At 70.9% G+C, this 42,559-nt stretch carries 47 protein-coding genes; 32 read left to right on the top strand and 15 right to left on the bottom strand.

Annotation, left to right across the window (positions count from 1 at the left end):
* Positions 1-106: 106 nt before the first annotated feature.
* The gene (locus AB0H62_RS45825) at positions 107-1,903 is read right to left on the bottom strand and encodes a long-chain fatty acid--CoA ligase (protein ID WP_220238159.1); all 1,797 of its coding nucleotides are present in this window, start codon (positions 1,901-1,903) and stop codon (positions 107-109) included.
* Positions 1,904-2,017: 114 nt separating this feature from the next.
* On the opposite strand from AB0H62_RS45825, the gene AB0H62_RS45820 reads away from it, so the two are divergent.
* Genes AB0H62_RS45820 through AB0H62_RS45795 form a run of 6 tightly spaced genes read left to right on the top strand, consistent with a single transcriptional unit; the run spans position 2,018 to position 6,332 of the window.
* Positions 2,018-2,446, top strand: coding sequence for a polyketide cyclase / dehydrase and lipid transport (locus tag AB0H62_RS45820; RefSeq protein WP_220238160.1), 429 nt, complete (start codon positions 2,018-2,020; stop codon positions 2,444-2,446).
* 9 nt (positions 2,447-2,455) lie between these two features.
* Positions 2,456-3,250 (top strand): metallophosphoesterase, encoded by a 795-nt coding sequence (locus AB0H62_RS45815; RefSeq protein WP_220238161.1) that lies wholly within the window; start codon positions 2,456-2,458, stop codon positions 3,248-3,250.
* Positions 3,251-3,277: 27 nt separating this feature from the next.
* Complete coding sequence (locus tag AB0H62_RS45810; protein WP_220238162.1) at positions 3,278-3,715, top strand: SRPBCC family protein; 438 nt, start codon at positions 3,278-3,280, stop codon at positions 3,713-3,715.
* Positions 3,716-3,720: 5 nt separating this feature from the next.
* Positions 3,721-4,881, top strand: a complete 1,161-nt coding sequence (locus AB0H62_RS45805; protein ID WP_220238163.1) for an ArsA family ATPase — start codon at positions 3,721-3,723, stop codon at positions 4,879-4,881.
* Positions 4,878-5,363, top strand: a complete 486-nt coding sequence (locus AB0H62_RS45800; protein WP_220238164.1) for a hypothetical protein — start codon at positions 4,878-4,880, stop codon at positions 5,361-5,363. Before AB0H62_RS45805 ends, AB0H62_RS45800 begins: the two co-directional genes overlap by 4 nt.
* Before the next feature lie 15 nt (positions 5,364-5,378).
* Positions 5,379-6,332, top strand: coding sequence for an ROK family protein (locus tag AB0H62_RS45795; RefSeq protein WP_220247490.1), 954 nt, complete (start codon positions 5,379-5,381; stop codon positions 6,330-6,332).
* A gap of 79 nt (positions 6,333-6,411) precedes the next feature.
* Here the strand turns inward: AB0H62_RS45795 and AB0H62_RS45790 are convergent, their stop codons facing one another.
* The gene (locus AB0H62_RS45790; protein WP_220238165.1) at positions 6,412-6,579 is read right to left on the bottom strand and encodes a DUF397 domain-containing protein; all 168 of its coding nucleotides are present in this window, start codon (positions 6,577-6,579) and stop codon (positions 6,412-6,414) included.
* Positions 6,576-7,415, bottom strand: coding sequence for a helix-turn-helix transcriptional regulator (locus tag AB0H62_RS45785; RefSeq protein ID WP_220238166.1), 840 nt, complete (start codon positions 7,413-7,415; stop codon positions 6,576-6,578). The genes AB0H62_RS45790 and AB0H62_RS45785 overlap by 4 nt, the downstream gene beginning before the upstream one ends.
* Before the next feature lie 130 nt (positions 7,416-7,545).
* On the opposite strand from AB0H62_RS45785, the gene AB0H62_RS45780 reads away from it, so the two are divergent.
* The 3 genes from AB0H62_RS45780 to AB0H62_RS45770 all read left to right on the top strand — a co-directional run bounded on the left by AB0H62_RS45780 (position 7,546) and on the right by AB0H62_RS45770 (position 9,152).
* On the top strand, positions 7,546-7,809 hold the full coding sequence (locus AB0H62_RS45780; RefSeq protein WP_360592413.1) for a zinc finger protein: 264 nt from the start codon (positions 7,546-7,548) through the stop codon (positions 7,807-7,809).
* A gap of 212 nt (positions 7,810-8,021) precedes the next feature.
* Positions 8,022-8,225 carry a hypothetical protein gene (locus AB0H62_RS45775; protein WP_360592412.1) on the top strand — a complete coding sequence of 68 codons (204 nt, stop codon included), beginning with the start codon at positions 8,022-8,024 and terminating at the stop codon, positions 8,223-8,225.
* 69 nt (positions 8,226-8,294) lie between these two features.
* Positions 8,295-9,152, top strand: a complete 858-nt coding sequence (locus tag AB0H62_RS45770; protein ID WP_360592411.1) for an NUDIX domain-containing protein — start codon at positions 8,295-8,297, stop codon at positions 9,150-9,152.
* On the opposite strand, the gene AB0H62_RS45765 is transcribed toward AB0H62_RS45770, so the two are convergent.
* The 3 genes from AB0H62_RS45765 to AB0H62_RS45755 are packed head-to-tail and all read right to left on the bottom strand — an operon-like array spanning position 9,149 to position 11,590.
* Positions 9,149-10,285, bottom strand: a complete 1,137-nt coding sequence (locus AB0H62_RS45765) for a glutamate--cysteine ligase (RefSeq protein WP_360592410.1) — start codon at positions 10,283-10,285, stop codon at positions 9,149-9,151. The two genes, AB0H62_RS45770 and AB0H62_RS45765, sit on opposite strands and share 4 nt — an antisense overlap.
* Before the next feature lie 10 nt (positions 10,286-10,295).
* Positions 10,296-10,826, bottom strand: a complete 531-nt coding sequence (locus tag AB0H62_RS45760) for a hypothetical protein (RefSeq protein ID WP_360592409.1) — start codon at positions 10,824-10,826, stop codon at positions 10,296-10,298.
* A complete protein-coding gene (locus AB0H62_RS45755; protein WP_360592408.1) occupies positions 10,826-11,590 on the bottom strand; it encodes an alpha/beta fold hydrolase in 765 nt (254 codons plus the stop codon). Before AB0H62_RS45755 ends, AB0H62_RS45760 begins: the two co-directional genes overlap by 1 nt.
* Positions 11,591-11,809: 219 nt before the next feature.
* Between AB0H62_RS45755 and AB0H62_RS45750 the strand changes: the two genes are divergently transcribed.
* The 3 genes from AB0H62_RS45750 to AB0H62_RS45740 are packed head-to-tail and all read left to right on the top strand — an operon-like array spanning position 11,810 to position 14,068.
* A complete protein-coding gene (locus AB0H62_RS45750; protein WP_360592417.1) occupies positions 11,810-12,571 on the top strand; it encodes a lysophospholipid acyltransferase family protein in 762 nt (253 codons plus the stop codon).
* Between the two features lie 17 nt (positions 12,572-12,588).
* Positions 12,589-13,077 (top strand): polyadenylate-specific 3'-exoribonuclease AS, encoded by a 489-nt coding sequence (locus AB0H62_RS45745; RefSeq protein ID WP_220238173.1) that lies wholly within the window; start codon positions 12,589-12,591, stop codon positions 13,075-13,077.
* A gap of 25 nt (positions 13,078-13,102) precedes the next feature.
* Positions 13,103-14,068 (top strand): S41 family peptidase, encoded by a 966-nt coding sequence (locus AB0H62_RS45740; RefSeq protein WP_360592407.1) that lies wholly within the window; start codon positions 13,103-13,105, stop codon positions 14,066-14,068.
* Here AB0H62_RS45740 and AB0H62_RS45735 read toward each other — a convergent pair.
* A complete protein-coding gene (locus AB0H62_RS45735) occupies positions 14,065-15,156 on the bottom strand; it encodes a 3-deoxy-7-phosphoheptulonate synthase (protein ID WP_360592406.1) in 1,092 nt (363 codons plus the stop codon). The genes AB0H62_RS45740 and AB0H62_RS45735 overlap by 4 nt on opposite strands.
* 293 nt (positions 15,157-15,449) lie before the next feature.
* On the opposite strand from AB0H62_RS45735, the gene AB0H62_RS45730 reads away from it, so the two are divergent.
* Positions 15,450-16,475, top strand: coding sequence for a 6-phosphofructokinase (locus tag AB0H62_RS45730; RefSeq protein ID WP_220238176.1), 1,026 nt, complete (start codon positions 15,450-15,452; stop codon positions 16,473-16,475).
* Positions 16,476-16,579: 104 nt separating this feature from the next.
* On the opposite strand, the gene AB0H62_RS45725 is transcribed toward AB0H62_RS45730, so the two are convergent.
* Entirely contained in the window at positions 16,580-17,350 is a 771-nt protein-coding gene (locus AB0H62_RS45725) for an antibiotic biosynthesis monooxygenase (protein ID WP_360592405.1), read from the bottom strand.
* 70 nt (positions 17,351-17,420) lie between these two features.
* Between AB0H62_RS45725 and AB0H62_RS45720 the strand changes: the two genes are divergently transcribed.
* The 3 genes from AB0H62_RS45720 (at position 17,421) to AB0H62_RS45710 (ending at position 20,098) form a co-directional block, all read left to right on the top strand.
* Entirely contained in the window at positions 17,421-17,762 is a 342-nt protein-coding gene (locus AB0H62_RS45720) for a helix-turn-helix domain-containing protein (protein ID WP_220238178.1), read from the top strand.
* Positions 17,763-18,034: 272 nt separating this feature from the next.
* Complete coding sequence (locus AB0H62_RS45715) at positions 18,035-19,276, top strand: glycoside hydrolase family 18 protein (RefSeq protein WP_360592404.1); 1,242 nt, start codon at positions 18,035-18,037, stop codon at positions 19,274-19,276.
* A 156-nt stretch (positions 19,277-19,432) separates the two neighbouring features.
* Positions 19,433-20,098 carry a DUF2461 domain-containing protein gene (locus tag AB0H62_RS45710; RefSeq protein WP_220238180.1) on the top strand — a complete coding sequence of 222 codons (666 nt, stop codon included), beginning with the start codon at positions 19,433-19,435 and terminating at the stop codon, positions 20,096-20,098.
* 5 nt (positions 20,099-20,103) lie between these two features.
* On the opposite strand, the gene AB0H62_RS45705 is transcribed toward AB0H62_RS45710, so the two are convergent.
* Positions 20,104-21,228 carry a hypothetical protein gene (locus tag AB0H62_RS45705; RefSeq protein ID WP_360592403.1) on the bottom strand — a complete coding sequence of 375 codons (1,125 nt, stop codon included), beginning with the start codon at positions 21,226-21,228 and terminating at the stop codon, positions 20,104-20,106.
* A 100-nt stretch (positions 21,229-21,328) separates the two neighbouring features.
* Here AB0H62_RS45705 and pyk point away from each other — a divergent pair, with 100 nt between their 5' ends.
* The 7 genes from pyk to AB0H62_RS45670 all read left to right on the top strand — a co-directional run bounded on the left by pyk (position 21,329) and on the right by AB0H62_RS45670 (position 29,883).
* Positions 21,329-22,753: a pyruvate kinase gene (gene pyk / locus AB0H62_RS45700; protein ID WP_220238182.1), complete on the top strand. Its 1,425-nt coding sequence runs from the start codon at positions 21,329-21,331 to the stop codon at positions 22,751-22,753.
* Between the two features lie 36 nt (positions 22,754-22,789).
* Entirely contained in the window at positions 22,790-23,686 is an 897-nt protein-coding gene (locus AB0H62_RS45695) for an acyl-CoA thioesterase II (protein ID WP_220238183.1), read from the top strand.
* Positions 23,687-24,188: 502 nt separating this feature from the next.
* Positions 24,189-25,091, top strand: coding sequence for a helix-turn-helix transcriptional regulator (locus AB0H62_RS45690; protein WP_220238184.1), 903 nt, complete (start codon positions 24,189-24,191; stop codon positions 25,089-25,091).
* A gap of 13 nt (positions 25,092-25,104) precedes the next feature.
* Positions 25,105-25,314, top strand: a complete 210-nt coding sequence (locus tag AB0H62_RS45685) for a DUF397 domain-containing protein (protein ID WP_220247492.1) — start codon at positions 25,105-25,107, stop codon at positions 25,312-25,314.
* Between the two features lie 172 nt (positions 25,315-25,486).
* Positions 25,487-25,696, top strand: a complete 210-nt coding sequence (locus AB0H62_RS45680) for a hypothetical protein (RefSeq protein WP_220238185.1) — start codon at positions 25,487-25,489, stop codon at positions 25,694-25,696.
* A 71-nt stretch (positions 25,697-25,767) separates the two neighbouring features.
* A complete protein-coding gene (locus AB0H62_RS45675; protein WP_360592402.1) occupies positions 25,768-28,785 on the top strand; it encodes an AAA family ATPase in 3,018 nt (1,005 codons plus the stop codon).
* Positions 28,786-28,941: 156 nt separating this feature from the next.
* Positions 28,942-29,883, top strand: a complete 942-nt coding sequence (locus AB0H62_RS45670) for an amidohydrolase family protein (protein ID WP_220238187.1) — start codon at positions 28,942-28,944, stop codon at positions 29,881-29,883.
* Here the strand turns inward: AB0H62_RS45670 and AB0H62_RS45665 are convergent, their stop codons facing one another.
* From AB0H62_RS45665 to AB0H62_RS45655, 3 genes are all read right to left on the bottom strand, one after another.
* Positions 29,884-31,497 carry a succinic semialdehyde dehydrogenase gene (locus tag AB0H62_RS45665; RefSeq protein ID WP_360592401.1) on the bottom strand — a complete coding sequence of 538 codons (1,614 nt, stop codon included), beginning with the start codon at positions 31,495-31,497 and terminating at the stop codon, positions 29,884-29,886.
* Positions 31,498-31,577: 80 nt separating this feature from the next.
* Positions 31,578-32,357, bottom strand: coding sequence for a hypothetical protein (locus tag AB0H62_RS45660; RefSeq protein ID WP_360592400.1), 780 nt, complete (start codon positions 32,355-32,357; stop codon positions 31,578-31,580).
* 103 nt (positions 32,358-32,460) lie between these two features.
* The gene (locus AB0H62_RS45655) at positions 32,461-33,072 is read right to left on the bottom strand and encodes a TetR/AcrR family transcriptional regulator (RefSeq protein ID WP_360592399.1); all 612 of its coding nucleotides are present in this window, start codon (positions 33,070-33,072) and stop codon (positions 32,461-32,463) included.
* A gap of 100 nt (positions 33,073-33,172) precedes the next feature.
* On the opposite strand from AB0H62_RS45655, the gene AB0H62_RS45650 reads away from it, so the two are divergent.
* Together AB0H62_RS45650 and AB0H62_RS45645 are read left to right on the top strand one after the other, a co-directional pair.
* On the top strand, positions 33,173-34,324 hold the full coding sequence (locus AB0H62_RS45650) for an acyl-CoA dehydrogenase family protein (protein WP_220238191.1): 1,152 nt from the start codon (positions 33,173-33,175) through the stop codon (positions 34,322-34,324).
* A 32-nt stretch (positions 34,325-34,356) separates the two neighbouring features.
* Positions 34,357-35,493 (top strand): CaiB/BaiF CoA-transferase family protein, encoded by a 1,137-nt coding sequence (locus AB0H62_RS45645; protein WP_360592398.1) that lies wholly within the window; start codon positions 34,357-34,359, stop codon positions 35,491-35,493.
* A gap of 45 nt (positions 35,494-35,538) precedes the next feature.
* On the opposite strand, the gene AB0H62_RS45640 is transcribed toward AB0H62_RS45645, so the two are convergent.
* Entirely contained in the window at positions 35,539-36,057 is a 519-nt protein-coding gene (locus AB0H62_RS45640; protein ID WP_220238193.1) for a GNAT family protein, read from the bottom strand.
* A 173-nt stretch (positions 36,058-36,230) separates the two neighbouring features.
* Between AB0H62_RS45640 and AB0H62_RS45635 the strand changes: the two genes are divergently transcribed.
* The 5 genes from AB0H62_RS45635 (at position 36,231) to AB0H62_RS45615 (ending at position 39,154) form a co-directional block, all read left to right on the top strand.
* Positions 36,231-36,398, top strand: coding sequence for a hypothetical protein (locus AB0H62_RS45635; protein WP_220238194.1), 168 nt, complete (start codon positions 36,231-36,233; stop codon positions 36,396-36,398).
* A gap of 317 nt (positions 36,399-36,715) precedes the next feature.
* Entirely contained in the window at positions 36,716-37,198 is a 483-nt protein-coding gene (locus AB0H62_RS45630; protein ID WP_220238195.1) for a helix-turn-helix transcriptional regulator, read from the top strand.
* Between the two features lie 216 nt (positions 37,199-37,414).
* Complete coding sequence (locus tag AB0H62_RS45625) at positions 37,415-38,218, top strand: lytic murein transglycosylase (RefSeq protein WP_360592416.1); 804 nt, start codon at positions 37,415-37,417, stop codon at positions 38,216-38,218.
* Positions 38,219-38,363: 145 nt separating this feature from the next.
* Positions 38,364-38,774, top strand: coding sequence for a hypothetical protein (locus AB0H62_RS45620; RefSeq protein WP_255637680.1), 411 nt, complete (start codon positions 38,364-38,366; stop codon positions 38,772-38,774).
* Between the two features lie 29 nt (positions 38,775-38,803).
* Positions 38,804-39,154 (top strand): DUF3817 domain-containing protein, encoded by a 351-nt coding sequence (locus tag AB0H62_RS45615; protein ID WP_220238197.1) that lies wholly within the window; start codon positions 38,804-38,806, stop codon positions 39,152-39,154.
* A gap of 11 nt (positions 39,155-39,165) precedes the next feature.
* Here the strand turns inward: AB0H62_RS45615 and AB0H62_RS45610 are convergent, their stop codons facing one another.
* Positions 39,166-40,608 (bottom strand): MFS transporter, encoded by a 1,443-nt coding sequence (locus AB0H62_RS45610; RefSeq protein WP_360592397.1) that lies wholly within the window; start codon positions 40,606-40,608, stop codon positions 39,166-39,168.
* Between the two features lie 148 nt (positions 40,609-40,756).
* On the opposite strand from AB0H62_RS45610, the gene AB0H62_RS45605 reads away from it, so the two are divergent.
* Together AB0H62_RS45605 and AB0H62_RS45600 are read left to right on the top strand one after the other, a co-directional pair.
* A complete protein-coding gene (locus AB0H62_RS45605) occupies positions 40,757-41,320 on the top strand; it encodes a TetR/AcrR family transcriptional regulator (RefSeq protein WP_220238198.1) in 564 nt (187 codons plus the stop codon).
* A 191-nt stretch (positions 41,321-41,511) separates the two neighbouring features.
* Positions 41,512-41,985, top strand: a complete 474-nt coding sequence (locus AB0H62_RS45600; protein WP_360592396.1) for a hypothetical protein — start codon at positions 41,512-41,514, stop codon at positions 41,983-41,985.
* A 90-nt stretch (positions 41,986-42,075) separates the two neighbouring features.
* Here the strand turns inward: AB0H62_RS45600 and AB0H62_RS45595 are convergent, their stop codons facing one another.
* Entirely contained in the window at positions 42,076-42,483 is a 408-nt protein-coding gene (locus AB0H62_RS45595; protein ID WP_360592395.1) for a hypothetical protein, read from the bottom strand.
* Between the last annotated feature and the right edge of the window lie 76 nt (positions 42,484-42,559).

Genomic DNA, 42,559 nt, shown 5'->3' with positions numbered 1-42,559 from the left:
CTTCCGGATTGTGCGGTGCGATCGGCCCCCGGCCGATCCGACCGCACAATCCGGAAGCCGGCTCAAAGGCGATCTCGCACGCCCCGCCGGAGGCGGGGCCAAAGATTCAACGCTTGTAAAGCGCCTCGATGTCCGACGCGTAGTTCTTGTTCACCACGTTGCGCTTGAGCTTTAGCGAGGGCGTGATCTCGCCGTTCGCCTCGGTGAAGTCCTTGGCCAGCACGGTGAACTTCTTGATCGCCTCGGCGTGGGAGACCTGCTTGTTGGCCTCGTCGACCGCCGTCTGGATCTCCTTGAGCAGGTCCTGGTCGGCGGCCAGGTCGGAGACGGTGGCCTGCGCGGGCTTGCCGTGCTGGGTCTTCCAGGACGGGAAGAACTCCTCGTCGATCGTGACCAGCGCGGCGATGAACGGCCGCTGGTCGCCGACCACCATGGCCTGGCTGATCAGCGGTGAGGCCTTCATCGTGTCCTCGAGGCCCGACGGCGCGACGTTCTTGCCGCCGGCCGTCACGATGATCTCCTTCTTGCGGCCGGTGATCTTGAGGAAGCCCTCGTCGTCGAGCTCGCCGAGGTCGCCGGTGTGGAACCAGCCGTCGGTGAGCGACTCGGCGGTCGCGGCGGCGTTGTTGTAGTACGCGCCGAACACGACGCTGCCCTTGAGCAAGATCTCGCCGTCTTCGGCGATGCGCACGGACGTGCCCGCGACGGGCTTGCCGACGGTGCCCACGCGGAACGCCGTCTTGGTGCTGACGGCCGCCGCGGCCGAGGTCTCGGTGAGGCCGTAGCCCTCGAACACCGGCACGCCGATGCCGCGGAAGAAGTGGGCCAGGCGCACGCCCAGCGGGGCGCCGCCGGACACCGCGGCGACACAGCGGCCGCCCAGCGCCGCGCGCAGCTTGCTGTACACGAGCTTGTCGAACACCAGGTGCTTGGCGCGCAGCCCGAACGAGACGCTGCCTTTGTCCGTCGCCTGGCTGTACTCGACCGCGGTGGCCTCGGCGGCGTCGAAGATCTTGCCCTTGCCCTCGCTGTGGGCCTTCTGCTTGGCCGAGTTGTAGACCTTCTCGAACACGCGCGGCACGGCGACCACGAACGTCGGCCGGAACGTGCCGAGGTCCGCGACGAGGTTCTTCACGTCCGGCGTGTGGCCCAGCGTCACGCGGGCCGACAGCGCGGTCACGGCGATCGCGCGGGCCAGGATGTGGGCCAGCGGGAGGAAGCACAGCAGCGAGTTGCCCTGCTCCATGAGCTCGGGGAACGCCTCGATGTCGGCGCGGATCTCGGCCAGCAGGTTGCGGTGCGTCAGCTCGACGCCCTTCGGCCGGCCCGTGGTGCCCGAGGTGTAGACGATCGTGGCCAGCTCGCCCGCGCTGACCTCGCGGCGGCGCGCGTGCAGGTCCTCGTCGGTGACCTCGGCGCCGAGCGCGGTGAGCTCGTCGACCGCGGGGGAGGCGCCTTCGATCTGCCAGGTGTGGCGCAGCGTGGTGAGCCGGTCGCGGATCGCGTCCACGGACCCGTGGTGCGTGTCGGTCTCCACCAGCACGGCCTTGGCGGCCGAGTCGGACAGGATCCAATGCACCTGCTCGGGCGACGACGTCTCGTAGATCGGCACGGTGACGGCACCCGCGGCCCAGATCGCGAAGTCGATCAGCGTCCACTCGTAGCGGGTCTTCGACATCAACGCGACCCGGTCGCCGTGGCCGATGCCGGCGGCGATCAGGCCCTTGGCGACGGCCGCGACCTGGTCGGCGAAGTCCTTGGCCGTCACGTCCAGCCAGGTGCCCTCCACCTGCCGGCGGAAGCTCACGACGTCGGAGAACCGCTCGGCGTTCGCCCAGACGACGTCGGCCAGGTTCTCGTCGTCGGTCACCGGCTTCCCGGCGGGGGCGCTGTATTCGCGCACGTGGACCTCCGTGTTCGACGCGTGCGGGGTTACCCGCCGGTCAACTTAGCTTGCCGTAGACCTTAAGACCACGCCGCGCCGACCCGCCGTACGAGGTCGTGACATTCTGCGCCTGTGAACCCCGGATCACCCGCTCTCGATCTCGTGGACGAGACCTTCATCGTGGTGCCGCCGAGCACGATCGCCGCGGCGTTCGCCGACCCGGGCGCCTGGCGGCGGTATTGGCCGGACCTTTCCCTTCAGGTGTACACCGACCGTGGCGACAAGGGTTTGCGCTGGACCGTGACGGGTGCGCTCGTCGGTACGATGGAGGTCTGGCTGGAACCTGTGCTCGACGGCACCGTGCTGCACTACTTCCTGCGCGCGACGCCCGCCGGCCCCGGCGGTGCGCCGCGGACCCTGACTCCGCGTGAGCTGCGCCGGGAGTTCGACCGGCGGGCCCGCGCGGCGAAGCACCTCGCACTGGAGCTCAAGCACGTCCTCGAGGACGGGCGCGAGCCCGGGATCCCGCCGCGGGCCGAAGACCTTGAGACCACTGACTAGGAGGGTCTTGTGCGGGTTCACGTCGTTTCGGACGTGCACGGCAATGCCGACGCGCTGAAGCGGGCGGGTGAAGGGGCCGACGCGCTGGTCGTGCTCGGCGACCTGCTGGACTTCGTCGACTACCGCGAGCACGACAAGGGCATCATGGGCGCCCTGTTCGGCGCGGACAAGGTGGCGCAGTTCGCGCGCCTGCGCCGCGAGGGCACGCGCGACGAGACCGTGGCCTACTCGCGCACGCTGTGGGCCACGCTCGACGACCCGGCCTCGGCCGTGGACGAGGCCATGCGCGAGCAGTACGCCACGCTCTTCGCCTCGATGACCGCGCCGACCTACGCCACGCCCGGCAACGTCGACTCGCCCGACCTGTGGCCGGAGTTCGTCGGCGACGGCGTGCAGGTGCTCGACGGCGAGGTCACCACCATCGGCGGTCTGCGCTTCGGGTTCGTCGGGGGAGCGGTGCTGCCCGAAGGCGTGGTGCCGCGGCCGCGCAAGGGCGCCGCGTGGCGGCCCTACCTGCGGGCCCGCGAGGAGTTCGACGAGGGCGTGGCCAAGCTGTCGGACGTCGACGTGCTCTGCACGCACATCCCGCCGGCCGTGGCCGAGCTGACCTACGACGTGGTCGCGCGACGCGCCGAGCTGGGCTCGCGGTCGTTGCTGGAGCTCATCCGCGAGCAGCGGCCGCGCTGGTCGCTGTTCGGCCACGTGCACCAGCCGCTGGCCTCTCGGCGGCGGCTCGGTCACACCGAGTGCCGTAACGTGGGTCACTTCAAGGAGACCGGGCAGCCGTACGTGCTGCGCTGGTGACGCGACTCTCCGGCTACGCTTCGTCCCATGGCCGAGCAGTCCACGCAGTCCATCGAGGTCGACGCCGAGCCCCAACGGGTGATGACGGTGATCGCCGACTTCCCCGCGTACCCGGAGTGGGCCAAGGCCGTCCAGGAGGTCGAGGTGCTGGGCACCGACGACGCCGGGCGGGCCAAACAGGTGAAGCTGACCCTGGACGCCGGGCCGATCAAGGACGTCTACACGCTCGAGTACGACTGGGACGCGACCGGGCTCGGCGTGAGCTGGCGCCTGGTCAAGGGCCAGATGCAGAAGGCGCAGAACGGCCGCTACGCACTCGAAGCGCTGCGTGACGGGCGCACGAAGGTCACCTACACGCTCTCGGTGGAGCTGGCGCTGCCGATGATCGGCCTGCTCCGGCGCAAGGCCGAGAAGATGGTGATGGACACCGCGCTCAAGGAGCTGAAGCGACGGGCCGAAGGCTAGGCGACATGCGGATCCTGCTGTTCACCGGCAAGGGGGGTGTCGGGAAGACCACGCTCGCCGCGGCCACCGCCACCGCGCTCGCCGGGCGCGGCAGGAAGACCCTCGTGGTCTCCACCGACCCGGCGCACTCCCTCGGCGACGCGTTCGGCGCGGCGCTGGGCGCGGAACCGTCCGAAGTGGACGTGCGCCGAGACGGCTCACCGGCCGGCCTCTGGGCTGCGCAGGTGGACTCCCGCGCGCTGGCCGACCGGACGTGGCACGAGCTGCGCGACCAGCTGCGGACGCTGCTGGTCGGCGCCGGGCTCGAGACGCTCGACGCCGAGGAGCTGACGGTGCTCCCGGGTGTCGACGAGCTGCTCGCCCTCGGCGAGGTGCAGCGGCTGGCCGGGCACGGGCCGTGGGACACCGTGGTGGTCGACTGCGGTCCGACCGCCGAGACGCTGCGCCTGCTGGCGTTGCCCGAGGCCGTCGCGGGGTACTTGAGCAAGGCCTACGGCGGCCGCGGCCGGGTCGCCGGTTCAGTGCGGCGTCTGGGCGCGCACCTGGACTCGCTGCGCGAGCTGCTCACCGACCCGTCCGTGACCACCGTGCGGCTGGTCCTCACACCGGAGCGCGTGGTCGTCGCGGAAGCCCGCCGCACGCTCACGTCGCTGGCCCTGCGCGGCATCGCCGTCGACGGCCTGATCGCCAACCGCCTCATGCCCGCGCCCGGGTTCTGGCGCGGTTCTGCGGCCACTTGGCTGCGCACGCGGCGCGCCCAGCAGGACACCGTCCTGGCCGAGCTCGCGGCCGCCGGGTTCGGACCGGCGGACCTCGCGCGCGTCGAGCACCGGGCGAGTGAACCGGTGGGCGCCGAGGCGCTCGCCGAGCTGGCCCGCGAGCTCTACGGCACGCGGGATCCCTTGTCCGGCACCGGAAAGCCTGTGACGCCGCTGCTGCAGGTGACGCCGGAGGCCGACGGTTTCCGGCTGCGTGTCGCGATCCCGCTGCAGCGGGAGGCCGACGTGGACCTCGCCCGCGTCGACGACGACCTGGCGATCACCGTGGACGGCTTCCGCAGGCTGATCGCCCTGCCGGAGACGCTGCGGCCGTGCCGGATCACCGGCGCGGAATCCGATGCGGGCGGCCTGGTCATCAGCCTGGCCGGGAACCGGGGTCGCGCGTGAGCGAACAGGACGAGCCCGGGTACGCGGCCGAAGGCCTGCGGCTGGCAGAGGAGATCCGCCTGCTCGTGGAGCTGGTGGTCGAGCGCGCCGCGCCGTGGCTGGAAGGGCTGATGACCGCCGGGCACGGCCGCGACGAGGTCCACGAGCCGTCCCACGACACCGAGCCGGGCGCTGCGGGCACCGCGGGGACTGCGGGGTTTTCGGGGTGCGGCTGGTGCCCGTTGTGTGCGATCGTCGCCGTCGTGCGAGGTGAACGGCCGGAGTTCGCCGCCCGGCTGCTGGAGCAGGCGGCGCAGCTGGTGGCGTTGCTGCGGGCGGTGCTCGCGGACCGCTGGGAGCCCGACGAGGGTGTGCACATGCCGGGCTTTCGGCCCGCGCCCAGACCTGCGCCCAGCCCCGCGGACGACCCGGGAGCCGCCGCCCGGGTGCAGCACATCGCCGTCCGCAAGCGGGAAGACTGGCGGCCGGAGCAGGAGAACTGAGTGCTGACGATAGGGGTGGACGTCGGCGGCACGAGCGTGCGCGCCGGTGTGGTGGACGAGCGGGGATCGCTCCTGGACACCACACGCGTCGGGACACCGAGTGAGGAAAACGCGCTCGAGGACGCCATCGCCGGCGTCGTCGAGGACCTGCGCAACCGCCACGACGTCGCGGCCGTGGGCCTGGCCGTGGCCGGGTTCGTGGCGCGCGACCGCCGGTCGGTGATGTTCGCGCCGCACCTCGCGTGGCGCGACGCGCCGGTGGCCGACCGCATCGAGAAGCGCGTGGGCCTGCCGGTGACGCTGGAGCACGACGTGAACTCGGCCGTGGTCGGCGAGCACCGCTTCGGCGCGGCCCGCGGCGCGCAGGTGGCGGCGCTGGTCGCGCTCGGCACCGGCATCGGCGCTGGGCTGCTGCTCGACGGCGAGATCTACCGCGGCGCCTACGGCGTGGCCCCCGAGCTGGGCCACCTGACCGTGGTGCCGGGCGGACGCGCGTGCCCGTGCGGCAAGTACGGCTGCTGGGAGCGCTACTGCAGCGGCACGGCGCTGGCCGCCACCGCCGTCGAGCTGCTGGCTCGCTACCCGGGCCGCTCCACGGTCCTTTCACGCGAGGTCGCGGGTGACCCGGGTTCGGTCACGGGCCGCCGCGTCGCCGGCGCCGCCCGCGACGGCGACCCCATCGCGTTGCGCGCGATGGCCGAGCTGGCCAAGTGGCTGGGCGAGGGCCTGGCGCTGGTCGCGGACGTGTTCGACCCCGAGATCATCGTGATCGGCGGCGGCGTGTCCGAGTCGGCGCCGCTGTTCCTCGACGAGGCGCGCGAGCACTACGCGGGCGCCATCACGGGCGCGCGGTACCGGCCGCTGGCCCGCATCCGCACGGCTCACCTCGGCGACGACACGGCGATCGTCGGCGCCGCGGCGCTGGCTCTCGACGCGGCCAAGGCGCCGGTCGCCGAAGTCGCCGGCTGACGCTGTCGCCGGCTGACGCTCCCCGGACGCGGAAGTGCCCCAGCACCGTCGGGATGCTGGGGCACTTCCACCGCAACGGTCAGAGGCGTTCCAGGAACGCCCGCCACGCCTCCCCGGCGATCAGCAGGGAGCCGCCATCGCGGTCCTTGGAGTCGCGCACACCGGCCTCTTCGGAAAGCGTGCGCACCTCGACGCACTCGCCCTGTTGGCCGCTGTACGACGACGTCCGCCAAGCACCTTCGTTCATCCCGTTCGCTCCAACTCATCCGCGATTTTCGCGATAGCGCGCACCGAAGCGACCGCGCCCATCGCGTCACGACGAATCCTGTCCGCCGCTTCCACGTAGTCTTTCACGTCGCGGGTATTGGTCAGCGTTGTTGACGAGCGGTATTGCTCGACATGGACCACCGTCGCCGAATCCGAGCGGATGACGACGAATCCGCCTTCTCTCGCCGGGTGATAGCCCAGCCGGAAGGGCAGAAGCTGAATGGAGATGTGGGGCAACTCGGCCACCTCGCAAAGATCGCGGAGCTGCCTCACCGCCACCTCGGGCGGGCATGCCGGGTACCGGATCGCCTGCTCACCGATGACCGTTTCGAACCGGGTGCTGCCGTCGAGGTACCTCTTCCGCCGAGCCATCCGAAGTTCGAGCTTGCTGTCGAGTTCGGTTTCCGGCATGTCGCCGTCGACCATCATCACGCGGGTGTAGTCGCGGATCTGCAATGGCCCGGGGATCAACGAGGGTTGATAGGCGAAGATGTCATTCGCGACCGATTCGTACTCGGCGACCACGGCGAGGTCCCGGGCGATGCCGGGGATCAGCCAGTTCGGGTCCGTTCCGTCGCGGAAGAGCCGAAGGGCCTGACTGGTCTCCTCGCTCGTGGCGCCGGTGACCGTCAGGGTTCGCTCCAGCTCGGACTGTTCCTCGAAGCCGAGTTCTCCGCGCTCACGGCGCGAGATGTGTGAGTGCGACCGGTTCACCAGTTCCGCGACTTGCGGCTGAGTGAGACCGGCACGCTTGCGAATCCTGCGCAACAGTACGCCGAGTTCGACCTGCCGGGGTGTCGCACGTGTGCTGGGCATGCACAAACCCTATCAGTAAGTGTGCACCCCAATCGGGTGCATGTACCGGTAAAATCTTGCCAGTTGTGCATGCACATAAGAAACTCATCACGAGCAAAGAAATAGCGGTTGATCACCCGGGGAGGGCTTCATGTACGTGTGGCAGCAGGCGGAAGGACAGCGTCACGCGAGAGCGGCCGTGCACTTCGGCTCGCTCGACGTCGGGGCGACGTTCGCCGCCTTGTGCGGCTCGGAGCCGACCGTCGGGGAGAACGACATCCACGGCCCCGGCAAACCCTGGCTCGACCCGACCTGCCTGAGCTGCGACACGGCGTTCCGCCGTGCGCTGGGCATTCCGGCCCCACGCCCGGACGCCACGCCGCGCGCGGGCGGACTCTCGAAAGCTCGGGGCTGACCATGACCGCACGACTCCGTGTCGCCGGCGAAGACCCGCAGGACGAGCCTGGTGCCGCGGCACCGGACGCTCCGCGCCGCTCGCCGGCCGCACCACCGACTGGGGACGCCTCGACCCCTGTCGCCACGTCGGGTGGCGGCAGGGCCACCGCGTCCCGGGGCACTCGTGAACCCCGGCCGAGTGCCCCGGGACTCACCACCGGTGACCAGCGCATGCTGCAGGAACTCCTGGACACGGCCGACGCCGTGACCTACGGCCTGTCGATCCGCCTCGCGGGAGTCGTCTGGCGGCTCAGGGAAAACCGGCCGCCGACGAGGCTCGAACTGGAAGTTCTCCGCAAGCGCGCGGGCCGGCTGAAGGACAACCTCGACGCCTGCACGGCGTTCGTCGCGGAGCGGCTCGGCGAACGCGGCTGACGATCACAGTCGTCCACCAGGAGGCTGCGTCCGGCGGGCTTCCTGTGGAAGGCTGGCCGGGTGACGCCGATGACCGCCAACCGGTTCGTGCGGTGTTCGTGCGGGCGGCTGCACTGGGGTGCGCACGGCGCGGCCGGGCTGCTCCTGTCCGATCCCGCACGCGGGGTGCTGCTGCAGCGGCGCGCCTGGTGGGTGCACAACGGCAGCACCTGGGCCCTGCCCGGCGGCGCGCTGGAGACGGGCGAGACCGTGCGCGAGGCGGCGGCCCGCGAGGCGTGGGAAGAGGCCGACGTGCCGAAGACCGCGTTCCGCGCGCTGTCGGCGTCGGTGCTCGACCACGGGACCTGGCGCTACACCACTGTGCTCGGCGTCGCCGACGGCGCGCTCGACGCGCGCGTGGCCAACCAGGAGAGCTCCGAGCTGCGCTGGGTCGCGCCCGGCGACGTGGCCGAGCTGCCGTTGCACCGCGACTTCGCCGAGTCGTGGCCCGGGCTGCGGGAACAGCTCGGCCGCGAGCTCGTGCTGGTCGTCGACGGCGCCAACGTCGTCGGCTCGCGGCCCGACGGCTGGTGGCGCGACCGTCGCGGCGCCGCCGAGCGCCTGCGCGACCGGTTGGCGCTGCTGGCCGAGCGGGGGATCGCCGACGCCGTCGCGGGGATCGGCGCCGGGCCGACATGGGACTGGTGGCCGCGCGTGGTCCTGGTCGTCGAAGGCCAGGCGCGCGGGGTCGAACCGGTGCCCGGCGTCGAGATCGCGACGGCCCCCGCCGATGGTGACTCGCACATCGTCGAGGTCACCGCCCAGGCGCGCCCGGGCGACCACGTCGTGGTGGTCACGGCCGACCGCGAGCTGCGGTCCCGGGTCACCGCGCTGGGCGCGTCGATCATGGGCCCGGGCACGCTGCTGCGTGAGCTGGACGCCGGCTAGCGCGCGATCCCGTCGCGCATCTCAGCGACCAGCGACGCGACGACGGCTTTCAGGGAACCGTGGTGCTGCTTGGCCACCGCGCGCTGGCGCCGGTAGCTCGGCCCGTACTTCAGGATCGTCTCGACGTCGCGCAGCTCCGCCACGCAGTCGAGCCGCCGCGCGACGGGTTCGAGCTTCTCCAACAGGTCGGTGAGGTCGTCGGTGACGAGCCGTTCCCGGCCGGCCGCGTCGAGGATGATGATCGCGTCCGTGCCGTAGCGGGCGGCGCGCCACTTGTTCTCCTGCACGTGCCACGGGGGCAGCGTCGGGAGCCGCTCGCCGCGGTCGAGGCGCGTGCTGAAGTCCTCGACGAGGCATTGCGTCAGCGCGGCGATCGCGCCGACCTCCTCCAGCGTCGGCAGGCCGTCGCACACGCGCATCTCGATCGTGCCGAAGTGCGGCGCGGGCCGGATGTCCCAGCGGATCTCGGAGAAGTGGTCGATCACGCCGGTCGTGAACATGTCCGCCACGTAGTGCTCCAGCTCCGCCCAATCGCGGAACTGGAACGGCAGCCCGGCCGTGGGCAGCTGCTGGAACATCAGCGCGCGGTTCGACGCGTAGCCCGTGTCCTCCGCGCCCCAATACGGCGAAGACGCGGAAAGCGCCTGCAGGTGCGGCGCGTAGTTGAGCAGCGCGTCGAGCACCGGCAGCACCTTGTCGCGGTGGTCGAGGCCGACGTGCACGTGGACGCCGTAGATCAGCATCTGCCGGCCCCACCACTGGGTGCGGTCGATGAGCTTGGCGTAGCGCGCCTTGTCGGTCACCTTCTGCCGGTACCAGTTGGAGAACGGGTGCGTGCCCGCCGAGAACAGCTCCACGCCCAGCGGATCGGTGACCTTGTGCACGACGTCGAGCGACTCGGCCAGGTCGGCCTTGCACTCGGCGACGGTGGTGCAGACGCCGCTGATCACCTCGATGGTGTTGAGCAGCAGCTCCTGCTTGATCTTGGGGTGCTCTTCGGCGCCGTCGGGGCGTACCGCGTCGAGGATCCGTTCCGCGACCGAGGCCAGCTCGCCGCTGCGCCGGTCCACCAGGGCCAGCTCCCACTCCGCACCGATCGTCGAACGGCGCGAAGGACTGAAGTCGATCCCCATACCCGTCCGGTCAGACCTGGGCGCCGTTGGTCGGGTCGGCACCCGGCGGCGGGCCCTGGCGCACCCGCAGCAGCAGGAGCGCGATGGCGGTCGCGAGCGCGAGGATCCCCAGCGGCGTCGCCAGCGCGGGCCCGACGCCGATCAGGTTCGGCACGATCAGCAGGAGCAGCCCCACCACGAAGAACAGCAGCACCACGAACGCGCCCTTGCGCGGGCGGGGCAGCGGCGGCGGCTCCGGCGGCACGAAGTGCTCGTCGTCCTCGGCCGGGTCGTCGCTGAACATCGTGGCGTCCCACGTGGCGCCACCGGTGCGCCAGTTGTCGGTCTCGGGCGCCTTCTCGGGCTTGTCGGGCTTCGTGTCGGTCTTGGCGGCCGGCGGCGGGGTCGGGTCGCTCGCCTGCTCGCCCGCGGTGTCGTCGGCGAGCTCGAGCGCGTCCTCTTCGAGGAACAAACCCACGCCCTCGGCGCGCAGGTCGGCCACGATCTCGGCGAACGTGGCGTCGACGTCCTCGGGTCCGTCCGTGCCTTTCCCCCGGGTCATCAGGCACCCACCTGTCCCGCCCGCAGCGACCGGGCGAAGTCGACACTGCGGCTGAAGATCAGTTCCGCGTCGTTGTCCTGCGTCGCGACGTGGAAGCTGTTCTCGAGCACCACCTCGGTCACGTCCGTGCTGGCGACGCCGGCCAGCACGATCCGCGAGTTCTCGGGCTCCACCACGTGGTCGACGGCGGAGTGCAGCAGCAGCACCGGCTGCGTGACCTTGCCCAGGTCGGCGCGCACGAGCTTCCACAGGCGCGCCAGGCTGGCGGCGGCGCGCACCGGCGTGCGCGGGTAGGCCAGCTCCGTCACCCCGGGCTTGGCGATGTCGTTGGCGATCGCGGGGATCGACGGGATCACGCGCGCGAGCAGCGGCAGCAGCTTCGCGTCGGCGCTCAGCCGCGTGACCGACGGGTTGACCAGCACGATCCCGGCGATCCGGTCGCCGAACTCCTCGGCGAGGCGCAGCGTGAGGGTGCCGCCCATCGACAACCCGCCGACGAACACGGTGTCGTTCTCGGCCAGCAGGGCGAGCAACTCCTCGCGGACGGCGCCGTACCAGTCCTCCCACGTGGTCCGGTTCAGGTCCTGCCAGCGCGTGCCGTGTCCGGGCAGCAGCGGGCAGCGCACGCTGAACCCGGCCGCGGCCAGGTGGTCGCCCCAGGCCCGCAGCCCGGCCGGCGTCCCGGTGAAGCCGTGGCACAGCAGGAACCCGGCCCCGGAGGAACCGGTGTGGGCGAACGGTTCCGCGCCGGCGAGCACGCCCATGACGAACGCCCTTCCGATCGAAGCGGTCTAGGTCTTCCATGCTCTCACGGTCGAGTGGTCTTGTGGGGCCCCGGCCGGTGCCCGGAACTGCCTGGTACCGCTGTGAGATCGATCGCTGCCACCCAGTAGCGGCTCGGCCCGCATTGTGCGCACACCGTCGAGTTTCGTAGGCTTGACCATTGGGAACGATGGTTGAGCCTAGGGAAGGACTGGCGCGCGGTGCTGTACTGGCTCATGAAGTTCGTCTTCATCGGACCGCTGCTCAAGTTGCTGTGGCCGACGAAAGTCGTCGGCGCCGAGAACATCCCGGAGGACGGCGGCGCGATCCTCGCCGGCAACCACCTGGCGGTCGCCGACTCGTTCTTCATGCCGATCCGCGTGAAGCGCAAGGTCACGTTCCCGGCGAAGTCGGAGTACTTCACCGAGCCGGGCCTCAAGGGCCTGCTCAAAAAGTGGTTCTTCACCGGCGTCGGCCAGTTCCCCATCGACCGCTCCAGCGGCAACGCGGCGCAGGCCGCGCTCGACACCGCCATCCGGCTCGTGAAGCAGGGCCACCTGCTCGGCATCTACCCCGAGGGCACGCGCTCGCCCGACGGCCGCCTCTACAAGGGCAAGACCGGCGTCGCCCGCATCGCCCTGGAGTCGAAGGGCGTGGTCGTGCCCGTCGCCATGATCGGCACGGAAAAGGTCAACCCGATCGGCTCCAAGATGTGGTGGCCGCGCCGCCTCGAAATCCGCTTCGGCGCCCCGCTCGACTTCTCCCGCTACGACGGCCTCGCCGGCGACCGCTTCATCGAGCGCTCGATCACCGACGAGATCATGTACGCCCTGATGGAGCTCTCGGGCCAGGAGTACGTGGACATCTACGCGGCGAAGGCCAAGGAGCTGCTCGCCGCCGAGGCCGCCGGCGCCAAGCCGAAGGTTCCCGCACAGCCTTCGGGCCGCGACGCCGCCCGGGTGCCCGACAGCAAAGTCGGCTAGCCCACTAGGGTTCACCGGTGCGTTTCTTCTACGACACCGAGTTCATCGAGGACGGCGTGACGATCGACCTGGTTTCGATCGGTGTCGTCGATGAGCGCGGCCGCGAGTTCTACGCCGTGTCGACCGACTTCGACCCCGCCAAGGCCGGTCCGTGGGTGCGCGACAACGTGCTGCCCAAGCTGCCCTCGCCCGCGGACCGGGCGTGGCGCAGCCGCGAGAAGATCCGCGCCGACCTGCTCGAGTTCTTCGGCAAGCCCCCGGGCGGCATCGAGCTGTGGGCCTGGTTCGCCGCCTACGACCACGTCGCCCTCGCCCAGCTGTGGGGCCCGATGCCCGCCCTGCCGCGCCAGCTGCCCCGCTTCACGCGAGACCTGCGCCAACGCTGGGAAGACGCGGGCAAACCCAAGCTGCCGTTGGCGCCCACGGATCAGCACGATGCGCTTGCCGACGCGAAACACAACCTGCAACGCTGGGAAGTGATCGAACCGGCGTTCCGGCGCCGCTGAGTTTTTCGCGACTGGGGGGTCGGAAATGCGCCGGATGCTTGCGGGTTTTGTGGTCTTGGTTCTCGTACTCGGCCTGGCCACCGCCGCGACGGTCCCTCGCCCCGATCCGGTGCGCGACTACCTGCTCACCGCGCTCGCGCTGCTTCGTGCTCACTCGATCGACCGGGACTCCGTCGACTGGCCTGCTGCCGAAGCCGATGCTCTGCGCCGGACGACCGGGGTGACGGCACCAGCTGGCACATACTCGGCGATCCGTAACGTGATCGCCGAGCTGGGCAACCCGCACACGATCCTGCTCGGCCCGACGCAGGCCCGCCCGCCCGCCGCGCAGACCATCGAGGTGCCGAGCAGCTCGACCACCGGCGACCTGGCAGTGCTGACTGTTCCCCGGTTCGTTTTGGACCCGGTCGCCGAGCACCGGTACATCGCCGCAGGGGAAGCCGCAGTCCGCTCTGCCGACGCGAGCCGTCCGTGCGGCTGGATCGTGGACCTCCGCCGCAATGACGGTGGGGACATGTTCCCCATGCTCACGGTCCTCGCACCGCTGCTGGACGAAGGCAAGCTGTTCTCGTTCGAATGGCCTGGTGGCTCGCAGAGCGTGACCTTGCGGGCCGGCGAGGTCCTGGCCGGCGGCACACCCGTTGCGGCTGAAGCCAACCCGATGCGGCTGGCCCGCCAGCGGCCGCCGGTCGCCGTCCTCACCTCTGCCCAGACCGCCAGCTCAGGCGAGGCGACCCTCATCGCGTTCCGAGGGCTCGCTCGCGCCCGAACCTTCGGCCAGCCCACCGCGGGCTTCGCGACCGGCAACGAGGTCTTCCACCTGAGCGACGGCGCCGAACTGTTGATCACGACCGCGCGTGATGTCGACCGGACCGGCCGCGTCTACGGCAACACCCCGATCCAGCCCGACCACCCGCTGCCCGCGACCGCGACCACCGACGAGGTGATCGCGGCCGCGTCAGCGTGGCTCCACACCCAGCCCGGCTGCTAGCGCCGCGCCCGCACCGCACCCGCCAGTGTGTCCAGCAGATCCGCCGTCGTGTCCCAATCCAGGCACGCGTCGGTGATCGACTGCCCGTACGTGAGCTCCGAAGCTTGCCCCAGCACCAGCTTCTGGGCGCCCGCCGTCAGGAAGCTCTCCATCATCAGCCCGACGATCCCGCGCTCACCCGCAGCAATCCGCGAGGCCAGCTCCAGCACGACCTCGCGGGAGCGGACGTGGTCCTTGTTGCTGTTGCCGTGGCTCGCGTCGATGATCACGCGCTCCGGCAGGCCGGACTTGGCGAGCCGGCCGAGCGTCTCGGTCACCGAGGCGGCGTCGTAGTTCGGGCCCTGCGAGCTGCCGCGCAGGATCACGTGGCAGTCGGGGTTGCCGGAGGTGGTCAGCAGCGCCGCGAGGCCGTCGACGTTGATGCCCGGGAACACGTGCGACGCGGCGGCCGCGCGCGTGGCGTCCACCGCCACCTGGATGTCGCCCTCCACCGAGTTCTTGATGCCCACCGGCATCGACAGCGCGCTGCACATCTGGCGGTGCACCTGGCTCGCGGCCGTGCGCGCGCCGATCGAGCCCCACGTGACGATGTCGGCGATGAACTGCGGCGTGATCGGGTCCAGGAACTCACAGCCCACCGGCAGGCCGAGCGCCGACACGTCGAGCAGCAGCTTGCGGGCCAGGCGCAGGCCCTTGTTCACGGCGAAGGTGCCGTCGAGGTCGGGGTCGTTGATCAGGCCCTTCCAGCCCAGCGTGGTGCGCGGCTTCTCGAAGTACACGCGCATCACGATGTGCAGGTCGCCGCGCAGCTCGTCGGCCTTGGCGGCCAGCTTGTGGGCGTACTCGATCGCGGCTTCGGGGTCGTGGACCGAGCACGGGCCCACGACCACGGCGAGGCGGTCGTCGCGGCCGTCGAGGATGTCGACGGTCTCGGTGCGCCCGGCGTGCACGACCTTCGCCACGGCGGCGTCCACGGGATGGTCTTCGCGCAGTAAGGCGGGGGAGATCAGCGGGCTGATCGACGTGGTGCGCTGGTTGTCGAGGGTGCTCGCGTCGGCGGGCCCGGCGGTCAGCTGCGGGGTGGTCACGGCGGGTGGTTCCTTCCTGGTGGACACCGACCCGCGGGAACTCGCCGAGCCGGTTTCGAATCCGGCTCGGGGGTGGGAAGTCAGCGCAGGTTCACGCGGCCGCACCCACCCGGGGCCGGCTTCGTAAACCAGAAATAGCGCTGCACGCCGATCAAGCTAGCACACGCGGCCACCATGTGGGCACGAGGACCGATTGGCCAGGTGGTACGCCCTGCACCGATCCAGACGATTGCCGCTACTCTGGCGTCGAAATGTGACTGCGATCTCCAACGTGACGAAGACGGAGGAAAGAGATGCGTGTCGGTGTGCTGACGGGTGGCGGTGACTGCCCGGGCCTGAACGCGGTGATCCGCGCGGTGGTCCGCAAGGGCATCGAGGTGCACGGCTGGGAGTTCACCGGCTTCCGCAACGGGTGGCAGGGGCCGCTCACGGGCGAGAGCAAGCCGCTCGGCCTGCGCGACGTCGAGGACATCCTCACGCGCGGCGGCACGATCCTGCGCTCGTCGCGGACCAACCCGTACAAGGTCGAGGGCGGCGTCGAGAAGATCAAGGCCGTGCTCGCCGAGCAGGAGATCGACGCGCTGATCGCGATCGGCGGCGAGGACACCCTCGGCGTCGCGAAGCGCCTGACCGACGACGGCATCGGCGTCGTCGGCGTGCCCAAGACGATCGACAACGACCTGGGCGCCACCGACTACACGTTCGGCTTCGACACCGCCGTCTCCATCGCGACCGAGGCGATCGACCGGCTGCACACCACGGCCGAGTCGCACCACCGCGCGCTGGTCGTGGAGGTCATGGGCCGCCACGCCGGCTGGATCGCCCTGCACTCCGGCCTGGCCGGCGGCGCGAGCGTGATCCTGGTGCCGGAGCGCCACTTCTCCGTCGACCAGGTCGTGGAGTGGGTCGAGCGCCGCTTCGAGAACGAATACGCGCCGATCATCGTCGTCGCCGAGGGCGCGCTGCCCGAGGGCGGCGAGGAGAAGCTGGTCGCGGGCGAGAAGGACGCCTTCGGGCACGTCCGCCTCGGCGGCATCGGCACCTGGCTGGCCGACGAGATCGCGCACCGAACCGGCAAGGAGTCGCGCGCGGTCGTGCTCGGCCACGTGCAGCGCGGCGGCACCCCGACCGCCTACGACCGCGTGCTCGCCACCCGCTTCGGCCTGCACGCCGTGGACGCGGTGGCCGACGGCGACTTCGGTGTAATGGTGGCGCTGAAGGGCACCGACATCGTGCGCGTGAAGCTGTCGGAGGCGACCGCCGAGCTGAAGACGGTGCCGCTGGAGCGTTACGAAGAGGCCGAAGTCTTCTTCGGCTGAGTTTCTTCCGCGCCGGGTGGGGCCGGCCCCACCCGGCGCGCGGGGAACCGGTTCCACTGTGGACAGTGTGGCGGACCGGCGGCTAACGGGCGCACGTGCGGCGTCTAGGAGGCGGGCGCCTGCCACGGCGGCATCGTCCAGTCCCAGTGCGGCACCGGTTCGTCCGTGGCCGGTTCGGCTCCGGGCGCCGAGAACAGCACGGCCAACCGGCTGCCCCATTCCAGGTACCCGGCGAACGCGGCGCGGAACTCCGGGTCGGCGGGCAGGCCGGTCTCGTCGGCGGCGTCGAGCAGCAGCGACACCCACCGGCGGCGCTGCTCCTCGGTGATCCCGCGGCCGAGGTGCCGGCCGATCATGTGCGGGTGCCCGCCGTGGTGGGCGGTGTAGTCCGCCGGGCCGCCGAGCACCTCGCCGAGCCAGACCGCGACGTGCTCGGCGTGGTGGGCGTCCATGCCGCGGAACACGGGTTCCAGCAGCGGGTCTTCGGGCACGTGGCGGTAGAAGACCTCGGTCAGGCGCCGGAGCGCGGGGCCGCCGCCGGCCCAGTCGTACAGCGTCGGCGGCCGGGCGCCGCCCTCGCCGGTGACGGCTGTCGGCTCGTAGTGGCGCATCTCGTCGAGGTCGCCGACGTAGTCGCGGATCGCCGCGAAGAACGGCGGGAAATGCGGGCCGCGGCGGAAGCCCTCGAGGTGTGCCTCGGCCGAGGTCCAACGGATCGCGAGCACATAGCGCGTAGGGTCTTCGACGCAGCGGCTGAGGTCGTAGCCGGCGCACTCGGGTGCCTTCGCGAGCGCGCCGGCCGCCTCGGCGTACGCGGCCTCGAACGCCGCCGCGCGGTCGGCCGGGATGGTGTAGCGCAGGTATTCCACAATCATCAGGCCAGCAGAGCGCACCTGGCTCGGCCGGGCAACCACTTACTTTCCGGTGCGTAGCGAGGAGGCCGTGATGGCGGGCAGGCGGTACTGGTGCCCGGTGGAGCTCACCGTCGACGTCATCGGCGGCCGGTGGAAGCCGGTGATCCTCGCGCACCTCAAGGAGGGCGTGCACCGCTACGGCGAGCTGCGCCGCCTGATGCCGGGCATCAGCGAAAAGATGCTCACCCAGCAGCTGCGCGAGCTGACCACCGACGGCCTCGTCCACCGCCAAGCCCTCGACGGCCGCGTCCCCCACGTCGAATACCGCCTCACCCCGGACGGCGAAGCCCTCGGCCCGGCGCTGACCGCCCTGTACGCCTGGGGCGAACGCCGCGCGGCGGCCACGGGGATCACGTTCGAGACACCTGCCTGACGCCTCCGGCCCGGTGCGCCGCACGGCCGCGCCGAGCCTCGGCACAAGCGGCGAGCGCCGCGCGGCCCCGAGCGCCTTGGGCCATCCGGGACCGCTCCGGCGCACCGTGACCAGGCCGACCTCGCCCCGCGGGTGATCGACCTCAAGCGACCGAATTGTCCGGTTGATTCCCTGGACTGGACCATTGACCAAATGGTCTAGTCCACTTACGGTGTGAGAGTCCCCACTGTCCCCGTTCGGTCACCTGGTGTGACTCCCCGAAGGGAGCCGGCATGCCCCGTCCGCGCAGGAAGAGCTTCTTGGCGCTCGTCAGCCTGGCCAGCGCCGCACTCGCCGCAGCGGCTGTGGCCGCGCCCGTGTCCACGGCGGCCACGACGGCCACAGAGTCGGCCGCCGCCCCGCAGGCCTCTGTCGGGAAGGTGGTCGGCTACTTCACCGACTGGGGTGTGTACGACCGCAACTACCACGTGAAGAACATCGAGACCTCCGGCTCCGCCGCGAAGCTCACCCACATCAACTACGCGTTCGGCAACGTCACCAACGGCGGCTGCGCCATCGGCGACGCCTACGCGGACTACCAGAAGACCTACGACGCGGCGGGCAGCGTCGACGGCGTCGCCGACACCTGGGACCAGCCGCTGGCGGGCAGCTTCAACCAGCTGAAGAAGCTGAAGGCCAAGCACCCCGGCCTCAAGGTGATCTGGTCGTTCGGCGGCTGGAGCTGGTCGGGCGGCTTCGGCCAGGCCGCGCAGAACCCCGCCGCGTTCGCGAACTCCTGCTACAACCTCGTGAACGACCCGCGCTGGGCCGGCCTGTTCGACGGCATCGACCTCGACTGGGAGTACCCCAACGCCTGTGGCCTGAGCTGCGACACCAGCGGCGCGGCGGCGTTCAAGAACCTGATGGCGGCCGTGCGCGCCAAGTTCGGCTCGTCGAAGCTCGTCACGGCGGCGATCACCGCCGACGGGACCAACGGCGGCAAGATCGACGCCGCCGACTACGCGGGCGCCGCGCAGTACGTGAACTGGTACAACGTGATGACCTACGACTACTTCGGCGCGTTCGCGGCGCAGGGCCCGACGGCTCCGCACTCGCCGCTGACCTCGTACGCCGGCATCCCCACCGCCGGCTTCTACTCCGACGCGGCCATCCAGAAGCTCAAGAGCAAGGGCGTGCCCGCGTCGAAGCTGTTGCTGGGCATCGGGTTCTACGGCCGCGGCTGGACCGGCGTCACGCAGAGCGCGCCCGGCGGTTCCGCCACGGGTCCGGCGCCCGGCAAGTACGAGCAGGGCATCGAGGACTACAAGATCCTGAAGTCGAGCTGCCCGTCGACCGGCACCGTCGCCGGCACGGCGTACGCGAAGTGCGGTTCGAACTGGTGGAGCTACGACACCCCGAGCACCATCGGCGGCAAGATCGGCTACGCCAAGCAGCAGGGCCTCGGCGGCGCCATGGTGTGGGAGCTGTCCGGCGACACGTCCAACGGCGAGCTGATGACGGCCGTCGCGAAGTGACCGCTTCCGGTGCGGCCGGCGGCGCAGGGGCGCGCCGGCCGCACCGGGTCCCCAGGCACACCGACCCCGCCGGAGCCGCTCCGGCGGGGTCTCCCGCGTTCGGCGAAGAAGCGTCCGGCGGAGAAACTGTCGGTGGCGCGGATTATCGTGCTCGGCGTGAAGTTCACGGGATTCGGTGAGTACGCCGTCGATTTCTACGACGGGCTCGAGGCCGACAACTCCAAGTCCTACTGGGACGAACACGTCGCGACCTACAAGTCCGACGTACGCGAGCCGATGGAGGCGCTGCTCAAGGAGCTGGAGCCGGAGTTCGGCGAGGGCTTCGGCGAGGGCAAGGTGTTCCGGCCTTACCGCGACGTGCGCTTCGCGAAGGACAAGACCCCGTACAAGACGCACTGCGGCGGCGTCATCGAGGCGGGCCGCGGCGGCGGCGCCTACTACGTCGAGCTGAGCCCTGGGGGCCTGCGCGTGGGCGGCGGCTGCTTCCACTTCGCGTCCGACCAGATCGCGCGCTTCCGCACGGCCGTCGACACCGAGCTGCACGGCCCCGTGCTGGAACAGATCCTGGCCAAGCTGAAGCGCGCCGGCTTCGACATCCACGGTGACCGCCTCAAGTCCCGTCCCCGCGGCTTCGCCGAGGACCACCCGCGCCTCGACCTGCTGCGCTACCGATCCGTCTACGCCGCCCGCTCGTGGGAACCCGCCGACTTCCTTCACGAGCGCGAGGCCTTCGACCGCGTCCGCAAGTCCTGGCGCCAGCTGCGCGCCTTCAACGAGTGGGCACGCGACCACGTCGGGCCGAGCGAACAGCCGCGCCGCTAGGGCCGTCAGCGGGGGAGCGGGTAGCGCCAGACCCTGCTCCCCGAATCCGTGGTCGTGGCCAGGAGCAGGTCGGGGCCGTCCGCGATCAACGCCAGCGACTGGGCCGCCTCGGGCAGCGGCAGTTCCGCGAAGTCCTCGCACCGCTGCCCGACGCGCCAGAGCCGCGGCCGGCCGTCGACCTTCACCGCCACGTCGAGCCGGCCGGACGAGTCGAGCGTCAGGCCGGTCACCTCCAGCAGCTGCGACGCGGGGATCACCGGGCCGCCGGCGGACGCCGTCCACGAAGGACTCGAAGGACTCGACTGCCAGCAGGCCAGGCGCTGTTCACTGGTCGCGCCGACGGCCGCGCAGTCCGAGGCCGAGCACGTCACGCGCCACACCGTGGCCGAGCCGGCCGGGGACGGCAGCGAAACCCGCGTCCACGCCGAACCGTCGGCCGACGTCCACGCCACCGGCCGTACAGAGAGTCCCGACCGCGCGTCGCCGACCGCCACATAACCCGGCCCGCCGCCCGCCGCGGCCAGCACGCGGGTCTGGTCGTCGGCGGTGCTGAGCAGTGCCGGGTCCTCGCGCAACGCCCACGAAGCGCCGTCCGCTGAGGTCCAGACCGCCGCGCCGACGCCGCCGGCCCGGTGGTCCCACTGACCCGTCAGCACGTACCCCGCCGGACCGGCCGCGGCCCCGGAGGTGGTCACCGCCCGCTCGCCACCGAGAAGCTCCACAGGCTGTTCGTGCTCGGTCAGCCCGCCGGCCACCGATCCCGTCCAGATCGTCGGGCGCGGGTTGGCGTGCGCGCCGCCGTACGCGGAGCCCAGCGCGAGCAGCCGGGAACCCGACGCGGCCGGCAGTGTCAGCTCCGCCTGCCGCCCGTAGCCCGTCGCCGGGTGGACCGGCACCGGCGTCCACGGCGCCCCGGACGGACCGCCGAACCACGCCGCGGGGGCCCGTCCGGCGGGTCCCGGCACCGAGCCGGTCATGACGATTCCCGATGAAGCCGGGACGAATCCCAGTACGCGCGTACCGGAAACGGGCAGGTCAACGAGCCGCCACGGTGGCTGCGGCGGCGAGGAACACGCCCCGACCAGGGCGAACGCCGCGATCGCGAGCGCGAGCCGTCGAACCGCCGTCATACTTACGGAGGTTAGTCATCTGAATGGTTTCTGAACACTTCCTCCGAACTTTCGGTATCGGTACAGACGTGAAGGGGATGAGCGACTACTGTCATCGAACGTGAGCCGACGCGCGAAGATCGTTTGTACGCTGGGTCCCGCGACCTCCACTCCGGAGAAGATGCGGGCACTCGTCGACGCCGGAATGGACGTCGCGAGGATGAACTTCAGTCACGGAAGCCACAGCGACCACAAGCAGGTCTACGACCTGGTCCGGGCCGCTGCGGCCGAGAGTGGCCGGGCGGTGGGCATTCTCGGCGACCTCCAGGGTCCGAAGATCCGCTTGGGCACCTTCGCCAGCGGCTCGGCCGAGTGGCACACGGGCGACGTCGTCCGCATCACCGTCGAGGACGTGGTGGGCACGCACGACCGTGTCTCGACCACCTACAAGGGCCTCGCGAAGGACGCCAAGCCGGGCGACCGCCTCCTGGTGGACGACGGCAAGGTCGGCCTCGTGGTCACGGGCGTCGAGGGCCAGGACGTGGTCTGCGAGGTCACCGAAGGCGGCCCCGTCAGCAATAACAAGGGCGTCTCGCTCCCGGGCATGGACGTCTCCGTCCCGGCGCTGAGCGAAAAGGACATCGAGGACCTCGAGTTCGCGCTGCACCTGGGCGTCGACTTCATCGCGCTGTCCTTCGTGCGTTCGCCGGCCGACATCGACCTGGTGCACCAGGTCATGGACCGCGTCGGCAAGGGCCGGCTGCCGGTCGTCGCGAAGATCGAGAAGCCCGAGGCCGTCTACAACCTCGAGGCGATCGTGCTGGCCTTCGACGCGGTGATGGTCGCCCGCGGCGACCTCGGCGTCGAGTTGCCGCTGGAGCAGGTGCCGCTGGTCCAGAAGCGCGCCATCCAGATCTGCCGCGAGAACGCGAAGCCGGTCATCGTCGCGACGCAGATGCTCGAGTCGATGATCAACAACTCCCGGCCGACTCGCGCCGAGGCCTCCGACGTGGCCAACGCGGTGCTCGACGGCACCGACGCCGTGATGCTCTCGGGCGAGACCAGCGTCGGGCGCTACCCGATCGAGACGGTGCAGACGATGGGCCGCATCGTCGAGGCGGTCGAGACCGACTCGCCGGTCGTCCCGCCGCTCACGCACGTCCCGCGCACCAAGCGCGGCGTGATCTCCTACGCCGCCCGCGACATCGGCGAGCGGCTCAACGCCAAGGCGCTCGTCGCGTTCACCCAGTCCGGTGACACCGTGCGCCGCCTGGCCCGCTTGCACACGCGGCTGCCGCTGATGGCGTTCACGCCGGAGGACTGCGTGCGCAGCCAGCTGTCGATGACGTGGGGCACGGTGACCACGATCGTGCCGCGGGTCGACTCCACCGACCAGATGATCCAGCAGGTCGACCTCGCGATGCTGCAGATGGGCAAGTACCAGCGCGGCGACCTCGTGGTGATCGTGGCCGGCTCCCCGCCCGGGACCGTCGGCTCCACGAACCTGATCCACGTGCACCGCCTCGGTGAAGACGACCACGCATAAGGGACGAGGTTCATGCCGACCGAATAGGGTTCGGGCATGACCGATATCGCCAGGACCGCCGCCGCCGGGCTCGACGAGGCCGCCGGCGGCGGGCAGGCGGTGCTCGACCGGCTCGTCGATCTCCTCGACCTGGAGAAGGTGGAGGAGGACTTCTACCGCGGGGTTTCGCCCGCGCACTCCCCGGTCCGCGTGTTCGGCGGCCAGGTCGCCGGGCAGGCCCTGGTGGCGGCCGGGCGTACCGTGCCCGAGGACCGGCGCGTGCACTCGCTGCACGCCTACTTCATCCGCGGCGGCGACCCGAGCGTGCCGATCCTCTACGAGGTGGACCGCATCCGCGACGGCCGCTCGTTCACCACGCGCCGCGTCACGGCCATCCAGCACGGCAAGGCGATCTTCGCGCTGTCCGCCTCGTTCCAGAAGGACGAGCAGGGCCTCGAGCACGGCGAGCCGATGCCCGACGTGCCCGACCCCGAGACGCTGCCGACGTTCCAGGAGCGCACGGCCGGCTTCGGCCTGCGCTTCACCGAGCGCCCGCGTCCCATCGACGTGCGCTACGTCGGCGAACCGCCGTGGATCACGCGCGCCACCGGCGAGCGACCGGCGAGCAACCGCGTGTGGATGCGTGCCGACGGCACGCTGCCCGCCGACCAGCTGCTGCACGTCTGCGTGCTCACCTACGCCTCCGACATGACCTTGCTCGACTCGATCCTCGCGCGCCACGGCGTGTACTGGGACGTCGACAAGGTCCTCGGCGCGAGCCTGGACCACGCGCTGTGGTTCCACCGGCCCTTCCGTGCCGACGAGTGGTTCCTCTACGACAGCACCTCGCCGAGCGCGTCGGGCGCGCGCGGGCTGGCCACGGGCCGCTTCTTCGCGCAGGACGGCACGCACATCGCCACGGTCGTCCAGGAAGGACTGCTGCGCGTCCTGTGAGGACGGTCGCGGCCCGGTTCTACTGAGAGTGTGTCGCTGAGTGGGGTGTGCGGAATCAACCACACTTCCGGGTGGCGGTAAATGCGAAATGCGTAGCCGGGTAATCGCCGGAGTGTGCCTCGGATGGTCTGCCGACAACTGACAACCGAAGGTGAAGGTGCCCGGGACCGGTCGGGGGCGGCCCCGGGCACCTGCCGCCGGAAACGCCCGCACACTCGGTGTCAGTTTCCGGCTGGTCGTCGTCTACGCTGCTCAGGAACCCGAACCGATCATGACGGCCGGCTCGACCGGCACGGCGTGACCGGTTCCGGCTCACACGGGTGTCAGAGTACAAGCGCAATCTGCAAATTGCAGGCCGGAGCCCCGCCGCGAAGGCGGGAATTCCGAAGTGTTAATACCCCACTGACTAGTCGGACGGCTGGTTAGATATGCGGTGCGGGCAGCGTTGGTCAGCGTTGGTCTACGGTGCGCGCACCGCGTAACACGATCCGGAGGTGCTGTCGTGGCGAGAGGCCAAGGACCCACCGTTCGCCGCCGGAGGCTCGCGAGCGAGCTGAGGCGGCTCCGGGAAGCCGCCGACTTCACCATCGACGAGGTGGGCGAGAAGCTCGAGTGCTCCGCCTCGAAGGTGAGCCGCATCGAGACCGGGCACGTCGGCGTCACCCCGCGCGACGCCCGGGACATGCTGGCGCTCTACGGGATCACCGGTGACGAGCAGGAGGCGCTCGTCCAGCTGGCCCGCGAAGCGCGCAAGCGCGGCTGGTGGCACGCGTACAACGAGGTGTTCACCGGCACTTTCGTGGGCCTGGAGGCCGACGCGACCTCGCTGCGCGCGTTCCAGGCGCTGCTCGTGCCGGGCTTGCTGCAGACCGAGCGCTACGCCCATGCCGTGATAAGAGCGCTGCGGCCCGACGCCGAGGACGCCGCGATCCGGCGTCGCGTGGCCGCGCGCATGGCGCGCCAGGAGCTGCTGAGCGACACGCCGCCGCCGGAGTACTGGGCGGTGGTCGACGAGGCCGTGCTGCACCGCGTGGTCGACAGCCCCGAGGTGATGGCCGAGCAGCTCTACCGCATGGCCGCGGTCGCCGAGAAGCCCAACGTGACCGTCCAGGTGGTCCCCTTCGGAGCCGGTGCACACCCCGGCATGGAAGGCCCGTTCCTCATCATGGGGTTCCCCGAGCAGGCCGACCCCGATGTCGTCTACGTCGACGACAGCACGTCCAGCGGCCTGTACCTCGAACAACCCGAAGACGTCCGGCGCTACGCGCTGATGTTCGACCACCTGCGCGCTGCCGCACTGAAACCGGACGACTCGGTCGACTTGATCACCGAGGCGGCCGGCCGGTTCGCCGAACGGTCAACCGCGCCGGCTGCAGTGCACCACCTGGAACCGAGGACACAGTGAGGAAGTGGGGAACATGATGCCGGACGCGGATCTTTCCCGGGCCACCTGGCGCAAGAGCAGCCACAGCGGCGGCGGCAACGACTGCGTCGAGATCGCGTTCGTCGGCGGCGACGCCGCGGTACGCGACTCGAAGGACCCCGAAGGGGGTGCTTTCCGCCTCCCCGCTTCGGGTTGGCGGGGGCTCCTGGCGGCGGTGCGCGCCGGCGGCCAGGCCCGCGACTGACGTTCCACCCGGCGACCCCTTACCCCGCCGACCTGCTCTTCGCCGGTCGGTGCCTCGGGTAAGGGGTCGTTTGGCGTCCAGGACGGGGTGATCGCCCGATGCCGGCGGCCCCGCCTCAGGACGACTGTGAGTGTCACGGAAGAAGGCACTCGCAGAGGATGGGGAAGAAGCGATGAGTTACCAGCTCCTGGACGCGATGAGCGCCGAGGTGGCCTACCGCGAGGAGCAGCTGCGGAAGGCCGGGCGCGACGCGCGGATGACCAAGCAGAGCCGCGTCGTGCGGTGGCTGCGGGCCCACCGGGTGACCAGCGTGACCGTGCCGGCGCAGGAACGCCGCACGGCCGCGCAGGTGGCCTCCCGCGCCGATCACCTGGCGCGGTGAACAACCGGTTCGCCGAGGGTGTCACGCCCTCGGCGAAAAGCATGGCGGAACTGTCGGTGGGGTAGGACAGAATGCTCCTCGTGCCCCGCTTAGGCTCCGGAATCCCGCTGGTCGCCCGCACTCACGAGATGCGGCGGCTTCGCGCCGCCTTCGCTCGCGCGGAGCGGCGCGAGGCCGGCGCCGTGCTGATCGCGGGCGACGCGGGCGTCGGCAAGACCCGGCTGCTCACCGCGCTCGGTGAGCACGTCGCGGCGAACGGTGCGCTGGTGCTCACCGGCCGCTGCATCGACGTGCGCGACGGCGGTCTGCCGTACCTGCCGTTCGCGGAGGCGCTGGCGCCGCTGGGCTCGTCGGGGGATCCGGTGGTCGCCGCCGCGGTGCGGTCGCGGCCGGCGCTCGCGCGGCTGCTGCCGCAGAGCGGGGAGCCTCAGCCGATGGGACCGGGGGAACACGGCCAGGTGTCGGCCAGCGAGCGCGAGGTCATGCGCCGGCCGCGACCGGAACAGGACCTGGGTCAGCTCCAGCTGTTCGACGCGGTACTGGGGGTGCTGACCGAGGTCGCCGAGTCGCGGCCGGTGGTGATCCTGCTCGAGGACCTGCACTGGGCCGACTCTTCGACGCGCAACCTGCTGTCCTTCCTGGCCAGCAGGTTGCGCGCGCAGCGGCTGCTGGTCGTGGGCAGCTACCGCGAAGAAGACGTGCACCGGCGCCACCCGCTGCGAGGGCTGCTGTCGGAGCTGGTGCGCCTGGCCACGGTGGAGCAGGTCGCGCTGGCGCCGTTCGGGCCCGCCGACGCGCGGGCGTTCGTGGAGGCGCTGGCCGACGAGCCGCTGCCGGCCGACGTGGTGGCCGACATCGTCGCGCGGTCGGAAGGCAACCCGTTCTTCGTGGAAGAGCTGCTGGCCACGGATGCCGACTGCCGGGACCTGCCCGCAGGGCTCGCCGAGGTGCTGCTCGCCCGGCTCGAACGGTTCCCCGCGGAGACGCGGCGCGTGCTGCGGGTGATCTCCGTGGCCAACGAACCGGTGTCGCACGCCGCGCTGGCGGAGATCGCGGCCATCGGCGAGCTGGAGCTCGACGAGGCGCTGCGCGAGGCCGTGCAGCACCACGTGCTCGTGATCGAGGACGGCTCGTATGTGTTCCGCCACGCATTGCTGCAGGAAGCGGTGTACGCGGATCTGCTGCCGGGGGAGCGCAACCGCACGCACGCGGCGTACGCGGCCCGCATCCGCGCGATCCCGCAGGGGCGCGGGCACGACGCCAAGCTGGCGTTCCACAGTCTCGAAAGCCGCGACTTCGTCACGGCGTTGCCCGCGCTGCTGAGCGCGATGGCGGAGGCGGAGAAGCTGGGCGCGCCGGGGGCGGCCCTGCGGCACGCCGAACAGGCACTGTCCATCTGGGACGCGGTGGCCGTCGCGGACCGGCCCGAGGGGGTCGACGAGCTGAAGCTGCTTCACGAGGCTTCGTACTTCGCGGGCACGTCGGGGGAACCGGAGCGGGCGGCGGCCTACGCACGCTCGGCCACGGAGCTGCTCGGGCCCGACACCCCGACGCTGCGGTCGGCCAAGGTGTGGCGCCGGCTGGCCGAAGCGTTGCTGGCGCTGGAAGGCACGCTCGACGAGGCGACGCTGGCCGTCGACCGGGCGTGGGAGCTGGTGAAGGACAGCGAACCGAGCGCCACGCGGGCGTGGGTGCTCGCCACGCGAGCGGGGTTCCTGCGGCTGCTCGACCAGCCGGGCGAGGCGCTGGACAACGCGCTCACGTCGGTGTCCGACGCGCGAGCCGTCGGCGCGGTCGGAGCCGAGGCGTCGGGGCTCATCACGCTGGGCACGCTGGCCGACTCGGCGGGCGACGCGGCGCTCGCGCGGGAACGGCTGCGCCAGGGCATCCGCAAGGCGCGCGACTCCGAGGCCCTCAACGTCGAGCTGCGCGGCCTGTACTTCCTTGCCTTGAGCTACGACGACCAGGCCGAGATGGCCGAAGCCCTCACCCACGTGGCCAATGGGGTGGAGCGCGCGGAGGAGTCGGGGCTCACGTGGAGCTCGTTCGGGCTCGAGCTGCGCGCGCGGCAGCTCTACCTGCGCTACCTCAGCGGCGACTGGCCCGCGGAGGACGCGGCCGGGCGCGCGGCGCGCGGGGTGTCGAGCGCGGTCGCTGCCCGGATCCTCGCCAACTGGGTGCTGTTCCTCGTCGCGCGCGGCCGGTTCGACGACGCCGCGCGCCTCCTGCCCGGGCTGCGCCAGCAGTGGGCGGCCGACATCCAGATCGCCCTCTCGGCGGGCGACGCGGCCATCGAGCTCGCGACCTGGCGCGGCGATCACACCGAAGCCGTGCGCGTCACCGAGGAACTGTTGGCGTGGCTGGAGAAGATCGAGCCCTGGCTGCTCGGCGGCATCCGGATCGTCGCGCTGGGCATGACCTCGGTCGCCGCCCTCGCCGCCGACGCCCGCCTGCACGGCGACCAGCGCACCGCCGAGAACCTGGTGTCCGTCGGCCGCCGCCTGCTGGAACACGGCCGGCGCACCGCCGTCGAGGGCAGCCCGCGCTCCGGCACCCTCGGGCCCGAAGGCCACGCCTGGCTCGCCCGCCTGGAAGCCGCCGCCTCCGGCCTCGAAGGCCCCGCCGACCCGGTGCTGTGGTCCGCCGCCGCCACCGCCTTCGACTACGGCGCGGTCTACGAGCAAGCCATGTGCCGCCACTTCGAGGCCCAGGCCCTGCTCGCCCACGGCCGGCCCGCCGAAGAGGCCCTGACCTCCGCTCACACCGTCGCGTCCGCCCTCGGCGCGCTGCCCCTGCGCGACGCCGTGCGCGACCTGGCCCACCGCGCCCGCACCGACCTGCCCGGCGTCACCCCGGCCGCCGCGCCCACCCGCCCCAACCCCCTCACCGACCGCGAACGCGACGTCCTCGAACGCGTTGCCCTCGGCCGCACCAACCGCCAGGTCGGGGAGGAGCTCTACATCAGCGAGAAGACGGTCTCCGTCCACCTCTCCCGCGTCATGGCCAAACTGGGGGCCAGCCGCCGCGCCGAAGCCGTCGCCATCGCCTACGACCGCGGCCTGCTCACGACCCCGGCCACGAAAGACTGAGCCGCGGCGCCCGGACGGTTTTGCCGGTTCGCGGTGGTTGTCTGCTGCGAGCTTCGGTCGCCGACTCCTCGCCGGGACCCGCCGCGTGCCGAACCCGTCCGGCAGTGGTTGACTGGTGATCAAATAGCATGCTAACCACGTCGGGAGGAGCCAGGGATGCGCGTCGACGTGCACGCTCACCTGTGGAGCGAGGCGTACCTGGACCTGTTGTCCCGCTCGGGTAACGAGAAGGCGACCGCGCAGGGCCGGCTCGGTGCGGGGGCGACCGCGGCGGAGCTCGATTCGCGGTTCGAGCAGATGGCGACGGCGGGCATCGACCTTCAGGTGCTTTCGACCACGCCCGCGCCGCCGCACTTCGAAGACGAGAAGGCCGCCGTGGCGGCCGCGCGGTTCGTCAACGATGACTATGCCGAACTCGTCCGGCAGCACCCCGATCGGTTCAAAGCGTTCGCCTCCCTGCCGCTTCCGCACACCGGCGCGGCGCTCGGCGAGCTCACCCGCGCGCTCGACGAGCTGGGTTTCCTGGGCGCCGCCGTCACCACGTCGGTGCTGGGCCGCACGCTCGGCGACCCGGCGTTCCTGCCCGTCTACGAAGAGCTCGACCGGCGCGGCAGCGTCCTGTTCGTGCACCCCGCCGGCGTCGGCGCCGAGTCGCCGCTGATCGGGCCGGAACTCACGTGGCAGATCGGCGCGCCGATCGAGGACACCGTCGCCGTGCTGCACCTGATCGTCGCCGGGATCCCGAGCCGTTTCCCGCGTATGAAGATCATCCTGCCCCACCTCGGCGGCGCGCTGCCGATGCTGCTGCCCCGCATCGACCGCCAGAACCCTTGGGAGGCACCGGAAACCCCGGAAAAGCCGAGCCTCGCCGCGCGCCGGATCTTCTACGACACCGTCGGGCACAACCACGTGCCGGCGCTGCGCCTCGCGGCCGAAACGCTCGGCGCCGACCGCCTGGTGCTCGGCACCGACTTCCCGTACCAGAAGGGCGACGGGTTCACCGAGGCCGTCACCTACGTCGAACGCTCCGGCCTGCCCTCAGCTGACATCGCCGCGATCCTCGACCGCACGGCCGTGGAGCTCCTCGGCCTCGGCTGATCACCGCCAGGGCAGGTGCCGCAGCAGCTTCATGCTCGACGTCATCAGCCGCGCCCACACCGCGCCCGGCACCCGGCGCGGCGGCCGCAATGCCAGCCCGCGCTGCACGGCGATCGACTGCGCCTCGGTGTACTTCAGCAGCCCCTCGGCGCCGTTGCGGCGGCCGACGCCGGAGTCCTTCATCCCGCCCATCGGCACGCCGACGCTGCCGAACGCCGCCGCGTAGCCCTCGTTGACGTTCACCGTCCCGGCCTTCAGCCGGGCCGCGACCTCCCAGCCGGCGCGGCCGTTGCGCGACCAGACGCTGGCGTTGAGGCCGAAGGCGGTGTCGTTGGCGCGCTCGATGGCGTCGGTGACGTCGGTGTAGCCGTAGATCGACACCACGGGCCCGAAGGTTTCCTGGGCAAACGGCACCATGTCCGGCGTGACGTCGGTGAGCACGGTCGGCTCGTAGAACAGCGGACCGAGGTCCGGCCGCGCCCGCCCGCCGGTGAGCACGCGCGCGCCCTTGGCCCGCGCGTCCTCGACGTGTGCCGACACGGTTTCGAGCTGGCTCGGCGACGTCAACGACCCCATCTGCGGGCCGAAGCCCAGCTCACCGCCCAGCTTCAGCGCGGCCGTGCGCGCCACGAAGGCGCGGGTGAACTCGTCGCGGACGCTTTCGTGCACGTAGATCCGCTCCACCGAGACGCACAGCTGCCCGGCGGAGGAGAAGCACGCGGTGACCGCGCCCGTCGCGGCCTTGGCGACGTCGGCGTCCGGCAGCACGATCATCGGGTTCTTGCCGCCGAGCTCGAGCGAGTAGCTGGTGAGCCGGGCCGCGATCTGCGTCGCCAGGTCCTTGCCGGTCGGCGTGGAACCGGTGAAACAGAGGTAGTCGCACTCTTCGAGCAGCGCCGGGCCGACCTGCGAGCCGCGGCCGAGCACCACCTGCCACAGCCCGTCCGGCAGCCCCGCTTCGGACGCGAGCTCCTGCAGCCACAACGCGGAAAGCGCCGTCTGGTTGTCCGGCTTCTGCACCACGGCGTTGCCCGCCGCGAGCGCCGGGAACACGTCCATCGCGGTGAGCGCCACCGGGTAGTTCCAGGGCGAGATGATGGCGACGACACCCTTGGGGTGGCGCAGCTCGCCCGCCTTCGTCAGCACGGGGATCACCCCGGCCGCGCGCTTCGGCGCCAGGATCTTCGCGCTGTGCTTGCCGTAGTAGGCCGCCACCAGCGCGGCCGCGCTCACCTCGTCGAACGCGTCGAGCCGCGCCTTGCCGGCCTCCACCTGGACGAGGTCGAGCGCTTCGGCCTGGCGGGCGAGGATCAGGTCGTGCAGGCGCCCGAGGAACCGCTGGCGCTGCGCGACCGGCCGGGCCGCCCACTCGTGCTGGGCCGTGCGCGCAGTGGCGAACGCCGCGCGCACATCCGCGTCGGTGGCCTGGGGGATGGTCGTGATCGGCAGCCCGGTGAACGGCGCCGTCATGCGGATCGGTGCGGAGTCCGCACCGCCGGTCACGCGGGCGACGAGCCGGGCCGCGCGCGCCGCCGTCGGCGCTCCCGCGACACCCCCGATCGTCGCGGGCAGGGCCGTCTCGCCGCTGAGGTTCGCCGGTGTCGTGCTGGTCATGCCGTCTCCGTTCAGACCGGTGTTACCGACGAGTACAGCATACCGACGGTACGGCGGTCGAGCGGAAATCTGAATAAGATTCACATATCGTAGTCGTTGCGGTGCTTGCCCGGCGGCTCGACGCCCGGCGCGGGCTGAACGTCCTGCGGCGGGAACGGCGGGGAAGTCGGCTCCGCGCCGGGTTCGGATTCCGGTGGAAGCTCGCCCTGCGCGGGCGGCTCGGCCCAGGACTGCGCGGGTGCCGGTTCGGTGAGCGAGTAGATCACCGGTTCGTCGTTCACCGGCGGGTAGTAGTACGGCTGCGGTGTCCACGGCGCGGTCCAGCGGCCGCCGCCGAACGCGGCGAGCGCCAGCACCAGCACGGCGATCACGGCACCGCCGAGCATCACCCAGAACCCGGTGCCGGTGGTGTAGTGGGCGACGACGACGGAGGTTCGCTGCTCGAAGCTGAGGCTGGCCGACACGTCCATGCCCATGGTCCACACCGCCGCGACCAGGCCCGCGCTGCCGGCGATCAGCAGGATTCGCGCGGCGGCGCGGGCGCGCGTGAACACGAGCACGGCGCCGATGAGCAGCACCACGGCCGCCACCGTGATCGGGATGCCGAACCTCGCGACGTGGCTGACCCCGAACAGGTCCTGCTCCGGCTGCGGAGCCGTTTCGACGTTCCGGGCCCACGCGCTGACGGAGAATGAGCTCTGCAACCGGCCGTTCACCGTCACGCTGGACGCCGCCGCCGGCAAGAACGTGCCCGCCATCGTGAGAGCGGCCGAGAACACCCCGAGGATCCCGGCGAGCAGCCGCGAGACCGCGCCCGGCTCGGCGACGGGTGGCGGCGGGTACTGCGGCACGCTGGTCATCGGGGGCTCCTTCGCCTGCTCAAAGGGCATCTGCGATTCCACCACGAAGAACCCCGTCGCGCTAAGGGGCGGCGTGATCCTGCCACCGGTCGGCCCCGGGATCTCAGGGCTGCGAGTACATCAGCACCGCGATCCGCTTCCACTCCTGCAGCAGCTTGCGGCGCCGGTTCGGGTCGCCGCCCAGCTCGGCGTCGAGGGCGAGACCGCGGGTGAGGTTCACGGTGAGCCAGAACAGCGTCTCCGCGCGTTCTTTCGGCAGGTCACCCGCCACTTGGCTCACGTGCGCCAGCGTCGCGCGGCCCAGCGCCCGGTCCACGGGCCGGATCGCCGCCCGCAGCTCCGGGTCGGTGCGCGCGGCCACCCACAGCTCGGTGACGGCCGTGGCGAGCGTGCCCGAGTAGCCCGCCCACAGCAGGTCGATCGCGGCTTCGACGCCCGACGCGCCACCCGGCAGGTCTTCCAGCGACGACGCCAGCTGGGTGCGCAGCTTCGTGGTGAGGTGCTCGACGGCGGCCGCCATCAGCTCGGCCTTCGTCGCGAAGTGGTGCTGCACCGCGCCCTTCGACACGCCCGCCCGGGCGCAGATCTCCTGCATCGACGCGCGGGCGTACCCGATGTCCACCAGGCACTCGACGGTCGCGTCGAGCAGGGCCGTGCGCGTCTGCTCCCGGCGCTGCGCCTGGGTGCGGTGCGCCTTGGCCGTGGCCTCGGTCATTCGCCTCTCCCGCTTTACGTGCCGGACTGCGCGGATGTACATTCCGAACAGAACTTACCTTCCACGCGTAATGTTTTCCAGCTTCGCAGGAGGCGTCGCCGTGCCGTTGCAGATCCAGAAGAGCTCGTGGAGCACCACCGAACTCGAAGACCTCAGGGAGCTCGCCCGGTCGTTCCTGCAGAAGGAGCTCGTGCCGCACCAGGAGCGATGGGCGGCGGAGAAGAAGCTCGACCGCGAGGTTTGGACGAAGGCCGGTGAAGTCGGCCTGCTGTGCCTGTCGATCCCCGAGGAGTACGGCGGTGGCGGCGGCACGTTCGCCCACGAGGCAGTGCTGTATGAGGAGCAGGCCCGTTCCGGGGACAACGCGTGGGGCGTGACCGTCCACAACGGAATCGTGGCGCACTACCTGCTGTCGTACGCGTCGGAGGAGCGCAAGCGTGAGTGGCTGCCGAAGCTCGCCAGCGGCGAGTTCGTGGGCGCCATCGCGATGACCGAGCCGGGCACGGGTTCGGACCTGCAGAGCATCAAGACCCGCGCCGTGCGCGACGGCGACCACTACGTGATCAACGGTGCGAAGACGTTCATCACCAACGGTTTCCACTCCGACCTCGTGGTGGTCGCGTGCAAGACCGACCCGGACGCGGGCGCGCAGGGCGTGTCGCTGATCGTGGTCGAGACGGACACGCCGGGCTTCCGCCGCGGCCGCGTGCTCGACAAGGTGGGCCTCAAGGGGCAGGACACCGCGGAGCTGTTCTTCGACGACGTGCGCGTGCCCGTCGCCAACCTGCTCGGCGACGCCGAGGGCCAGGGCTTCGTCCAGCTGATGCTTCAGCTGCCGCAGGAGCGGCTCATCATCGCCGTGACCGCGGTGGCCGGGCTCGAGGCGGCCGTGAACCTCACGATCGACTACACCAAGGAGCGCACGGCGTTCGGCCGGCCGATCTTCGGCTTCCAGAACACCAAGTTCAAGCTCGCCGAGGCCGCGACGGAGGCGGCGGTGTCGCGCGCGTTCCTCGACCAGTGCATCGAACGCCACCTCAAGGGCGAGCTCGACGTGCAGGGCGCGGCGATGGCGAAGCTGTGGACGACCGAGCGCGTGAACAAGGTCGTCGACGAGTGCGTGCAGCTGTTCGGCGGCTACGGCTACATGACCGAATACCCGATCGCGCGCGCCTGGGCCGACGTCCGGATTTCGCGGATCTTCGGCGGCACCAGCGAGATCATGAAGGAGATCATCTCCCGCACGCTCTGAGATTTTTCGCCTCGACGAAAGGACTTTCCGCCGTGAAAGCCGGACCACTGGGCGGGCTGAAGGTGGTGGAGCTGGCCGGGCTCGCGCCCGCGCCGTTCGCCTGCATGATCCTCGCCGACCTCGGCGCCGACGTCGTGCGTGTGGACCGCGCGACGCCGGGCGCCGACGTGCTCGGCATCCCGAACGACCCGCTGGCGCGCGGCCGGCGCTCGATCGGCGTGAACACCAAGACGCCCGAGGGCATCGAGGTGGTGCTCAAGCTTGCCGAGCAGGCCGACGCGCTGATCGAGGGCTTCCGCCCCGGCGTCGCGGAACGCATGGGGCTCGGGCCTTCGGTGGTCCACGCGCGCAACCCGCGGCTCGTCTACGGGCGCATGACGGGCTGGGGCCAGGACGGCCCGCTCGCGCAGGCGGCCGGGCACGACATCAACTACGTCGGCATCGCCGGCGCGCTCGACCCCATCGGGCGCGCCGGCGAACGGCCGGTGCCGCCGCTCAACCTCGTCGGCGACTTCGGCGGCGGTGGGCTGATGCTCGCGATGGGCGTGCTCGCGGCGCTGCACGAGCGGACGTCCTCGGGACGCGGCCAGGTCGTCGACGCGTCCATGGTCGAGGGCGCGGCCCTGCTCACCACGAGCTTGCACGGCCTGCGCGCCGCCGGCGCGTGGTCCGGCGACCGCGGCGAGAACCTCCTCGACGGCGGCGCCCCGTTCTACGACACCTACGAGACCGCCGACGGCAAGTACGTCGCCATCGGCGCCATCGAGATGCGCTTCTGGGGCGACCTCGTGCAGGTGCTCGGCCTGGCGGACCCGCCGCCGCACCTGGACAAGACGCAGTGGCCGAAGCTGCGGGAGCTCATCGCCGACGCCGTCGGCAAGCACACGCGCGACGACCTCGTCGCCCGCGCCGAAGGCACCGACGCCTGCCTGACGCCGGTGCTCTCGCCGTGGGAAGCGTCGGCCCACCCGCAGAACACGGCGCGCGGCACCTTCGTCGACATCGGGGGCACCGTCCAGCCCGCCCCGGCGCCGCGCTTCGACCGCACGCCGCCTTCGACGCCCCACGCGCCCCGCCAAGCGGGCACGGACACGGCGGACGTGCTGGCGGACCTCGGCCTCGCCGCCGCCGACGTGGCCGCCCTCCGCACGGCGGGCGCCATCGCCTGACGGACTACTCGACGCAGGGTGAACCACGGGGGAGCGGGCCGCGTTTCAGCGCGGTTCGAGGTCCGAGCGGATCACCGAGTAGACGACGCTGTCGCGCCAGGCTCCGTCGCGGAAGCCGTAGCCGCGCAGGACGCCCTCGCGGGTGAAGCCGGCCTTCTCCAGCGAGCGTTGCTCGGCGCGGTTGTCCACGTCGGTGCTGGCCTCGACGCGGTTGAACTGCGTGTGCGCGAACAGGTAGCGCACCAGCAGGCGCTGCGCCTCGGTGCCGTGGCCGTGGCCGCGGGCTTCCGGGCGCAGCACGAGGCCCATGTTCCAGCAGTACGAACTGGGCCCCGAGCGGGAGCGGTGCCACGACAGGAGCCCGAGCACGGCGCCGCCGAGTGTCGGGACGAGGAGGCCGCCCTCGGTGGTGAGGACGGCGTTGTCGCGCCAGCGGCGGTGGAGGTAGCCGGCGTCGTGCCAGCCGAACCACTGGAACTCGCCCGCGGCGGCCGGGTCGTTGATCAGCGCCTCCAGGAGGTCGAGATCGGATTCGCGCACCGGGCGGAGCACCACGTCGTCCATCGCGGCAGCCTAGCGGGCGGCGCCGCGGCGCCGGCTCGCTCGATCGGGCAGGGGTCACCCGGTCGTGACACGCGTCCCGCTGAGCGATTGCCGAGCGGGCCTCGCGGGCCCTTCGTCACTAGAGTGAGCGTGCTCGACCCGTCGTGAAGCCGGGGAGCGGATTGGATGGTGCCATGTCAGGCGGCGTGAAGAAGATCGTGGTCATCGGGGTTGTCGTCCTCGTGCTGTTCTTCCTGATCACCCAGCCCACCCAGTCGGCCAACCTCGTGCACCAGGTGCTCGGCTGGCTGCGCGACGGCGCCGAGGCCATCATCACGTTCTTCCAGACCCTGTTCGCATGATCACCGCAGGTCTCGTTACCCGCCGGTAATTACCCAGAGTAACGCGATTCTGGGATCCGGGCTGATCGCTCGACCATCCGGGTGGATTGCCCCCTAAAAGGGCCTGGTCAAGGAATTTGTGGCCCCTGGGGTATGGCGCAGAAAGCGGGCCCGGCCCTACGGTGCTCACATTGCGTGATCAGCCGGTTCTCCGGTCCCCCGGGAGCCGGGTCACAGCGGGTTTTTTCCGCTCGGTCACGCGCATTGGGTGCAAGTCGTGGACGCGCAACGGGGCAGGCGTCAGGGCCGGCCCGTCGGGGACCAATGAGGAGGCAGGGATGACCGGAGATCCCGGAGTGGACGCGTTGATCCGGCAGTGGGCCGCGGAGCGCGAGCAGACCGCCGAGGAGCAGGAGGTCAACCGCATCACGTCCGCCTGGCTGGCCGACGCGCCTCAGGCTCCGCCCGGCATCCCCGGTCAGCGCGCGCGGTCCGGTCCCTCGCGCTGGGCGCAGGTCGACGCCGCGGACCCCGGTTACCTCGACGCCATGCGGGTCCGGCTGCCGGAGGTCCCGGATGAGCTGCTCGTGGCCGCCGCCGGCTGGTGGCAGATGGTCGGCGACGTCGCCGAGGCCGAATTGTGGTGGGACGCCGGCATCAGCCCGCTCGACCAGCGGGCCCTCGACTACCGCGCGGCTGGCCTGCGGCCCTCGGACCTCAGCCGCCGGCTGGGCCCGATGACCGTGCTCCAGCACCTGCGTCGCGGCAGCGCCCCGGCCTGGTGCGTCGCGCGTCTCGCGCGGCAGCAGAAGTCCGCCTGAACCACCCTTTCGACACGGCCGGGTGAACCGGCGTGGCGGCAGCGATCCGAACTTGTCCGTAACGCTAACCTGCGCGGGCTCGTTGTGTGATCGACCGACCGCCACGCTGGAGGACCGGAGTTCGTGCCCCTCACCGGAAACGTCGACGGCGAGACCGCTGCCGAGACCACAGTCGAAGCCGCACCTGCCCGACGCCGTGCCCGAGGGGGCGCGGCCGTGGCGGTGCGGCTCGCGGTGGTTCTGGTGGTCCTCGCGGTGGCGGGTGGCGGCACGTGGCTCATCACGCGGGCGTCGGCACCGGTCGCGAGTCCGACCACGACGGACATCCCCGCGTTGAGCGTGAAGGCGGCCGACGTGCGGCCGGGCTCGATCGCTCCCGTCAGCGCCGTGGTCGCGGGTGGTGCCGACCAGCAGACCACCCCGCAGTCGATGCACTCCACGACCGACCCGCTCGACGAGTGGGCCAAGAAAGTCGCCGCCGTCACCGGGGTGCCCGCGCGGGCGCTGCGCGCGTACGGCAACGCGGAGCTCGCGATGCGCTCGGCCGACCCGGGCTGCCGCATCTCGTGGGCCACGCTCGCCGGCATCGGCCGCATCGAGTCGAACCACGGTCAGTACGGCGGCGCCGTGCTCGGCGCCGACGGCCGCCCGTCCAAGCCGATCATCGGCGTCCCGCTCGACGGTTCGTCGGGCGTGCGCGCCATCAGTGACACCGACGGCGGCCGCTTCGACGGCGACGCCGTGGCCGACCGGGCCGTCGGCCCGATGCAGTTCATCCCCAGCACCTGGCGCAAGTGGGCGGCCGACGGCAACGGCGACGGTCTCGGCGACCCACAGCAGATCGACGACGCCGCGCTGGCCGCGGGGCGCTACCTCTGCGCGGGCGGGCGCGACATGGCCACGCCGTCGGGCTGGTGGTCGGGGATCCTGTCGTACAACAACTCCACGGAATACGCGCAGAAGGTCTTCGGCCTCGCCGACGGGTACGCGCAGTCGGCGAAGGCCGTGCGGGCCGGCTGAGACCCGTTCGTCCGAAATCCGGGCCGGCCCGCATTCCCGCTGGTGTGAAATCCGTGCGAACCGCGAGGTCACCGGCTGAGAGGCGGACCACGTGCGGGCCCGCCTCTCAGCTTCGGCCCCGGTTCCCAGTGCTAGCGTCAGGGCCGTGGCAGTGAACTCCGGCCCGGCCGTGTCCCCGCTCGGGCGCAGGCTTCTGATCGCCGCGACGTGCGTCGTGAGCCTGCTGCTGTGCTGCGGGCTGGCGTGGTGGCAGTGGGACCGGTTCACCTCCGCGAACGGCACGTTCCAGAACCTCGGCTACGTGCTGCAGTGGCCGCTGTTCGGGCTGTTCCCCGCGTTCATGTTCTGGCGGATCAAGAAGCTGCGCGAACGGGAAGAGACTCAAGGTGAGAGCGCCGAGGCCCAGGCCGAGCAGGCCCGGGTGACCGTGCCCGCGCCGAGAGTCTCGACGCCCGCGCGTACCCCGGCGCCCCGGCCCGTGGCCGAAGAGGACGACGAGCTCGCCGCGTACAACCGCTACCTGCGCGAGCTCAACGCCCGCGACCAGCAGGCCTGAACCATCACCTCGGAAGTGAGGACGAACCCATGACCACGAGCACCGACGGTGCGGCCCAGACCCGCCCGGCGCGACTGAACGGAGCCCTGGTGCGGTTCCGCACCACCGCGTGGATCACCGGTGTCGGCCTGCTCGTGCTGTGCGCGACGATGGTGATCGAGTACGGCTTCGGCAACGCCACGCCCGCCGCGGTGTACTCGCCGATCCACGGCGTCCTCTACATGATCTACCTGGCCTGCAGCATCGACCTCGCGATCAAGGCCCGCTGGTCGATCAAGAGCACGATCCTCGTACTTCTCGCGGGCTGCGTCCCGTTTGTCTCGTTCATCGTCGAACGCCGCGTGACGCACCGGGTGCATGCGGGCAAGGACATCTTCTAGGCCGGCATCTTCTATGCCGTCACGGCCTTCCCTCGTCGGAAGGTCAAGGCGACCCCGACGGTGAGGGCGGCCAGCCCGCTCGCCGCGAGGAACGCGGCCGTCATCCCGTCGACCAGCAACGGCGTGCCGGTTGCTCCGGAAGCCGCGGCCGAACGCGTCGCCGCGCCGAACACCGTCACCAGGATCCCGAGGCCGAGCGTGCTGCCGACCTGCTGCATGGTCTGCAGCACGCCACCCGCGGCCCCCGCGTCCTCGGCGGGCACGGTGGACATGATGATCACGTTGAGCGGCGAGAACGCCAGCCCGCCGCCGACGCCCATCAGCAGCAGTGGCCCGAGCAGCGATGCGACGTACCCGCTGTCCGGCGTCAGCACCGAGAGCCACGCAACGCCGGAGACCATCAGTACTGTGCCCGTCACGGCCAGCGGTTTCGGCCCGAAGCGCGCGAGCAGGCGCGGCATGAGCCGGCTGATCGTGAAGATCGACGCGGCCATCGGCAGGAACGCGAACCCGGTGGCCAGCGCGGCGAAGTGGCGCACGTCCTGCAGGAACTGCGTCAGGAAGAAGAACATCGACATCATCGCCATCGGCCCGAGGAAGAAGCTGGCGTAGGCGGCTGCGCGGTTGCGTTCGGCGAACAGCCACAGCGGGACCAGCGGATGGGCCACGCGCCGCTCCAGCAGCACGAAGGCGATCAGCAGCACCACCCCGGCCGCCAGCGTGGCCAGCGTGAGCGGCGCGTCCCAGCCGTCGGACGCGGCGTGGGTGAACGCCAGCACGAGCGACGCGACGCCGAACGTGCCCAGCACGGCCCCGGGCACGTCGAGGTGCGCGGTCCGGCGCGGCGGCGCGGGCACGAACCGCGGCGCGAGCACGGCGATGGCCAGCCCGAAAGGCACGTTGATGAACAGCGCGGCCCGCCACGAGATCCACTCGGTCAGCAGACCGCCCACGATCAGGCCGATCGCGAACCCGCCGCTGGCGACGGCGGAGAACAGCGAAAGCGCGCGCACGCGGGCCTTGGCCTCGGTGAACGTGGTGGTGATCAGCGCGATCGTGCTCGGCCCGGCCATCGCGGCGCCGACGCCTTGGGCCACGCGCGCGGCGATCAGGAACCCGGCCGACGTGCTCAGCCCGCCGGTCAGCGACGCGAGCGTGAACACGGCCGTGCCCAGCACGAACATCCGGCGGCGGCCGAACAGGTCGCCGGCGCGTCCGCCGAGCAGCAGCAGGCCGCCGAACACGAGGCTGTAGGAGGTCATCACCCACGACAGGCCGGTGGCGGAAAAGCCCAGGTCGGACTGGATGCGGGGCAGCGCCACGTTCATCACGGTGGCGTCGAGCATCAGCATGAGCTGGCAGGTCAGCACGATGGCGAGGACGAGCCCGGACGCGGCGGTCCGGTGTCTCGGCCTAGGCTCGGTCGACGAGGTTCGCTCGGTCAACTCGGTCAAAGGAGGACTCCCCAGAGAGGGACGAAGTAAGTGGAGAAACTCTCCACTTGGTTGCGTCCGCGATAATATGGAGAGCGTCTCCGGTTCCGCAAGGGAATTCGGAGAATCTCTCCGTTTTCTGGGGAGCCGGGTGCGAGGAGGTGCGTGGATGACGGCGGAGGCAGCGCGGCCGATGCGGGCGGACGCGAAGCGGAACTACGACCGTATCGTCGCGACCGCGAAGGACGCCTTCGCGGAACACGGCGTCGACGTCCCGCTCGACGACATCGCCAAGCGCGCCGGCGTCGGCGCCGGCACGCTCTACCGCCACTTCCCGACGCGCGAGAAGCTGATGGAAGCCGTCTACCGCGACGAGATCGACCAGCTCGCCTCGCGCGCCGCCGTGCTCACCGCCGAGCTGCCGCCGTGGGAGGCGCTCCAGGCGTGGCTGGGGGAGCAGGTCGCGTACGTCATCGAGCGCCACGGCCTGGCCGCCCTGCTCAAGGCGTCGATCGACTCGGGCTCCGAGACGTTCCTCTGGTGCCAGACCCGCCTGCGCACCGCGTGCGGCGACCTGGTCGCCGCGGCCCAGGCCACCGGTGACGTCCGAGCCGACGTCTCGGGCATCGACGTCCTGCGCCTCGGCCACGGCATCGGCACGGCCGCGAAGAACGCCTCGGAGGAGGACGCGGCCCGCTTGATGAAGGTGATGATGGACGGCCTGCGCGGGTGAACTTCGCGCCCCGTAGTCGCATGGTTCGCGTTATCACCCATTCGATTCGTTGCCCTAATTCTTCCTTTCGATAGACTGGTTCCGAGGGCTCGGGGAGGGGCTTGACTTAATTCCATGACAGTCTGCACTGTTCTCGGCTGTTTTACTTCTTGGCGCCCTGATTGGGTTGTTAATACCTGAGGTGGGGAGTCATGGTGTCTATCAAGCGAATCAGTTTGTTGTTGGCGGGTGCGCTGGTTGTTCTTTCCGTCAGTGTCGCGCCGGCCGGCGCCTCGGTCAAAGCCGCTCGAACTTCGATCTCGAAGGCGAGCCTGAAGCAGGTTGGATTCCGGGCCGACGTGGCCAAGGCTCACGGATTCGAGGTGGCAACGGACGTCAATGGCGTGCAATGTGTCGCGAGGGCTGACCGGAAGTCGGTGCAAACCTGTGTCGAGATGCCGGGTGACTGCGGCATGTCCTACATCGGAATCGAGAACCACGGCTTTCCGAGATCACTCAATGTGGTGACCGGCTTCGCGCTCAACGGGACTGTCGTGGGCGGCAACTGGGGGTCGACACTGGTGGATCAAGGCGGCGCCAGTGAGGTGAACTTCGACATCGGAACAGGTCAGAACCACTGGGACGGGCAGCGTGAAGTGCGAGGCCTGACGCCTGGTCCCGCGTAATTCACGCTCGACACTCCCTACAGCAGTGTGCTGCTCAGCGACGGGCGTGTCTGCTTCTCCGGGGGCCCGCAGGCGGATGCCGTTGTCCTGTCATGATCCGCGTCTGCTGATAGCATGAATCTTATGTTCAGTGAAAACGGTGGGGGTCGACCGAGTGGGTCGACCCCCGCCCCACAGGAAAAGTTGACCGAATTCGGTGCGCCCGTCGTGGTCGCCGAACGCGTTGAGAATGCTGTGGATTCTTGGATCGGGCTGGACCGGATCGACGGTTTCCCGGTGTTTCTCGACGTGATCTATCGAGATCAAGCGCTTGCGCGAGTTCTTCAGGTTCGAAATATGTGAGACCACGGTGCGGATGGTCCGCGCATAACATTCGGCAATGTCGCGCGGACGACGCTTTCGGAGTTTCTCCTGAACAATGATTACTTCGCTCGTCCGGGCGACGAGGATCGCATGCCGCAGCAGGCGCGCTCGCAGGAGTTCCTCCGAAATCTGCACGACGTTCAGCCCGAGTCGATGCAGGTGAATGTGGACGGTGTCGCAATAACGGGAAGTGCCGTCAGCGACAGGGGGT

Source organism: Amycolatopsis sp. NPDC050768 (assembly GCF_040654155.1).
Lineage (GTDB): Bacteria > Actinomycetota > Actinomycetes > Mycobacteriales > Pseudonocardiaceae > Amycolatopsis.
This window is presented reverse-complemented; position numbering and strand designations above follow the sequence as displayed.

Excerpts from the sequence above, each read along its gene's own strand:
- AB0H62_RS45810 (WP_220238162.1), top strand. The coding sequence starts at position 3,278 with ATGGCCGAGCAGTCCACGCAGTCCATCGAGGTCGACGCCGAGCCCCAA.
- AB0H62_RS45805 (WP_220238163.1), top strand. The coding sequence starts at position 3,721 with ATGCGGATCCTGCTGTTCACCGGCAAGGGGGGTGTCGGGAAGACCACG.
- AB0H62_RS45790 (WP_220238165.1), bottom strand. The coding sequence starts at position 6,579 with ATGAACGAAGGTGCTTGGCGGACGTCGTCGTACAGCGGCCAACAGGGC.
- AB0H62_RS45785 (WP_220238166.1), bottom strand. The coding sequence starts at position 7,415 with ATGCCCAGCACACGTGCGACACCCCGGCAGGTCGAACTCGGCGTACTG.
- AB0H62_RS45780 (WP_360592413.1), top strand. The coding sequence starts at position 7,546 with ATGTACGTGTGGCAGCAGGCGGAAGGACAGCGTCACGCGAGAGCGGCC.
- AB0H62_RS45775 (WP_360592412.1), top strand. The coding sequence starts at position 8,022 with ATGCTGCAGGAACTCCTGGACACGGCCGACGCCGTGACCTACGGCCTG.
- AB0H62_RS45770 (WP_360592411.1), top strand. The coding sequence starts at position 8,295 with ATGACCGCCAACCGGTTCGTGCGGTGTTCGTGCGGGCGGCTGCACTGG.
- AB0H62_RS45765 (WP_360592410.1), bottom strand. The coding sequence starts at position 10,285 with ATGGGGATCGACTTCAGTCCTTCGCGCCGTTCGACGATCGGTGCGGAG.
- AB0H62_RS45760 (WP_360592409.1), bottom strand. The coding sequence starts at position 10,826 with ATGACCCGGGGGAAAGGCACGGACGGACCCGAGGACGTCGACGCCACG.
- AB0H62_RS45755 (WP_360592408.1), bottom strand. The coding sequence starts at position 11,590 with ATGGGCGTGCTCGCCGGCGCGGAACCGTTCGCCCACACCGGTTCCTCC.
- AB0H62_RS45740 (WP_360592407.1), top strand. The coding sequence starts at position 13,103 with ATGCGCCGGATGCTTGCGGGTTTTGTGGTCTTGGTTCTCGTACTCGGC.
- AB0H62_RS45730 (WP_220238176.1), top strand. The coding sequence starts at position 15,450 with ATGCGTGTCGGTGTGCTGACGGGTGGCGGTGACTGCCCGGGCCTGAAC.
- AB0H62_RS45725 (WP_360592405.1), bottom strand. The coding sequence starts at position 17,350 with ATGATTGTGGAATACCTGCGCTACACCATCCCGGCCGACCGCGCGGCG.
- AB0H62_RS45720 (WP_220238178.1), top strand. The coding sequence starts at position 17,421 with ATGGCGGGCAGGCGGTACTGGTGCCCGGTGGAGCTCACCGTCGACGTC.
- AB0H62_RS45715 (WP_360592404.1), top strand. The coding sequence starts at position 18,035 with ATGCCCCGTCCGCGCAGGAAGAGCTTCTTGGCGCTCGTCAGCCTGGCC.
- AB0H62_RS45705 (WP_360592403.1), bottom strand. The coding sequence starts at position 21,228 with ATGACGGCGGTTCGACGGCTCGCGCTCGCGATCGCGGCGTTCGCCCTG.
- AB0H62_RS45695 (WP_220238183.1), top strand. The coding sequence starts at position 22,790 with ATGACCGATATCGCCAGGACCGCCGCCGCCGGGCTCGACGAGGCCGCC.
- AB0H62_RS45685 (WP_220247492.1), top strand. The coding sequence starts at position 25,105 with ATGATGCCGGACGCGGATCTTTCCCGGGCCACCTGGCGCAAGAGCAGC.
- AB0H62_RS45680 (WP_220238185.1), top strand. The coding sequence starts at position 25,487 with ATGAGTTACCAGCTCCTGGACGCGATGAGCGCCGAGGTGGCCTACCGC.
- AB0H62_RS45675 (WP_360592402.1), top strand. The coding sequence starts at position 25,768 with ATGCTCCTCGTGCCCCGCTTAGGCTCCGGAATCCCGCTGGTCGCCCGC.
- AB0H62_RS45670 (WP_220238187.1), top strand. The coding sequence starts at position 28,942 with ATGCGCGTCGACGTGCACGCTCACCTGTGGAGCGAGGCGTACCTGGAC.
- AB0H62_RS45665 (WP_360592401.1), bottom strand. The coding sequence starts at position 31,497 with ATGACCAGCACGACACCGGCGAACCTCAGCGGCGAGACGGCCCTGCCC.
- AB0H62_RS45660 (WP_360592400.1), bottom strand. The coding sequence starts at position 32,357 with ATGACCAGCGTGCCGCAGTACCCGCCGCCACCCGTCGCCGAGCCGGGC.
- AB0H62_RS45655 (WP_360592399.1), bottom strand. The coding sequence starts at position 33,072 with ATGACCGAGGCCACGGCCAAGGCGCACCGCACCCAGGCGCAGCGCCGG.
- AB0H62_RS45640 (WP_220238193.1), bottom strand. The coding sequence starts at position 36,057 with ATGGACGACGTGGTGCTCCGCCCGGTGCGCGAATCCGATCTCGACCTC.
- AB0H62_RS45635 (WP_220238194.1), top strand. The coding sequence starts at position 36,231 with ATGTCAGGCGGCGTGAAGAAGATCGTGGTCATCGGGGTTGTCGTCCTC.
- AB0H62_RS45630 (WP_220238195.1), top strand. The coding sequence starts at position 36,716 with ATGACCGGAGATCCCGGAGTGGACGCGTTGATCCGGCAGTGGGCCGCG.
- AB0H62_RS45615 (WP_220238197.1), top strand. The coding sequence starts at position 38,804 with ATGACCACGAGCACCGACGGTGCGGCCCAGACCCGCCCGGCGCGACTG.
- AB0H62_RS45605 (WP_220238198.1), top strand. The coding sequence starts at position 40,757 with ATGACGGCGGAGGCAGCGCGGCCGATGCGGGCGGACGCGAAGCGGAAC.
- AB0H62_RS45600 (WP_360592396.1), top strand. The coding sequence starts at position 41,512 with ATGGTGTCTATCAAGCGAATCAGTTTGTTGTTGGCGGGTGCGCTGGTT.